We start from the raw sequence: 57,300 nt of genomic DNA on the forward strand, positions 1-57,300 counted from the left end.
CCAAGCCAACGCTGGCGGATAATTGCACCTTGCTCTCGCCGACGATCACCGGCCCGCCGACCACCTGCACCAGCTTGTTGCCGACGTCTTGCAACACCGACGGACTGGAGCCCGGCAGCGCCACCAAGAACTCCTCCCCCCCCCAGCGACCGATGATGTCCCCGCCGCGCAAGGTGCGCTGGATACGGTGCGCAGCCTCTTTCAACACCTCGTCGCCGACCAGATGACCGAACTCGTCGTTGATTGCCTTGAAGTGGTCCAGATCGACCAGCGCCAACGAAAACCCGCGGTTCTCATGGATGCAGCGGGCGTAGGCATGGTTGGCCATATCGATAATGCCGCGGCGGTTGAACACATTGGTCAGCGCATCGGTCATGGCTTCGCGCCCGGCAGTGCTTGCGAACACCAGCGCCTTCTCGTGCGAGAAGCTCAGATAGCGCAATGCAATCGTGGCCTCGAGCAAGTAAGTCAGATCCTCCAGCCACAGCGCCTCTTCATCGGACAAGATTCGAGGTTGGGTGTCGGCGATGCACAATGCGCCGATGACGTGGCCCTCCGCATTGTGAATCGGCTGCGCCGCATAAAAGCGAATGCCCGGCGCGCCAAGCACCGACGGCAACGCCGTGAAACGTTCGTCCTGGCTCGCATCCTCGCAGACAATGCGCTGCTTGCCTTTGACCACGTGCTGGCACAACGACTGTTCGCAAGGAATCGCCATCGGCGCCATGCCCAGCGGCGACATCAGATACTGGGTCTGGCCGTCCAGCACCGAGACATAGGTGATCGACACGTTGAACAGTTTTTGCGCCAGACGGGTCACGCGCAAGTACTCATGCTCCGCCGGCGCCCCCAACGTCAGCATACGGCGCAGCGACTCCAGCCGAGCCTGCGCCTCGGAGACTGCGCGCAATTTAGTGTGCAGCATGATTTACCTCGCTTATTTAGCCCCTGTATTCAGCTTATACCATTGGCAAGATCCGCCAAACCGTGGCTCGCCAAAAGCGGCGTGAGCAGCGTCATGGCGCGTGCCAGATCGACCTGTTTCCGCTCGGAGAGCGCCAACTGCCAAACATCCAGCGGCACGCCCGGCACCTCAGGCAGCCACCGAGCCAGCACCTCGTTGTCATGGGCCTCGCCCAGTGCCACCTGCAACGGCTTGAGCGCCCGGGCTCGCGCCGCATGTTCGGCCGACAGCACATCCTCCAGCGCGCCGACCCAAAAGCGGTAATGCTTGATGGCCAGGCGCAGATTGTGCCAATCCTTGATGCGATGGCGCGCGAGCGCGGTGCGCATGCGCGTGCCGAGCGCCACCGCCAACCGGTCGGCATGGTGTCCCGCCCGCTTGATCAATTTTTTGGGCGATGCCTGCCGCTCGATTTGCTCGATGGCCGCCTGCATGGCGGCAAGCGCCTGTGGCAGACCGAGCCGATCCATCTCGCCCCCCAATAACGGATAGCTTTGCCGCAGCGCGCGCGCCAGTGCCGTCGAGGGGCGACGCCGATTGCGCGGCCAGCCGCACTCCAATTGCCGAATCAAGCCGATGCCGACCTGGTGGTCGCGCACTGGCGAAGTGGCGCGATAACATTGATCGAACACGGGCGACCACTGGTCAAAATCGGGATCTTTACGCACGAAGTGCCGCAGAATGCGGCAGATGCGCAAGGACAGGCGCAGATCATAGACGGCATCGGCGGCGAGACTCGCGCGATCTAGCAACGACCGCGCCTGCAAGGCCTGACTTTGCACCTGCTGAAAATGCGGCAGCAGCACCGAGGCATTTCGCGCGTCTTTCATGACATGCCGATGAGAGTTGATTGAGTGTCAGCTTGCCCCTGCCCGCTCAGGATGGCAAGTCTCTCGATCGAGCACTGTCAGCGCCGGACAGGGCCGGCGCCCGGGGAATTACAGCTTGAGGCTAAGGCCCAGGTTGATGGAACGTCCGGGGGCAGGCAGCGCAATCGTGGGTAGCCCTTGCAACGCCAGATCGGCATACACCCCGGCCAGCGGCGCCTGGTAATATTTATTGAACAGGTTATCGACCGAGAAGTCGACGCTCAACCGGCGCCATTGATAGCTCGCCCGCCAATTGAGCAGCGAATAGCCGGCGGTTTGCGGTTCGAGGCGAGCCGCATCGACATCGCGCTTTTTGCTCACCACCCACCAGGCCAATTCGTGTTGCCAATGCTCGAAGCTTTGCGTCAACGACAGCCGGGCGTTCAACGGCATCATGTGGTACAGCGAAGTGCCGGTGGACAAATCGCAGCCATGCACATAATCGGCCACCGCCTTGAATTCCCCCATCCCCCATGCGGCGTCATCCCACAAGCGCAACTTGCCGGACAGATCGATGCCGTACAACTCGGCGTTGTGGTTGGCGAAGCGCAGCTTGTTTTCGCCTGGGGTCGCCCTCAATACCTCTACCCCGATGTAATCCTGCACATAGCTGTAATAAGGTGTCGCCGTCACTTGCCAGCGCCGCTGATCGGCATCGTGCCAATCGCCCTGCAGGTTGAATGTGCGTGCCACTTCCGGTTTGAGGTTGAGGTTGCCGACATAGGCATTGCCATCGCCGGCCCAATTGATCATCTCGCTTGCCATCCAATTGCTGGACCAGGCGTAGCGCTCATACAGGCTGGGGAAGCGGGTCTGCTGGCTCAGGCCGAGACGGTACTGGCTAAGCGGATCCGGCCGATAGCGCAACTGCGCCGACAGCCCCCAGCCCAGATCGGTCTTGTCGCGCGGCGCGGCATTGAAGGCCGCCGAATCGGTGGCATAACTGCCGCTATTGCGGTAGCCCTGCACATTGTCGGCATTGCTATGTACTTGATCCAGACGCAAGCCGACATTGCTGGACCATTGCGGCAGCCAGGCCGACGCCACCTCGCCGAACACACCGATGCGATCGCGCCGACCGTTGCGGATACTCCAGAAGGTATTGGGCGCCATGCCGGTGCCGCTGACCGGCGGCCACCAGTCGTCCAGGGTAAAGCGGTGAAATTCGTTGCCGATGCGCAGGGTATGACGGCCGCTCAATTCGGTAGTCAACGACAGCGCATAGCCGACGTCGCGCCCGTGGGTGTTCATCGGCATGAACATCGGGTCGTCGTATTGCGATTTATCGGCACCGACGTCCATCTGGTGCCGGGTATCCTGCCAATAGACCCGCGCCGCCAACTTACCCCAGGGCAGCAGACCTTCATACGACAGATTGACGGCATCGGAGCGATTGCCGATCAGATCCATGCGCTGGTTGGCGAACCCCTCGCCCGGCACCTCCTGATGGCGGACATGCGCGCGCCAAGTCTGGCTGCCGTCGCGATGGGCGAGATTCAGTTGCTCGCTGCGCACGGTGTAATAGGTCGACTTGATTTCATTTCCCTGACCGTCGGTGTAATTATCGGCGTGCTCCGTCATCGCCGACACATTCAGGCTGGTGTCGTCATTGGCCAAGGCGGCATCCAGCGTGCCACCGCTCGCTCGGCCGTTGCCGCGCCCGTTCGCGCCAACAATGGCCTCGTTGAGCCAGCTGCCGGCCGGCGCGAAACGCGGCGCGGGCGTTTGTACCTGGATGACGCCGCCCAGATGGTCCCCGCCGGCGCTGACGGGGCTCTCCGGCCCCAGCACATCGATTTTGCCGATCTGGGACGGTGCGATATAGGATAGTGGCGGGTTCATATTATTGCCGCAGGCCGCCGTGATGTTTTGGCCGTCCAAGGCTATTTTCACTCGACTGGCGTCCAAGCCATGCAAGGTGGGCGCCGAGGAAATTCCCCCGCCTGCGCTCAGGCCGATGCCCGGCTGCCATTGCAGCAAACGCGCGCTATCGGCGCTGTCGATGCGCGCTGCGTTATATTGTTCGGCGGGATTATCGACGCTGGCGACGACGTCGATATCGTCAAGTTGAACGACCTGCGCCTGCGTCAAAACCGGCAGCAGGGTCAGGGCAAAAAACAGCGGTTTCACAGTGCAATGCGGGTGCTTTTTCATATTATCTCTCTGCAGTCATTTATATGACCGTCGCATTGTATGAGCACCCCCTCGCCCGGCTCTGCGGCAAATCGCCGCAGAAGTTCCCTACTGCGACGATTTGCCGCATTCCTCCAATCCGCCGCACATCTTATGCTGAGCGCATCACTCATACTGGACACTACCCGTGCCCACCCCCCGCGCGCGCAACACCCTTGCGCCATACCCGCCAGCACATCGGCGCCAGATCGTCTGCCTGGCACTCGCACTGGGACTGCATGCACTGCTGTTCTCCACCCTGGAGAGCCCGACAAGTTTCGTGTCGGTACCAGCAACGGTCGGGCCATTACAGGTCAGCCTGCGCTTCGCGCCCATGCAACCGACAGCGGCGCTTAAACCGCACGCCCCGCCGCCTCCCCTGCGCGCGCACGCCCTAGCCGGCACGGCCAAACAGCGGCCGACCATCCGGGCCGTACGGTCAACCGCGCTGACGGTGCCCGCACCGCCGCCTTCCGCCAGCGCGGTTGCCCATACAGCCACCGGCAGTGCGGCCGATGCCCCCCCACCAGCCATTGTGCCGGCCGAATTGGCCTTTGCATGCCCATTTCGGCCGGCGCCGATTTATCCGGCGTTATCGCGCCGCGCAGGCGAGCGCGGCGCGGTGTTACTGCAAGTGAGTGTCGATGAAAGCGGCCACCCCTTCCGGGTGGAAATCGAACAATCCAGCGGCTTCGAGCGGCTGGATCAGGCGGCACAGGCGGCGGTGCGCTTATGGCGTTGCAACGCGAGCCGAGGCGCGGTCACGGCGCGGCAGACGATTCGATTCGCACTTGATGGGTAGCGGGCCGGGTCGAACCGCGCGCCAGCAATGTGCCGTGCAGAACCAGCAAGCGATTGGCCAGGGTGGGCGAACGCAAGCGCGACAGCAACATATCCATGGCCATCGCGCCGATGTCGTAGACCGGTTGCTCGATCACCGTCAGGCCTTCGCCGACCAGCCCGGTCCAGACATCGTTATCGAAGCCAGCCAGGCCGATGTCGTCTGGAATGGCCAGCCCGCTTGCGCGCACCGCCTGCAGCGCGCCCAACAATAGCAGACCGTTGCTGGCCAACAGCGCCTGCGGGCGCGCCGGCTCGCACAACCATTGTCTGACCAAATGATCGGCGGCTTCGCTTCCCGGCACGACGAAGCGGACGTCCGATTTCTGCCCGTGCGCCGTCATCGCGTCGCGGTAACCGGCCGCACGTTCGGCGCCGGTGGCCCCGCTGTTGCCGAACAGCCCGCCTATACGTCGGTAACCGTTCGCCAGCAGGTGCTCGGTCAACTGCGCGGCAGCCTGCCTGTTATCCAGCACCACCGCGTCGGTGGCGCCGGCCGGCCCGGCCCGGTCGATCATGACCACCGGAAAATCGAAGCGCTCGGGGCGGAAGCGCCGCGCCGAGACGGTCGTCGGCGAAAAGATCACGCCGCAGACTCTTTCCTCCTGCATCAAGCGCAGATACATCGCTTCTTTGTCCGGATTTTCATCGGCATTGCACAAAATCACGCGCATACCGGCCTGATAGGCGACATCCTCCACCGCGCGGCTGACAGCGGTAAAGAAAGGATTGCGGATATCGGACACGATCAAGCCGACCGTCTGGCTGTGTTGAGAGCGCAGCCGTCGAGCAGATAGATTGGGACTGTAGCCAAGTTGCTGCACGGCGGCTTCGACTTGTTGTCTCAATGCGGCGCTGACCGGCCCATTGCTCAACACACGCGACACCGTGGCGACCGAGACACCGGCCAGAGCGGCCACATCCTTAATTTTTGCGCCCATCAAGCTTTACCGTTCGCCGCCATCATGCAGCGCCGTCGGGACACGCGATATGAAGCATGGCGCAAATTGACAGTTACGTTGTAATCGTTTTCAATCATGACGGACTTTCATCGACGGTATGCATTCCATGTACGAAACCAGAGTGAATTTGAAAATATTCTTTTATATGGAAGTATTTCAAACAAAAAATATGCCAGTACACAGATTGCAACATTCATGAAAAGTTGCGGCGTCGTCTCGCATGAATGCCAAACTTCCTGTTTTATATTGAAAACGTTTCCAAAACCAATCTTAGCCGGAGTTACCGCATGAAAGTCCCGGTGATCACCGTTACGCTCAACCCGGCCATCGACCAGACTATCCGACTGCAGGCGCTCGCCCATGGCGCGGTAAACCTGGCGCTCGGCGTCGACAGCCACCCCGGCGGCAAGGGCGTCAACGTAGCCAGTTGCCTGGCCGACGGGGGAACGCCCGTGGTGGCGACCGGTATTTTGGGGCGCGACAATCTGGAGCCGTTCACCAAGCTGTTCCTGGACAAGGGCATCGACAACCGCTTCACCCTGCAGCCGGGTAGTACACGGGTCAATATCAAGTTGGTGACTGCGGACGACCACTCGACCACGGAGATCAACCTGCCCGGCGCCACGGTTCTGCCTACCACTTTTGCCGCCTGGCTCGAACGCATGGGCGAGTTGGGCGAGCCGGGTCGTTTCGTCGTCCTTTCTGGCAGCTTGCCGGGCGGCCTGCCCGACGATTGCTACGCCGCACTCTGCGCGCGGCTAGCCGCCGAACGGGCATATGTCGTACTGGATACCAGCGGCGAACCGTTATGTCGGGCCCTGGCCGGCACAACTCTGCCCTACTGCATCAAGCCCAATCGGCATGAGTTGGCACAGTGGGCCGGCCGCGAACTGCCAACCTTGAACGATGTCATCGAGGAGGCACACCGCCTTTATTGTCGAGGCGTCTGCCAAGTGGTGGTTTCCCTGGCGGAGCAAGGCGCATTGTTTGTCGGCGCGCCGGGCGTCTGGCATGCCCGCATGCCCGCCCTCGCACCGATGAGCACCGTCGGCGCCGGCGATGCGCTGTTGGCAGGTTGGCTTGCCGCGCAACATGCCGGACGCGACTGGGAAGCGGCCATCCGGCTCGCCATGGCTTTCGCCTCCGGCAAGCTAACCCGTATCGGCCCGCATCTGCCTGACAGAGCCACGATTGAACAATTAGCCCGCGAAGTCATGTTAGCGCCCGTCTGAAAACCCCTCTCCTTTCCAACTTAGCCCCTCTCCTGCGGGTCGAATGCAAAGCGGACGACTCAGATCGCGACAATTCCGAACTACCAATGGGAACGACGCCGTCAGGCCACCCCTTTTGGATCAAATCCGTTCGTGGCAAGGTCTGCCGGGGCAAACAACTTGTTCAGATCCCACCGACCCCCCGATAAACATGGCTGACAACAGCTGCACACGGAGAGGAGCACCACCATGCCCAAGTTGATCGCCGTCATTACGGCGCCGGAACAGCTATCCAAGGCCTTATTGGCTGCCGAAGCATTGAAACAGGCCGCACAAAAGCGCGGCCAGACACTGATGGTCGAGGTCAACGGAACACCGCGCATGACCGCAGCCGAAATCGCCGAGGCGGACGAGATCCTGCTGGTTGGGCAAGCTACCGACCTCGGCCGCTTTCGCTTTAGCGGCACGACGCTACGCCACCTCGAACTCGATTTCGTGTTGCAAGATGCCGAGTCCGCCTTGGCTATCCCGACAGCAGGGCTGTCAATCGTCGCCATTACCGCCTGTCCGGTTGGCGTGGCGCACACCTTCATGGCTGCGGAAGGGCTGGCAGAAGGAGCGAGGCGGTTAGGCCACCGCATCAAGGTCGAAACCCAAGGTTCGATCGGCGCGCAAAACACCTTGAGCCCGGAGGAGATTGCCAATGCGGACTTGGTGATCATTGCCGCCGATACGCAGGTCGATACATCCCGCTTCAACGGCAAGCGAATCCATTTCGCCAGCACCAAGCGGGCGATTGCCGATGGCTCCGAGCTGGTACGCCTGGCGATCGAGGAAGCCAGGCCGCGCCATGCCGCGCCATCGCGGATGACGCAGACCTTCGCCGCCAAGGCGGCGGATTCCGCACAACGCACAGGCCCCTACAAGCACCTGATGACCGGCGTTTCCCACATGCTGCCATTCGTCGTGGCCGGCGGCGTTCTGATCGCACTGGCCTTTGCGCTAGGCGGCATTTATGCCTATGACGACAGCAATAAGGACACCCTGGCCTGGGCCCTGTTCCAGATCGGCGCCAAGTCGTCGTTTGCCTTGATGGTGCCGATCCTGGCGGGTTATATCGCCTATTCGATCGCCGATCGTCCAGGACTCGCGCCGGGCATGGTGGGCGGCATGCTGGCCGTCAGCCTTGGGGCGGGCTTTCTCGGCGGCATCATCGCCGGTTTCCTCGCCGGCTACGCGACCGACTGGCTGAACCGCCATATCAACCTGCACCGCAACCTGGAAAGCCTGAAGCCGATATTGCTGCTGCCGATCCTGGGCTCGTTGCTGGTGGGACTCATGATGATCTATGTGGTGGGCGGTCCGATCGCCGAGGCACTGAGCGTGCTGATCGAATGGCTCAAACACATGCAGGGGTCGAGCGCGCTCCTGCTGGGCGCGCTGATCGGCGCCATGATGGCTTTCGACATGGGCGGCCCGGTCAACAAAGCGGCCTATACCTTCGCCACCGCGCTATTGGCGAGCCAGGTCTATGGACCGATGGCAGCGGCCATGGCGGCCGGCATGACACCGCCGCTGGGCCTTGCACTCGCTTGCAGGCTGTTCGCCAACCGCTTCAGCCAGGAGGAGCGCGAGGCGGGCAAGGCCGCCTCGGTACTAGGCATCGCCTTCATCACGGAGGGGGCGATTCCGTTCGCCGCGCGCGATCCGCTGCGCGTGATTCCGGCACTGATGGGCGGTGCGGCACTGACTGGCGCCCTATCCATGGCGTTAAGCGTCGAACTGCGCGTACCTCACGGCGGCGTTTTCATCCTGTTCATGCCCAATACGGTCGCGCATCTGGGCAGTTATATCGCCAGCCTGGCGCTCGGCACCCTTGCCACCGCGCTATTGCTACGGCTACTGAAAAAACCGCTGCCGTAGGCTGGGGTCGCGGGAGAGGTTGGTGCGGTGCTTCGCGACCGCACCCTACGCAAAAAAAGGGAGCCGAAGCTCCCTGAATACGCCTTGACGCAAAAATCGATTATTTCCAGCTAGCGGGGAATTTGTAGCCGGCGTACTTCACATTGGCCCAGGACTTGAATTCGGCCGAATTGTAAGCGGCGATCACATCCTTGACCCACGGTTTAGCGGTGTCCGCACTACGTACCACCCCCCAGTTAACGTAGGCGTAGCTCTTTTCCTGGAACAGCGCTTCGGTCAGCTTGATGCCGGAGCTAGTGGCATAGTTGCCGTTAATCACGGCAAAGTCGGCATCGCTACGCGCGCGCGGCAATTGCGCCGCTTCCAGCGACAGAATCTTGATATTTTTCGGGTTGGCGGCGATGTCGTGCTGCGACGCAGTCAGCGGATTGATGCCGGCCTTGAGCTTAATCCAGCCCAGATCGTTGAGCATCACCAATGCCCGGGCGAAGTTGCTCGGATCGTTCGGCGCGGCCACGCTGGCGCCATTCTTGATGTCCTTGAGCGACTTGGCCTTGCCGGCATACAAGCCGAGCGGCGCTGTCGGCACTTGGAACACGGCACTCAGTTGCAGCTTGTGCTCTTTGCTAAAGCCATCCAGGTAGGGCTTGTGCTGGAACACGTTGACGTCGAGCGAGCCCTCCGACAGCGCCAGATTCGGGCGCACGTAGTCGGTAAACTCGATCAGCTTGACGCTGTAGCCTTCCTTTTCCAGGATCGGCTTGACCTGCAGCTTCACCATGTCGCCGAAATCCCCGACCGTCGTACCGATGACGATATTCTTCTTAGCCGGATCGGCAGCCAGCGCCGTGGTAGCGAGCGACAAGCCGACGATCGAGGCGACCAACGATTTCACAATCCATTTCTGCATCTTTATTTTCTCCAATTGATGACTCGAGATAGGCCCGAATCCGGGTTAACGCTTGTCCAGTCGATGTGCCAGACGATTACCGATGTACTGGATGACTTGCACGATGATCACCAAGAGCAGCACCATCGCCACCATCACGTCGGTTTGAAAACGGTAGTAGCCATAACGAATGGCCAGATCGCCGATACCGCCGCCGCCGACCACCCCCGCCACCGCCGTGTAAGACAGGAAGCTGATGGTCAAAATAGTCAGGCTGGAAATCAAACCCGCGCGCGCTTCGCCCAGTAAAACTTTGCGGATGATCTGCCAAGGGCTCGCCCCCATGGCTTCGGCCGCTTCGATCACACCGCGCGGAATTTCGCGCAGGGTCTGCTCCACCAGGCGGGCAAAGTAGGGAATGGCGGCAAAAGCCAGCGGCACCGAGGCGGCCACCGGGCCGATGGTGCTACCGACGATCAGGCGGGTCAGTGGCACCAGCGACACCATCAGGATAATGAACGGGAAAGAACGCACCAGGTTCACCAGCCAGCCGAGCACGCCGTGCAGGCCTCGGTGGGCGAACAACTGCCCGGGACGGGTCAGGTAGAGCACGATGCCGAGCGGCCCGCCCAAGAGCAGAGCGGCAGCCAGGCCAAGGCCCAACATCAGTGCGGTTTCCAGCAGGGCCTGGGCAATTTCCGGCCCCATCATGCTCAGATCCTGCCAAATCGCATTCAAAGTCACGGTATCCATTACGCCACCTCCAGCAGCGAGCGTGCGAGATCGGTATTGGCGTCGACTTGGCCGGCGGCGACGTCCATCACTTCGATCACGCGCCCTTGGTCGAGCACAGCGGCACGATGGCAGATGGAGCGCACGACACCCATTTCGTGGGTCACGATGACCACGGTGACGCCAAAACGCTGATTGATTTCCTGCAGGCAGGACAGGATGGACTGGGTGGTCTTCGGGTCGAGCGCCGAAGTCGGTTCGTCCGCCAGGATGACGTGTGGGCGCGAGGCCAGTGCGCGGGCAATGCCGACGCGCTGCTTCTGGCCGCCGGACAATTGGGCCGGATAATGGTCGGCGCGATCCGTCAAGTGCACCACTTCCAGACACTCGCCGACCCGCACGGCGATGTCCGCCTTTTGCCAACCGGCGATCTCCAGCGGGAAGGCCACGTTCTGGGCCACGGTGCGGTTGGCCAGCAGGTTGAACTGCTGGAACACCATGCCGATATTTTGGCGAGCCTGGCGCAGCTGGCGCGCGGACAGCGTGGTCAGATCCTGGCCGTCGACGATCACCCTACCGGCATCGGGACGTTCGAGCAGATTGATCAGACGCAACAAGGTGGACTTACCGGCGCCGGAAAACCCGATCAAACCGAAAATCTCGCCTTGAGCGATGGACAAGGAAGTGTCGTCTACCGCGTGAAACCACCCGCCTTCCGGGCGCTGGAACCGCTTCGACAACGACTGTAGATGAATCATGGGCACACTCCAAAACATAAAGCCCGCCGATGCTTGCGACGGGCTTTACATGGAGAGCCACCCAAAATCAAGATGGCTGTAGCCGTATGGCTACCCACGCTTTAGCTGTTTTACGCCCGCAAGCTGTGTTCAAATCGGCGATAAATTGTGTTTTTTATTGAACAGAAATTTTCGATTTGTGTCAAGAAAATTTTCTCAAACCAAAATCGGCAGCAGCGATGCCGTCAACGGCAAGTGATCCGACAGGTGTGGCCAGGGCATGTCGCCCAACACCGAGGCACAGACCGGGCGCAAGCCACGCACGTAGATTCGGTCGAGCGTCAGCATCGGCATGCGGGCGGGAAAACTGCGCGCATGACTGCCGAACAACGCCAGGTGCACCTCGGTCAACCCGGCTTCGTCCTGCAGGCAATGCGAGGCCTGGCCGCGCCAGTCGTTGAAATCGCCGGCCAGGATCAGCGGCAACTCGGGGGGGATGTTGTGCCGGATGTAATTGGCGAGCGTGTGGTATTGCTTGCGCCGATCGTGGCCAAGCAAGTTCAGATGCGCGCATAACGCCACCACGGGCGTCGGCCAGCCGGCCGGCCGCAACTGGCAATGCAGCACGCCGCGGCTTTCGTACGCGTTGACCGAAATATCGAGGTTGCACCACGACTCGATGGGAAACCGGGTCAGCACCGCATTGCCGTGATGACCATGCTCGTAGGCGGCGTTCAGACCGTAGGCTGCACGCAGATTGAGGCGCCGCGCCAGGAAATGGTGCTGAGGCACGCTGGACCAATCCGCATGGTACAAGGCGCGACGCTGGTTCTTGCCCTGCACTTCCTGCAGGAACACCAGGTCGGGCGCCTGCGTGTCGAGCGCGCGCGCAATGCCTTCGAGCCGCACACGTCGGTTCAGAGGCGACATCCCCTTATGCATATTGAAGGTGATGACGCGCAGCGGGTCCATCAGGGAAGCCTTGACGGCAATAGCCGTAGCGCCTCGGCATTGGAGGGAGAAAAGACGCGCTCCGCCGCCTCCTCCCAGGGCTGCCAGCACCATGCCAGGTGTTCGCCCGGCGCCAGCCGCACCGGCACGGCATCCGACACCAAGAGGCCGAATACCTGCTCGCGGTTGTGGGTCACGCCAGGTGCGTAGCGGTGGCGCCAATGCGCGTAGATTTCGTAGGTATTGCTAATGCCCCAATCGCTCAGCGCCGGCGGTTCGGCCATGAGGCCGGTCTCTTCGAGCACCTCGCGGCGCGCGGTGTCGATCAGCGCCTCCTCGCCTTCTCGGCTACCGGTGACCGACTGCCAGTAACCGGGCCGGTCGGCGCGTTCGAGCAACAGAACCCGACCGTCCGGGGTATGGATCACCACCAGCACCGACACCGGCTGTTTGTAGGGTTTCACGCCTCGCCTCCGCCCGGGAGGCGCTTGACCGACACTTCCATCTGCGGAAACGGCATCTGGACGCCGTGCTCGCGGAACAAGCGCCAAATGGCCATATGAATGTCGGACTTCAGTCCGAGAAAACCGTTTTCCGGATCCGCCACCCAGAAACCGACTTCCAGCGTGATGCCGCTGGCGCCGAACAGGGTGACGAAGCCCTTGGGTCCGTCGACCACCCGCGGCTGCCGCGCCGCTTCCTCCAGCAGTCTCAGCGCCAATTCCAGGTCGGTGTCGTAGGCCACGTCGACCTTGACGCTGCTCCAGATCTTGCTATCCGAGTAGGACTGGTTGATCACGGTACTGGCGATCATGGTCTCATTGGGAATCAGCGCCTCGCTGCCGTCGCCGCTCTTGAGCACCACGAAGCGCGAAGTGATCTTGGTGACGTTGCCGACCCGGTCGCCGATCGTCAGCCGGTCGCCGATGCGGATCGAACGATCCAGCAGAATGATGAAGCCCGATATGTAGCTGCTGGCGATTTTCTGCAGGCCGAACCCCAGACCGACGCCAAGTGCGCCGCCAAATACCGACAGCACGGTCAGATCGATGCCGACGATCGGTAGCGCGATCAGCACCGCGGTCACCATCAGCACAGTGCGCGCCAGCTTGGAGAACACCAGGCGCAGACTGAGATCGAGTTCATTCAGGCGCATCAGGCGCCGCTCCACCAGGCGGCTGACCCACAACGCGACGAACATGATGACCGACACCCACAACAGCGCGCCCAGCACCATCGACAGATCGAGTTGCACCTTGCCGACCCGGAAGGAGATCGACTCCATCCACTCGACGGCGAAGTCGTCCAGCTGGATCGCCCAGGTCACGAAGGCCAGCCAGGAAAGCGAAGCGAGGATATGTTCCGTGCGGCGTTCGAAGCGGCCGCGCGGCAGAATTTCGCGCACCACGGCGGTCAAGAGGCGGATGAGGCCAAGCCAAAACAAGGTTGCGGAGAAAGCCAGCAAGACATGCGGACGGTGGTGCAGCATGACGCCCCAGACCAGGGCGAACAGCAGCAGCAGCGCCTCCGCGCTGAGCGGCATAATCAGGCGCAGCCCGGCATAGGGCAGGAAATGATCGTATCGTGCAGGATTGTCGGCGAAATAGCGTCGATAGACTTCGCGACTCAGGCGCCAGCCGAATAGCACGCACAACACGCCAATGCAGAGCTCGGTCAACCCCGCCCAGGTCTGCATGGCACCGAGCAGCGCGTCGACACTCATTTCATCGCGGCGGAAGAACATCGGCATCCCTCCCATCATTGACCCGTCCCCGGCGCGTCGGGGTGCAGTTGGCCGTCGGTCAGGCGCCATTGCTTGTCGGTGCGACGCGCCAATTCGCGATCGTGGGTAACGATCAGCAGACTGGTACCGAAACTTTGATTCAATTCCAGCATGAGGTCAAATACGATGCCGGCGGTGTGGTGATCGAGGTTACCGGTGGGCTCGTCGGCCAATAGACAGGCCGGACGCGTCACCAGGGCGCGGGCGATCGCCGCACGCTGCCGCTCGCCGCCGGAGAGCTCGCCCGGCTTGTGAGCGAGCCGGGCACCGAGACCGACCCGCGTAAGGATTGCCGAGGCAGCCTGCTCGGCCTCCCGACGCGACTGGCGCCGCACCAAAAGCGGCATCATGACGTTCTCCAAGGCGGAGAACTCCGGCAGCAGGTGGTGAAACTGATAGACAAAACCCAGATTGGCATTGCGCCAGGCGCCGAGCGCGCGTTCGCTCATACCGGCAAGCGGGCGCCCCTGCACCGACACCTCGCCGGCGGAGGGCTTGTCGAGCCCGCCCAACAAATGCAGCAGCGTACTCTTACCCGATCCGGACGCCCCGACGATGGCCATGGTTTCGCCGGTGCCGACAGTCAAATTCACGTCGGTCAGCACGCTGACGTCCAACCCGCCCTCTCGGAAAGCCTTGCTCAAACCCCGGCATTGGATCACGTTCGAATCACTCATAGCGCAAGGCCTCCGCCGGTTGGGTGCGCGCGGCGCGCCAGCTTGGGTACAGCGTGGCGCAAAGCGCCAATGCCAGTGAAACGATGGTGATCATGCTCACATCCGGCCACTGTACGTCGGTGGGCAGGTAATCGATCATGTACACCTGGGGCGACAGTAATTTGCTGCCGGTGATGTGCTCGATGGCACCGACAAGCAGATCGATGTTCCAAGCACCCAGCACGCCGAACACCACGCCGAACAACGTGCCCAGCACGCCGGCCACCGCTCCCTGGATCATGAAGATCGACATGATGCTGCCGGGAGAGGCGCCAAGTGTGCGCAGGATGGCGATATCGGCCTGTTTGTCGGTCACGACCATCACTAGCGTGGAAACCAGGTTGAAGGCCGCCACGGCCACGATCAGCGTCAGGATGATGGTCATCATGCGCTTTTCGATCTGTACCGCGCGGAAATAATTCGAATTCATATCGGTCCAGTCGGACACCATGGCGTTCTGATTGAGCTTGCGCTGCAGTTGCGCCTTGACCTCAGGCGCGGCCAGCACGTCGTCGAGCTTCAGACGCACGCCCGACACGTCGTTACCGAGGCGGAACAGAACCTGGGCGTCATGCAGGTCGATCATGGCGAAAGACGAATCCAGCTCGTACATGTTCATGCGGAAGATGCCGACCACAGTGAATTGCTTGAGGCGCGGGATCATACCGGCGGGGGTCACATTGCCCTCAGGCGTGATCAACGTCACCTTGTCCCCCATCCCGACGCCGAGCTGTTGCGCCAGCTGGTCGCCGAGCAGAATGCCGAAACCGCCCGGTTTGAGCGCGTCCATACGGCCGCCGATCATGTGCTGGCCGATTTCCACCACATGGCTTTCCAACCCGGCGTCGACACCGCGCACCATGGCGCCGCGCACCGATCCGCCAAAAGACAATAGTCCCTGCGCCGACACGAACGGCGCAGCCGCCACCACGCGCGGCTCTTTCAGCAGGTACGGGCGCAGCGTTTGCCAGTTGGCCACCCTGCCCTGGTAGTCGCCGACCTCGATATGGGCGGCGGCGCCGAGAATGCGCCCGCGGATTTCCTTTTGAAAACCGTTCATCACCGATAGCACGATGATCAGCGCGGCCACGCCCAGCCCGATACCCAGTACGGAAATCAGCGAAATGAAAGAGATGAAGCCGTTGCGACGCTTGGCACGCAAATAGCGCAAGCCGATCATCGCCTCGAAGGGCAATTGCATGTAGAAGTCCTTGCGACTTAGCGGTTATACGGGTTTTCCAGCGACTGCATCATGGCAACCAACACATCGCGCACCTGATGTTCGTCGCAGCCCATCAGCACCGCGTCCTCGAAGGCATCCTGTGCCATTTGGCGCAGCTCATCGAGATTTTCGCGCATGACCTTGAGTTTTTCGACGCAAGCCACCGGCTTGCCGTCCGGATCTAGCCAGACCGGGAATTCGAATTGCACGTCGTTTCCATCCATCGTTAACGAAGATGCCCGCTGGACGCGGGCATCTTCTATGATTCGCTAGTATAAACCCGCAAAGTTATTAATGCCTCCGGGTTTTTTTGCCGCTCTTTTTGGCACCGGCAGCCTTGGCGCCGACGGTCCTGCATTTTTTCCCCTTGACGCACACCGACTTCACCCGCTTACCCGGCGTCGTGTCGAGCGTCGAACTGCTATCGGCCGGCACATCGGCCGCCGCGGCGACATCGGTGCCACTGGCGGCACTGTCCCCACCACTGCCGCGTGCCACTCGACGCGCGCCGTTGTAGTGCGCCACCCAGTAGGACTGGTTCAACTGCGCAACCTCGATACTTTTACCGGTGCGCGGCGAATGGATGAATTTACCGTTGCCGAGATAAATTCCTACGTGTGAATAAGAAAATCCGCGAGTGTTGAAGAAGACCAGATCGCCCGGCATCAGTTCCGCGCGATTGATGGATCGACCGACTTTGGCCATGCCCGCGGCGGTGCGCGGCAGGTTGACCTTGAGCGATTTCTTGAACACGTACTGGATAAAGCCGCTGCAATCCAGGCCAGTGCTGGGGTTGGAACCGCCGAAGCGATAGGCGACCCCCATCAGGCTGATGGCTTGGAGCAGCATGTCGCCGACGGCATCGTCGGTCGCTGAAGAGGCATAATTGCCAATCGGATCCCCCGCAGGCTCGGCTGCGGTATTATCGTCCTTGGTGACTTTATCCGGTGCGGTCTTGTCCGGCGCGGCGGTGACGCAAGCCAACCAGCCTGCCAGCGCGAGGGCGAGTATGCGGCGGTGCAATTTCATAGGCCGGACTTTAACGGACAGGACAGGCAGTGTAAAGCCGCCTACTCAAGGCACGTACAATATGTTGAAAGAAACATTGATTGCCATGCGCGATCTGCCGCGCATGAAAGAAATCTCCGGAGTCCTGATTCGGCACGGGTTGGGGGAGTTTGCCGAACGCCTACGATTGCCGCGCGCGATGGAAGTCGCAGGCGAATGGCTGCACTTGCGAAAATCGGATACCGCCGAAACCACCCCTACCTCGGTACGGGTACGACAGGCGCTGGAGGAGTTGGGGCCGACCTTCATCAAATTAGGGCAAATCCTTTCCACCCGCGTCGATGTGTTCGCGCCACATTGGATCGCCGAATTCGAAAAACTGCAGAACAATGTGCCGCCCATCGACCCGGCCCTACTCCCCGAGTTGCTGCACTCGGCGCTTGGCGCACCGCCGGAGGCGCTATTCGCCAGGTTCGAGGCCACACCCATCGGCTCGGCCTCGATCGCCCAGGTCCATCGCGCCGTGCTGCACGACGGCCGTGCGGTAGCGGTTAAGCTGCGCCGCCCGGGCATCGTGGAAAAGGTACAGGCCGATCTGCGCATCCTGTCGCACCTGGCCACCGTGCTGGAGGCCGAGTTTCCGGATGCTCGCCGTTTTCAGCCACAAGAGATCGTGCGCCAATTCACCCGTTCGATGACCCGGGAAATGGATCTGGAAATCGAGGCGCGCAATATGGAGCGTTTCGCCCGCGACTTCGCCGGCGACGAACACGTCACGGTACCGGGCGTGCACTGGCAGTACACCAACCCGATGGTCAACGTACAGGACTTCATCGAGGGTGTGCCGGGATGCCGCATCGATCAACTGGCGAGCATGGGGCTCGACCCGGCCGACATGGCGCGCCACGGCGCCGACGCGGTGCTGAAGATGATCTTGATCAATGGCTTCTTCCATGCCGACCCGCACCCGGGCAATGTCATCTTTCAGCCGGGGCCTCGTATCGCCTTCGTCGATTTCGGCATGGTCGGCCGCTTGTCGCACGCGCGGCGCGACGAAATCGTCGACCTACTGGCGGCACTCGCTCAGCACGACGAGCGGGCAATGATGGACGCGCTCATCGAATGGACCGGCAGCAAACAGATCGACGAGGCGCAATTCGCCACCGATATCGGCGAACTGGTATTCGCCTACGAGCACGTGCCGCTGAAGAATCTCCGCATCAGCCAACTCATCGGCGAAATCATGGAGCTGATCCGCAACCACTCGATCCTGCTGCCTGCGGATCTGGCGATGCTGTTCAAGGCACTGATCACGCTCGAAGGACTCGGCCGCCAGCTCGACCCCGACTTCCTGTTGATCGAGCACCTGACGCCGTTCGTCCGCCGCCTGGTGCGTGCCCGCCTCCACCCGGCCAACCTGCTCAAGCGTAGCCGTCACACCCTTGGCGAAACGCTGAGCATGCTGTCGTCGCTACCGCGCGGCATGGCGCGGCTAAGCAAGGACATGCGCCAGGGCAAGTTCAGCGTCAATCTGGATCTCAAGCGTCTGGACAGCTTTGCCCGTCAGCTCGACCGTAGCGCCAACCGACTGACGATGGGCATCGTCACCGGCGCACTGATCATCGGCTCGTCGATCGTCATGACGGTCAATGCCGGCCCACGGCTATTCGGCCTACCTTTTCTTGGCCTGTTCGGCTTTTTGATCGCCATGCTCAACGGCTTGTGGTTGATCGCCTCGATCTGGCGCTCCGGCAAGCAATATTGACGTGCATAGCCATCGGCGGCGACCAGGCGTAGCGTGCGTTCGCGCAGCAACGCACGTCACCGCCGGCAACACCCCTAAAGGCATGGCGGATCGAGACGATATAAAGACCAGCAACACAGGGAGTCTCGATCATGCGTATCCAGTCCGTCAGTCAGTCGCCCGGCACAGGCCAATCGCAGGCACAGGCCGCGGCCACCGCCGGCAAGGCCTCCGCCCAGGACCGTGACGACGCGCATGACGACCTGGTCGATCTGCACCAGGCAAGCGAAGGCGAACTGGCTGCCGCACTGAGCCAGGAGACACTGCTGGCGTTGATGCAGGGTATCCTCGAAGCACTGACCGGTCAGCCGCTGCAGCTCCACGACCCGCAACACATCACAGGGTCGCTTTACGACGACGCCAAGGCCCCCGCCTGGCTCGCCGCCGCGCGCCATGCCCTCGTCCACCCGTCCAGCCGGGTACTGCACTTGACCGTCATCGGGCGTATGAGCATGGTCGACGGCGAATCGCAACCTTTCGTACTCGACATGCAACTGCCGAAAGCACCATCGGCGCTAGGCGGCGGCGCACTGTCAGGCAGCTTCACCCTGAGCCGCCATGCCGGCGCCTGCCAAGGCGCGCGCGTGGACTACTCCTCGTTGACCACCTTGTCCGAATTGCACGCAGCGGATCGCTGCAACCCACCATGGACGGCCCTACCCGCGCCGGCCGTGGCGGCTCTATCCGGCACGCCCGTTTTTGCCCAATTTTCTCTGGGCAGCGACCCGGATATCCTCAGCATGGCGGCCCGGATTCTGCCCTCCGGACGCGACCATGCGCTGCCGACGTACGCCCATGGTTTGCGTGACGGAGGCTATGTAGACACGGGAGAACCATGCGGCAGCCTGCACCAAGTCGATATCAGCGCCTGACCCAAATCCCTGTCATGACGAATTGACAATGAGAACCATTCTCATTAACGTATAAACTCGTCAGGACAGGAGAAAACACATGAATGCAATGCTGGTCGGCGCTGATACCCTTGGCAACATACCCGATGTGCTGAATCAATTCGGCATCACCATTCAGCGCCACGTCAGCGGACGCAACAGCGCCCACCAACGCAAGCTAGACAAGCTTCCCGTCGACACCGAGCTGCTCATTCTGTTTACCGACTTTCTCGGCCATAACGTCATGCGCCACTTCAGGGCCTTGGCGTCGCAAGAGAATGTGCGTTTCATCGCCTGCCGCCGCTCGGTCTGTGCGCTGCGGCAATCGCTAAGCGCCGTGGGCCTCCACACCATCGACACCTGCGCGAATTGTTCGCAACGATTACAAACAGGCAGATAAAAATTGCACTCTCACGGGTTCAGCGGGGCCAACACCCCCTCCTCCTGGGCCACATGACGAATCGGCACGACAATTGCTGACAGACCGTTGCTGAGGCAACTGGGCATATCCCGATCCCCTCCGTCTCCTATCCAGAGCCTTCAGCGAAACGCGCAGTGGACGGCTGCGGATCGGATGCCCCCGTATCGAGAGAGCAACGGATATGACTAGCAAACAAGCAAGCCACGCACAGGAACCGGATTCGCCCAAAGGCCTGCAGGGCTTTGCCTCGATGGACGAAGAACGGCAACGCGAAATCGCCAGTAAGGGCGGTCACGCCGCACACGAGAAAGGCACCGCCCACAAATTCACGCCGGAGGAAGCGCGCGAAGCGGGCCGCAAGGGCGGCGAGACCGTCAGCGAAGACCGTCAACACATGGCTGAAATTGGCCGCAAGGGTGGCGAACGCAGCCATCGCAACGATCGCGCCACCGAGCAGAACAAAAAGCAAGACCGCCATGAGACGCCGATGGTCAGTGGGAAACAAGAGGGGGGCGAATCGGAAACCGAAGAAGAGGACGAGGAGATTTCTAAAACCGGCGCACAATAAGCCACTCACAGACTGCACAGCCGGGCCGATGGCCCGGCTTTTCCCCTCGGCATCGCCTGCACGTCGTCTCAGCAAGATTCGTCATCTATCCACGCCAACGACTCCGAGAGCAAAACCGAGCGCGCCCTTAATCCAGAGTGAATAGGCATCGCACAATCTGAGCCGACGCCCCCTGAGCCGTTGCGGGCATGCCGGTTGCTACCCGATCGGTACAGGGGGCTCTGCCCTATCCCGCCTTTCATTCAGACAGAGGTAAACGACGCGATGCCACACACGAAAACTACTGTCCGCCTACCCGCCCCGCCCACGACAGACACGCTACAGCCAAAGGAGCCGGATGTGGCGCGTCTCGTCGAAGCCAACTTCGGCGATGAGGCGGATATAGCCCACCACAGCGACGACCTGGCCGATCGACCGCCGGTCTCGCCGTCCGCTCAGGATTCGGCACGCGAACGGTAGCGGTCGCATAGCGTGGCGATATCCACATAATTCTCCAGCAAACCTTCATACTGCCGCTGCACGATCAGCTGTACGCTATCGGGCAGTGGCAGCATCAGTGCCTGGGCGTACTTCTCTTTGGCTTTCGCCTCGCCTCGTTCTCGTTCTTGCAGAATAACCCGATCTTCACTCTGCCCCAGGAGGATGCTGCGCCCCCCCACCCAAGCGCGATACAACGCGCCGGATAGCGTACCGCCGGTATAGGCGCGCCCGCCGTGAATGCGCACCAAATCCTGTAATGCATGCGCCGCAACACGGTAATCCGCGGCACGACGGTGGAGTACTGCTTTCAATTCGTCGGCAAGTGCCTGATTGGCACTCTGGGTAAAGCTGTACTCGCCGTCTTTACAAACTTCTATCAAGTCGTTGAGAACCTCTACCAACGCCTGGTTTTGCATGGTTCACCTCCTCATTGAGTGGTAACGCCAGCTCGAACGCCATCATAGGGATGGCTACGCCATCGTCTCCTTTGCAAATGCCGTGCCCGACTCGGATGCGGCGAACTCTACACAGCGTGCTGATTTCCCCCCTTGGGATGGCTAAAACAAAGCGCCAAGGCCGCAAGCTTACCGCTGCCCTGGCGCACTCCGCTCGCGGCCCCATCAATCCTGCTCCAGCGCAGGAGGCGTCCTCCCCTTGAAAATCAGCACCTCTACGCGACGATTCAGCAGGCGTCCGGCACGACTGCGGTTATCGGCGATCGGCTTGCGCTCGCCGTAGCCGCGGGCTTCGATTCGCCCAGGGTCGATCTGCTGCCGTATCAAGGCATGCCTTACCGATTCGGCACGGCGTTCGGACAAGATCTGATTACGGGCGTCCAAACCACGGCTATCCGTATGCCCCTCCACCAGCACCAGGTACTCAGGATACTGCTGTAACACCCCGGCCAGTTTGGCAACCGTACTCAAGCCACCCGGCCGTAGATCGGCTCCGGCAAAGCGGAACAAAACACTGTCGAGCGTAACGATCAACCCTCGCCCGGTCAGCCGAGACGGCGCGGCTAGTGCGGCATCAAGCGCTCTTCGCAGACTGGCGGCCCGCTGTTCGGCCGAGCGGATCCGCGCTTCGGCAAGTAACCTGATTCGCTCTTGGCTCGCGGTGGCGACGCGTTCATCTGCCTCGCGGCTGCTTGCGACCTGTTCGGCAACGGCCGCCTGCTGAACGGCCAAGGACGCCAAATGCCGGATCTCCGTCGGATGTTGCCGTTGGGCCCGACTTTGCAAAGCCAGCTCAAGGGCTTCACGGGCGCGCACCAACTCCAGGGGAGCCCAACGAACCACCAGACTATTCTGGCTGGCGTTGTCGTAGGCCCGCTGCGCCGATGCAAGCTCCGGATCGGCCGCCGATGGGGAAGCGCAGCCGGACAGCAGCGCCGTCATCGCGAGAAGGGAACAAATGGCATTCATTTTTCCCATAGACCTCTCCTTCGTTCATTGCCTTGGCGGCTGGATAAGGATGTTGTTGCGCACGGCACGCACGCCAGGGACTGCCTTGGCGATTTCGCCTGCACGGTTTTTCTCCGACTCGCTGACGGCGAAGCCGGAGAGTTCGACGACCCCCTTAAGGGTTTCCACCGAAATGCGCATGGCGCTGACCTTGTCGTCGCCGGCAAAGCGTTTTTTGACGCGAGCGGTAATGGTGGCGTCGTCGACATATTGACCGACCGTGCTTTGACCGCTGGTCACGGTGCAACCGGTGACGGTGGCGGTCGAGAACATCGCAATGACAAAACTCGAAACTAGGACGGCAAGCAGTTTTTTCATGCTAAGAACCCCTGTTCACATGTTGGCCGAGCAACTGACTTAAAGCGATGTCACCCACCCTGTCCGCAAATGCTGTGCCACCCGCGCGCAACGTCGACGCCATCGATGTCGCCCATTGCGTTCATCGTCGAGACATCGCCCTTTAGCGGTCAGGCGTGCGATTGGTCAGCGCGTTTGGGAAGAGCGGGAAGACAAACCGGGGGGTGGCGATGTCAGAAATACAATCGGCGTTGAAACTTGTTCAATCGTTCGGCGTTTCCGACATGGGGAACTGGGGCAAGGGAGTGAGGGATATGCCCTAGCGTCTCGTCTACACGCCCCAGGCACGCAGGTTGCTCGAATCGCTGGCTACTCGCCAATCCCGACAAGCTACGGAGGAATCTTGGATATGAAATACCACGCGATCCGAAACGGCATCCTGCCCCTTCTTATCTGTACCGTCTGTATCGCCCCCCTGGCCGCCTGCGACCGGCAATCCACCCCCGAGCCCCCTTCGGAGGGCTCCGTTCACACACCGGCCGACGACACCGCGCTCACGGCGCGCGTCAAGACAGTCTTGGCGGGGGATGCCGGTCTAAGCACCATCAAGCTGAGTGTCGACAGCGAAAACGGGATCGTGACCATCTGTGGCCGAGTCCCCGACCAAGCCACGCTTGACACCGTCTCGCGCTTGGCCGCCGGCGTCGCAGGCGTCATACACGTCAACAATCATGTCTCGGTCGGCCCGTAACGCATTCATATCGCGGTCGCCCCTCTTTTAAAGTGAAAGGTTTCGTCATGACATCTAACCATCCCGCCGACATGGCCACCCGCCTAACGAACGATACAACGCAACGAGCGCATGCCCCATTGGCGCAAGAGGCCGCACCAACCGGCTATCGTGGCGATCGGCAAGTACTGCTCGATCTGCTTAGCCGAGTGCTGGCAACTGAACTGACCGGTATGCTGCGCTACAGGCAGCACTATTTCACTGCATCCGGACTCAATGCCGAGAGCGCGGCAACCCAACTCGGCGACCACGCTAGTCAGAAGTTGGAACATGTATTCGCTCTGGCCGAACGCACCGTGCAACTGGGCGGACAGCCCGATCTGAACCCCAAGCATATCGGCGCCCGAAGCCATGTCGAATACGTCATGTGCGACACGCTCAAGGAAATGATGCGCGTCAATCTGATCGCCGAGCGCATCGTCATCGAACACTATCGCAGAATGATCGACTTCATCGGCACCGACGACCCGACGACCCGACATCTACTCGAAGCGATTCTTGAGACAACAGCGCACCACGCCGAAAACATGGAGAGCCAGCTCAGCGGCATCAAATAGGGACAACATGCCAAAACCCCGCCGCACTCAAAGCGTGGCGGGGGTACGGTGCCAACGACTCACGTCGAGTCCAAAGCGTATGGGAATATGCCGACTGTGGAATAGATGTTTGGTCGATTGACATAAAAACTCACGAACTTAGGATAGCCCCATGCAGGATGAAATCGACCGTTGCATCCTCGGGGCTGACGGCCTCCTCTTCTTTACTCAGCCCCACAAACGAAGAAGGAATCCAATATGTTCGAATCCATTCGACAGGACTCAAGCTATTCCTCCGTCACGTCGTTGCCACAACCTTTGACGGTGTCGTCCGCGCAAGAAGCCGTCCGTGCCGCAGATTCGCCCTCCCCCCTCCTTCACGCAGATAGCCGATTCGGCCGGCTTTATGGTGCCTCCTCCGCCATGCAAAAAGTATTTCGGCTTATCGAACGCGTTGCGGACAGCGATGCGTCGGTGCTGATTGTGGGAGAAAGCGGCTGCGGCAAGGAACTGATCGCACAGACTATCCACGAAATGAGCGGCTGCGCGACGGCCCCCTTTATCGCCATCAACTGCGGCGCACTGCCGGTGACATTGATCGAGTCAGAATTGTTCGGCTATGAAAAAGGCGCCTTCACCGGCGCCAACAAAACCCACCTGGGCTTCTTCGAGCGCGCCAATGGCGGCACGCTGTTTCTGGACGAAATCACAGAAATGCCGCTCGACCTGCAGGTGCGTCTCTTGCGCGTTCTGGAAACGGGCCGCTTCACCCGGGTCGGCGGAGACAAGGAGATCGTCGGCAATGCCCGGATGCTAGCGGCAACCAACCGCGAACCACAAGAGGCGGTGCACGACGGCAAGCTGCGACTGGATCTGTTATATCGTCTGGCCGTCTTCCCTATCGTGCTGCCGCCGCTGCGCGAGCGCGATGACGACATCATTCTACTGGCACACAGGTTTTTGGATGCCAAGAATCAACAGTGCGGAACCCGTAAGCGCTTTGCACCTGGCGTGGAGGACAAGCTGCGCCAGCACAACTGGCCGGGCAATGTACGCGAGTTGAAAAATTGCATTCACCGCGCCTATATCCTGGCGGACAAGATCGTCGACATCGACACCCTGGCTCCGCTCTCCCCCCGATCCCGAGCACGCGAGGTGATCGAAGTGGAAGTAGGAACGCCGCTGGAAGAAGTGGAAAGGCAGCTGATCTTTGCCACGCTGGATCGTTATCAGGGCAACAAGCGCCGCACGGCCAAGGCGCTCGGTGTCAGCCTGAAAACGATTTACAACCGGTTGAACTTCTATGCGGATAATTTCGCCGACCCGACGGACATCAAACCATCCATGGCCTGACCGGGACGGCAGCCCTAGCGGCAGTAGTCGATCGCCTGTTCGAGGCGATCGACGGCAATGACTTCCAGTCCCTCGATCGGCTGGCGCGGTCGGTTGGCCAACGGCACGATGGCGCGCTCGAATCCGAGTTTGGCGGCTTCCCGCAAGCGTTCCTGACCGCGCATCACGGCCCGAACCTCCCCGGCGAGCCCCACCTCGCCGAATACCACCAGTTTTGGCGGGAGCGGGCGATTACGCAGCGAGGAAACAATCGCGAGGATCAGCGCAAGATCCGCTGCCGGCTCGCTGATCTTCACCCCACCTACCGCGTTGAGGAACACATCCTGGTCGAAGCAGGCCACCCCGGCATGGCGATGCAGCACGGCAAGCAGCATGGCCAACCGATTCTGTTCCAGGCCAACGCTAAGCCGCTTGGGCTGAAAACCGTGGGCATCGTCCACCAGCGCCTGCACTTCGACCAGCAGCGGTCGCGTTCCCTCTTGAGTGACCAACACGCAGGCGCCCGAGACATCGTCGCGCCAGGAGGAGAGAAAGATCGCCGACGGGTTGGATACCCCCTTCAAACCGCGCTCTGTCATGGCGAACAGGCCCAGTTCGTTGGCGGCGCCGAAACGATTCTTGACTGCGCGGATCATGCGGAAGCTGGAGTGCGAGTCCCCCTCGAAATACAAGACGGTATCCACCATGTGCTCCAGCACCCGTGGACCGGCTAGCGAACCTTCCTTGGTCACATGGCCGACCAAGAGCAGCGTGATGCCGCTTTGTTTGGCCATGCGCGTCAGTTGCGCTGCGCATTCGCGCACCTGGGAAACCGAGCCGGGCGCCGAAGTCACCTGGTCGGTATACAGCGTCTGGATGGAATCGATGACGACCACCTCCGGCCGGTCGCGCTTAAGCGCCGCCATGATGGCTTCGATGCGAATTTCCGACAGCAGCTTGACCTTGCCGGCATCGACTGCCAGCCGGGAGGCGCGCATGGCGATCTGCTGCGGCGACTCCTCCCCCGACACATACAGCACCGGCCGGGTCGCCCCCATGGCCGCCAGCGCCTGCAACAGCAACGTGGACTTGCCGATGCCGGGATCGCCGCCGATCAGAATCACGGCGCCGCGCACCATCCCGCCACCGAGCACACGATCGAGTTCCTCGATGCCTGAGGTTTCGCGCGGGACATCCTCGGCCTGCACCTCGGATAGCAGTTGCACGTCGGCAGTGCCGCTCCACGCCGCGTAGCGACTGCTCGGCTCAGGCTGCGCGACCGACTCCGTCAGGGTATTCCAAGTGCCGCAATGCGGGCACTGTCCTTGCCACTTCAAGCTTTCCCCGCCGCACTCGGTGCAAACGAAGACGGTTTTACTCTTGGCCATGCACACCGATCATTTCTTGGGTTTAGGGGGTGGGGAGCCGCTGCCCGCACCCTGCTTGAGCAACTGCTGCAACTGCTTCTGCTCCTCGCTGCTGGGCTGGGATCGGGCATTGCCGTTGTTGCGGTTATTGATGGTATCGAGCACCGCCTGCACCTCGGGGTCAGGCTTGTCGCTCTCGTCGCCGCTATCCGACAGGGTCGGTTGCTGGCCGCTGTCGCTGTGGCTACTGGCATGTGCGGCAGCCGGAGCCGAGGCCGGTGGCGGCGGTTCGGGCGGCGGCGACATGGTCGGCAGCGACTGTTTGGTCATATATTCGTGCATCTCGCGCCAGCCGGCGAACACCTGCGCCTTGTCGGCATCGGGATTGCGCCTATAGCACTCTTCCAGCGAGCGGCCGGTCTGACGGCAAGCCGCGCCGATCGCGCGGTCATCGTCCTTGGACAAACCGGTGACATGATTGATCCAGTTACAGCCAGACAGACACAGTATCAAAGGCAACACCCGCAATGCACGCATCCTAGCCCCCTTCCTGATCTCGCCGGCGCAGATCCAGCTCGATGATTTGACCGCTGCGGCCAGTGCTGTCGCTCCCCAGCCAGTATAGGAACCAGGGCATCGCGTCCGATAGTTCGGCGCGCTCGCTGCGATCTTCGCCCGGGTGGGTTTTCATGCGCAGCGGCGAATTGATCGACCCCGGCACCAGCAGATTGACCCGCAGATTCGGCCGATCGTCCCACTCGCTGGCCGCAACCTTGGTTAAGTAGACCAGTCCTGCCTTGGAAGCGCCGAAGCCCCCCCAGTACGCCCCGGGATGCAGCCCATGCGTCTCGCCGACGAACAGTACCGAGGCATCCGGCGAGCGCGAAAGCAGCGGTAGGCAGGCGCGGGTCAGCGCGTGCGGCGCCACGGTGTTGATCCGATATTGATGCATCCATTCGTCAATACCCTGGTCGGCAAGCGGCGATACAGCGTACAGATAGGACGCACAATGGACGATACCGTCAAGCCGGCCGAGCGCACTCTGGATTTGCTGTGCCGCGCTATTGAATTCGGGCTCGAGAGCGGTATACAGATCGAGAGGAATGGCAGCCGGCTCCGGGCCGCCGGCGGCAACGATTTCGTCGTACACCGCCTCGAGTCGCTTGACGTTGCGCGCCACCAGCACGACGGTGGCGCCATGGGCGGCACACGTCAGCGCCGTCTGGCGCCCCAACCCCTTGGTGGCGCCGGTAATCAGAATCACGCGGCCAGCCAGATAATCCCGGGCAAATTCTTTTTTCATCTTTTTTATCGCTTTGTTTGAGTCGTGTCCTGCAGTAGCGCGTGAGCCGCAGCCACTCCGCTTCTGACCGCGCCTTCCAGCGTGGCCGGATATTCCCCATCACCCCAATCGCCGGCCAAAAATAACGCTGGCGCCCCAAGCCTCACGCCGGGTCGATCCAGCCCCGGCGTCGCGGCAAAGGTGGCTCGGCGCTCGACCAACACCCTCGCCCAGACAGGCTCCGGCAAGGCCGGCACGATGCGGCGGGCATCGGCCAACACCGCGGCGACCAGCGCCGCGTCGTCCACCGGCAGCGTGTCGGGCTCGGGCGCGCTGATCACTGCGGCCAACATACCGGGCTCACCGCACAATGCATCGCGATCGAAAAACCAATCCACCACGCCCCGGGACAGCCCCATCATCGGCGCCGGCAGCGCCGGTGCGCGCGCGAAGCATAGGTATACGGTATATATCGGCAGAAAAGACAGGTTCTTGACGGCAGGCGGCAAGATTTCCGCCGGCAGCAAACGTGTTGCGTGATAAGGCGCACAGGCGACGATGGCGGCATCGAAGTATTGTCCGTCCACTTGGACGCCTGGGCCGGCAGGTGTCACCGCCGCCACCCGGCATCCCAGCCGCAGTGTCGCGCCCTGCTCGGCCAGCCAGGTCATGGCGGGGTCGGGGAACAAGGCCGATAGATCGCAGCGTGGCAACATCATATCGCTTGCCGCACGCGTCGCACCCAGGCTGTCGCGCAACACTGTCGCCAGGATGCGCATCGAGGCCCGTTCCGGTGGCGTATTCAGCGCAGACAGCACCAAAGGTCGCCAGAAGGCCCGCAGCACCGCCTCCCCTTGCCGCGTTGCAGCAAGCCATGCGGCCACGGTCGGATCGCCATCGACCCGCCAGCCGGCCAGCGACAGTCGACCCAACGCACGCAACAATTGCCCTTTGTCGCGCCAGGATAGCCCGCGCGCCGTCAAGAGTCCGGCCAACAGATGCCAGGGCGCCGGCCAACGCGGACAACGCATCGTCACCCCGTCTGCCTGTATCCAGGCAAGCGGCAGCCGCAGCAGCATCGACTCGGGGTCGGCACCGACGCGGCGCATCAGCCGCCAACAAGTTTCATACGCCCCCAGCAGGATATGCTGGCCGTTATCGATGACACGGCCGTCGTCGCGCACCCGGCGCGCGCGGCCGCCAGGCTGACGCCCGGCCTCGAACACCGTCAGTTCGACATGCGGGGCCAGTTCGACCGCCGCGGCGAGACCGGCCCAGCCGGCGCCGACGATCGCGACTTTCGGTTTCACGGCCGGTAGCCGAAGGTCCAGGTTTTCCATGCCAGCCACAGCTTGCGCAAAGGCGTCAGCGACAGCCGCTGATTGAGCACCTTATCCGCGCCATCCAGGCGAATCTCCTCCAGCGTGGCACGGTAAATGGCCGCCATCAGCAGGCCGGCGCGCTGCGCCTTGCGATCGGCCTCGGGCAACAACGTCCATGCCTGCCGGTAGTAATCCTGCGCCCGGTCGATCTGGAACAGCATCAACTGACGGAAGGCATCGCTCTCGCGTCCATGTTGCAGATCCGCGGCAGGCACATCGAATGCGTGCAGATCCTCGATCGGTAGATAGATACGGCCACGGCGCGCGTCTTCGCCGACGTCGCGGATGATGTTGGTCAACTGCAAGGCCACGCCCAGACGGTCGGCATACTGTAGGGTGCGCGGATCGGTAAAACCGAAGATACGCGCAGACAGCTCGCCCACCACGCCGGCCACGCGCCGGCAATACAGCAATAGATCCTGAAAACGCTCGTAACGCGCGAACTTCAGATCCATCTCCATGCCATCGACGATTTCCAACAAGGCTTCTTGCGGCAGCCCGAACGGCTGCACGTGTGGCGCCAACGCCTGCGTCACCGGGTGGCCGGGTTTGCCGGCAAACAGACGGGCGATCTCCTCTCGCCACCAGGCAAGCTTGGCATGCGCCACTTCGTGCTCATGCGTTTCGTCGACCACGTCGTCGACTTCGCGGCAGAAAGCGTATAGCGCCGTAATCGCTTGTCGGCGCGTCTCGGACAAAAAGCGGAAGCTGTAGTAGAAGCTGGAACCGCTTGCTGCGGCCTTGTCCTGGCAATATTGCTCGGGCGTCACACGCCTCTCCTTATCGAAAATTCCGGTCAACGCGCCCTTAATGCGCGCCACATCATCCATACCCAGTCGCGCCAGCCCAACACCGGCCGCGCCGAAAACACATCGCCGCCGCTTCGATGCAGCTTTTGCAAAATGCGGTCGCCACCCAACACGATCAACCTCAGCTCCAGGCCGATCCGGCCGCGCAACCTTTTGCCCAGCGGCGCGCCGGCATGCAGCAACTTGCGCGCGCGTTCGATCTCCTTGAGCATCAGCGGCGTCCACAAGCCGCCCGCGGCGCCGGCCGCGATCTGCGCCTCGCCGACGCGGAAGCGCGCCAGATCTTCCTGCGGCAGATACACCCTCCCCTTGCGCCAATCGATGGCGACGTCCTGCAGAAAGTTGATCAGTTGCAAGGCGCTACAGATACCGTCAGACATCGCTAGGCTACGCGCATCGGTTTCGCCATACAGCGCCAGCATCAGGCGCCCGACGGGATTGGCCGAGCGCCGACAATAATCCATCAGCTCGGCAAAGCTCTCGTAACGGGTCTTGACCACATCCTGGCAAAAGGCGGACAACAGGTCGTAAAACGGTGCCAGCGGTAAATCGTGCCGGGCGATCGCCCGTGCCAAATCGCGCATCAGCTCGGTATGCGGGATTTCGCCGGCCGCGATCCGATCGAGTTCATCGCGCAACGCATCCAGTGCCGCCAGCCGAACCGCCGCCGGCGCATCGCCTTCATCGGCCAGATCGTCGGCATGGCGCGCGAAACGATAGATCGCATGCACCGCCACGCGTAGACGACGCGGCAGCAACAGCGACCCGACCGGAAAATTTTCGTAGTGGCCGACAGACATATTGGGCACGGGGAAGTGACAGACTCTGGATTATAACCGAGGGCAGTGTCGGGGGGCGGCGAACGAAATTCGAAAATTTTTCGCCAACCCCCTTTACAGCAAAAAGTGTCATCCCTATAATGCGCCCCACTGTTCGCAGTACGGGGGTATAGCTCAGCTGGGAGAGCGCTTGCATGGCATGCAAGAGGTCAGCGGTTCGATCCCGCTTATCTCCACCACAGTCCCTATAGTTTAGCGGTTAGAACACTGCCCTTTCACGGCGGCGGCCGGGGTTCGATTCCCCGTGGGGACGCCAGATTGCAAAGCCCGATCAGACGATCGGGCTTTTTCTTTGCCACCGCTCGAACAATTTCGACGAAATCCAGTCAACAAACCAACTCACCCCTTATAAGGAGAGATGCTCTTGCTGACCCGATGTTCGCTCGGCACCCTGTTGCCGCTCATCCTGACAACGCTCTTGGCCGGCCAGCCCCCCGTGGCGAACGCCAAAGAGGCAGCCGGTTGCGCCATCCGTAGCGGCAATAGCCTGCTGCTGGTGCAAGGCGACCCGGCCCATCGTTGGGCACTGCCGGCCGGCCACATCGAAACCGGCGAAACCCCTCGGCAAGCCGCCGAACGCGAGACATGGGAGGAAACCGGCCTCAAGGTACGCTTAGGCCCGCCATTGCCTGGTTTCGACAACCGTTTCCATCTTTTTGCCTGCGAAAGTCTGACCCCGTTGCGAACGGCCAATGGGCGTATCGACATCCTGCTCGCGCCGCACCTCGGCATCGAGATATCCCAGGCCGGACTATTTACCGCCGCAGCCACCCGAACGGCGCCCTTACGCTTCCCTGACCAGGTCGAGCGGTTGATGTCGCAACTCGATCGCATCCCGGAGAGCCCGCACATCGACACTACCGGCTTCGTCGAGACTGCGCCCAGCATCCGGCAGACCGAACTTGGCCTGATTCGCGCCTTCCAGCAAGCCACTCCCGGATGGGGCGGGTTCTTTCGAAGCGGCCACTTCCTAGGAAAACTCTGGTTCTACGTTCTCTGTCTACCCTTCATCTGCCTCGTGCTCGGCTGGCGCTATCTGCATCGCATGGCGTTCTGGCTGGTGCTGCTTGCTATCCTGACCCAGGGCATCAAATCGCTGATCGCCCTACCGCGCCCGTTCCATTACATGCCGGCGCTAAGCCAAACCGGCGCAGCCGGTTTTGGCATGCCCAGCAGCCATGCCTGCGGCGCGATATTCTTCCTGGGCACCATGGCCCTCTGGCTGCGCCCCTGGTTACCGCTGACCTTCTCCGTGCCGATCGCCGTGATGCTGGCAGGCTGGTCCGCCGTGGCCAGGGTGTGGCTCGGCGTACACTTCATCACGGACATCCTGGTCGGCCTGGCTCTAGCCTTGCTGCTCATCGCAGCGGAACGTCGACAGTGGCGGCAGCAGGCGCAAGCGGCCGAGCCGAGCGAGACCCGGCGCACCACTTGGCTGCTGCTCGCGGCAGCCAGCCTGATCGTCGGCGCGCTTAGCCAACAGCAGACGCTACTGATGCCGCTGGCGCTATCGCTGGGCTACGCCCTGCCGCCGAGGCGCGACGCTTCGGGGCAGGCATCGTTGCCGCAGACGCTGTGGATGCTGCTCGGCATGGTGCTGACGATGATTTTGACGCTTGGCGGCGTGCAACTACTGCAAGTCTTCTGGCAACAAGCCTTGCTGTCGCTCGCGGGCTTCGCGCTACTGGGCGTATGGATGGCTGCCGGCGCCAGGGAAAGCTGGCATCGCGTCCAAGCTAGAATGAGTCCGCCATGAATCAGCGATCGGCGGCTTAGCCCGGCGCCACGGTATCGGCACGCGCCCACGCCGCTACGGCGGCGATTTCCGCGGGCCCCGTGCGGCAGCAACCGCCGATCAAACGCGCGCCGGCGCGGTGCCAATCGCGCGCGGCGGCGGCAAACTCCCCGGCATCGCGCGGGCCGTGCCAGCATTTGTTGGCCGGATCGTATTGTTCGCCCGAATTCGGGTACACCAGCAACGGTTTGCGCGTGATGCGCGCAGCGCTACGCAGCAATGCCGGCACAAAAGTCGGCGCAGTACAGTTGATGCCCACCGCCACGACCCGTTCGAAGCCTTCCAGCGCCGCCAGGCAATCGGCCAGCGCCTCGCCTTGGCAGTTGTGGGCATCGTCGCGGCAGGAAAAACTGATCCAGGCGTATGCCGACGGAAACTCCGACAACAGCCGGGCCAACGCACGCGCTTCCGCCAGACAAGGCAAGGTCTCGCACGCCAGCAGATCCGGCCCCGCCGCCAACAACGCCGCCAAGCGCGGGCGGTGAAAGTCCATCAGCGCCGCTTCATCCAGGCCATAGTGGCCGCGATACTCCGAGCCATCCGCCAACCAGGCGCCATACGGCCCGACAGAGGCCGCCACCAGCGGCCGCAATCGGCCCTCCCGATGAGCAGGCTCGGCCCAGAAGGCATCGCGTGCCGACCGCGCCAGCTCGACCGAGCGCTGCATCAGTTCGATCGCCTGCTCGTGCGTCAATCCGCGGCGGGCGAACCCCTCAAAAGTCGCCTGATAGCTGGCCGTGGTCGCCACGTCGGCACCGGCGGCAAAATAATCGGCATGCACCTGCTGAATCAGCTCCGGAGCCTCGATCAACACGCGCGCCGACCATAGCGGGTCGTTCAGATCGCAGCCGCGCGCTGCGAGCTCTGTGGCTAGCGCACCATCCAACACAACGACCGACTGCGTCGCTAGAAAGTCGCGTAACGGATTGTCACCTTCTCGCATATTCCCCTCCCTGTCGGCGCCGATTTAACGAGGATGCGGCTGACGGCGCCAGAATGCCAGCAAATCCGCCTGGGCGATCAGCCCAAGGTAATGCCCTCGTTCCACCACCAGCGCAACGTAGCCATCGTTGAATACCTGTAGCAAATCCTGTAAGCCGGCATCCGGCGCCAAGGTCGTCACGTCGGCGCTCATGGCCTCGGCCACTCGTAGCCGGAAATTTTCCGGCTCGCCATGCACCGACAGCAGCAGATCCCATTCGTCGATGATGCCGACCACATGATCGCCATCCAGTACCGGCAACTGAGAAACGTCAAACTGCCGCATGCGCTGGTATACCTGGATCAAGGTTTCATCCGGCCGGCAGATGATCGACTGCCCCAAATCGTGACGGCGCGCGATCAGATCCAGCAGCGTGCCGACCTGCGGCAGCGCGATCATGCCCTGATCCTGCATCCAACCGTCGGAATACATCTTGGACAGATACTTGTTGCCGCTGTCGCACACCAGGGTCACCACCCGTTTAGGGACAGCCTGCGCTCGGCAGTAGCGCAGCGCCGCCGCCACCAGGGTACCGGACGAAGAGCCGGCCAGCACCCCCTCTTTTTGCAACAACAGCCGCGCCGTTTCGAAACTCTCCCGGTCATCGATGCGGTATGCCCGGCTAACGCGCGACAAATCGGCCTGCGGCGGCACGAAATCCTCGCCCACCCCCTCGACCAACCAGCTCCCCGCCGTGCCGAAGGCGCCGGTTTCGACATAATCGGCCAGAATCGAGCCCTGCGGATCGGCCAGCACGAACTCGGTCTGCGGCGACACCTCGGCAAAGTAGCGCGATAAGCCGGTCAAGGTACCGCCTGAGCCAACCCCCACCACCACGGCATCGACCTCATGTGCCATCTGCCGCCAAATTTCCGGCGCGGTACCAGTCTGGTGCGCTTGAGGATTTGCCGGATTATTGAACTGGTCGATGTAATAGGCTCCCGGCGTCTCGTCGGCGATACGTTGCGCCAGATCCTGGTAATACGCCGGGTGCCCCTTGCCGACATCCGAGCGCGTCGACACCACTTCGGCGCCCAGCGCCTGTAAATGCAGCACCTTTTCGCGACTCATCTTATCCGGCACCACCAGAATCAGCCGATACCCCCGCTGCGCCGCCACCAGCGCCAGCCCAAGCCCGGTGTTGCCGGCAGTCGCCTCGACCAGCGTACCGCCGGGCCGAAGCCGACCGTCGCGCTCGGCGGCCTCGATCATCGCCAGACCGATCCGATCTTTGATGGAACCGCCCGGATTGTGGCTTTCCAATTTAAGGTACAACTGGCACGGGCCGGTATCCAGATGCTGAACCCGCACCAGCGGGGTATTGCCGATCAGATCAAGAACCGATGAATTCGACATGGCCTTCTCTCCTGTCCGTCAAGGGCGTCGACGACACCCAAAAAGATCCATAAAATATATCACCTTGCATTTATATTTCAACAAGGAATATAAAAATGGCATCAATGGACAGGGTAGAGCCAAGAACTTGGCCGTGACGGACTAGCCATGGCGCGCGATCAGCCGCCGGGTATGCAGCCATGCTTCGAATTCGTTTGCCGGTAGCGGCCGTGAATACAAATAGCCTTGAAACTCGTCGCACCGCCTGGCGCGCAGAAAATCCGCCTGCGCCTGGGTCTCCACCCCCTCGGCCAACGTCGACAAGCCCAGCGCGCGCGCCACAGCCAGAATGGCATCGACGATCGCCACATCATTGCTGTCGGTCGGCACCCCGCGCACAAAGGCCTGATCGATCTTGAGACGATCCACCGGAAACTGTTTCAGATAGCTGAGATTGGAGTAGCCGGTGCCGAAATCGTCGATCGACAAACGGACGCCGAGCTGCTTGAGTCTGTTGAGCTGATTGAGTGTGGAGATCGAATTGCGCATCAGCGCGTTCTCGGTAATCTCGAATTCGATCAGTGCCGGTACGATCTGGTTGACGTCGAGCGCCTGCATGATGATTTCGAACAACTGCGGATCCTGCAATTGCAATGGCGACAGGTTGATCGACAGCGTCCCCACATCCAACGCCTGCCACAAGCGCAATTGTCGACAGGCATCGCGGATCACCCAGGCACCGAGCGGCACGATCAGACCGGTCTCTTCGGCCACCGGAATGAAGTCCCCTGGGCTGATCAGGCCCTGGGTCGGATGCCGCAGGCGCAATAGGACCTCGACCCCGGTCAGTTCGCCATCGTCCGCCGCCACCTGCGGTTGGAAATACAGCTCGAAACGGTCATGCTCCAACGCCTGCACCAAATCGGTCGACAAACTCAGCCGGTCGCGTACACGTTCGTTCAAGGCATGCACGAAGAAACGGAAGTGATTGCCGCCGTGGGAGGCGGCCTCCATGCGCGCGCAATCGGCATGCTTGAGCAAAGTCTTGAAATCGTCGCCATCCACCGGGAACAAAGCGATGCCGATACAGACCGTCTGGCTGATCTTGATGCCCTCGAGCTCGTAGACTCGCGAGGCCACTTTGAGCAGTCGGTTCGCCACGGATTCGGCCTGCTGGGGATTGTGCAGCGCAGGCAACAAGGCGACGAAGGCGCCACCCGACAAACGCGACAGCACACACTGTTCGCCCAATACTTCGCTGAAGCGCTCGGCCATAATCTTCAGCACCTGGTCGCCAGCCATATGTCCAAGCGACTCGTTGACATAGTGGAACCGGTCGAGGTTGATACTGAGCATCGCCACCTGCTGTATATGCTCGCGCGCATAAGCGATGGCAGCGGCGGCATACTCCTCCAGCATCGAGCGATTGGGCAGACGCGTCAGCAAATCGTAGCGTTTCATCCACTGCAGCTCTTCGCGGGCGCGGTGCTCGGACAAGTCGCTGATCACTTCGAAGTAATGACTGACCTGCTCCTCCTCATCGCGGATGATGTAGATCTTGGCCCAGCAGGGAAACAGCTCGCCGTCTTTGCGTCGATCCCACACCTCCCCCTGCCAACAACCCTCCTTGGCCATGGCATCCCACATTTCGCGGTAGAACGCCGTGTCGTGCTGGCCCGAGCGCAGCATGCGCGGGGACTGGCCGATGAGTTCGTCCTGTTGATAGCCGAACAAAGTGGTAATGGCGCGATTGGCCATCAGAATCAGATTACTGCGGTCGCAGATCAAAATGCCGTCGCGACTCTCCTCGAACACTCGCGCAAACAGCTTCATCCGTTCCATTGTCGCGACCTGGCGCTCGGCCTCGCGCAGATTATTCAAGGCGAAGGAGACTTCCTTGGCCACCTCCAGCATCAGCGCTTCGACCTCGTCGTCGAAGAAGTCCTTCTCGCTGGCATAGGCCGTCAGCGTGCCCTGAAAACCGCCCCCGCCGATCACCATCGACATGCAGGACAGCAACCCATGCACATTCGCCACGCGCAGCCCGACCACCAGCGGATTGCCGAGCGTGGAAAAATCTTTCTCGATCACATGCGTCTTACCTTGCCAGGCACGGCCGGCCGGCGTACCGGCTTCGATCAGCTGGTTCCAGGTATAATTCGACAATTCCTCCAAAAACTCGGTGGCGTACCCGGCATAGGCCAACGGCACCACCGGCAGATCCAGTCCTTGCTGGGGGGCGCCGATCCAGACCAGGCGGAACAAGCCGATTTTCAGCATCGCCTGGCACACCAGGTCGAACAATTCCTGACGGGAACAGGCATGAATGATGGCTTGATTGGAGCCGCTGAGCACGGCATACATGGCCTGGCGGCGGCGCAAAGACTGCTCCAAATGCTTGCGCTCGCTGATGTCGTGCACCATGGCCAGCACCACATCCTCTTCGCCGATGTGCGCCAGACGCAGTGTCACCTCCACCCAAAATACCGTGCCCGACTGATGCCGCGCCAGCCAGTCGAAACGCTGCGGCCCCTCCGTCATCGCCTTGAGCAATTTCACCTTGGCCTCGGCCATGGTATAGGGCAACACATTGGTCGACAGCTGGCCGACATCCAGTGTGCGCAAGGTCTCACCGCTATAGCCGTACATGTCGATGGCGCGCTGATTGGCATCCAGGATCTCGCCCGTGACCGGATGATGAACGAATACCGCCTCGCTGACGGCATTGAAGACATGCAGGAAACGCTGCTCCCGCAAGCGCAGATCGCGCAGAGAGCGATTGAACGTCTCCGCCATGAAACGATGCAATAGGTACAGCGACAACAGGCCCGCCAACAGTAATAGTCCGACCAGCGCCCATGGCACGACGGACGATGCTCGGCCATCGCGCAAAGCGGCTCTGACAAACCAATCGGCCAGGCCGACCCACAGCGCGGCGGCAACGGCATACCAAATGGAAAAACGAGACAGGGAAAACCTGGCGAAGTGATTCATGGCATCCCGACGCGCGCGTCGCGGCCCGTTTTTTAATGTCAATATCTTACATATAAACCATGTTAAATTTATTTAAAGTAACGGCACCGCTTTTGCAGGGTTTGTTTGCTGCAGAGCAATATTTTTTCGAGCTAGCGCACTAATTTTCTCGACTAAGTTTGATTTATGTGCGGTTCTGCTCTATACCCGCCGTGTTTCAATATCGGATCGATGAAACCATCCAAAGGTTGGATCAGGATGTTGAACAAGCCGCAGATGATCACGGTAGACGGCAACGAGGCCTGTGCCTCGGTCGCTTATCGCAGCAACGAAATCGCTGTTATCTACCCTATTACACCATCGTCCACCATGGGCGAATTGGCCGACCAGTGGGCCGCAGAGGGCCGGCGCAACCTGTGGGGCATGGTGCCGGAAATTACCGAAATGCAGTCCGAGGGCGGCGCCGCCGGTGCCGTGCACGGCGCCATCCAGGCAGGGGCATTGGGGACCACCTTTACCGCCTCGCAAGGCCTGTTGTTGATGATTCCGAACATGTACAAGATCGCCGGCGAACTGACGCCGTTCGTCATGCATGTCTCGGCGCGTACGCTGGCCACCCACGCCCTATCTATTTTTGGCGACCACTCCGATGTGATGGCGACGCGCCAGACCGGCTTTGCCATGCTGGCCTCCGGCTCGGTGCAGGAAGCGCAGGACATGGCGGCGATCGCCCAATCGGCGACGCTAAAGAGCCGCGTCCCCTTCCTACACTTCTTCGATGGCTTCCGCACCTCGCATGAAGTGGCCAAGATCGCCTATCTGGACGATGAAACGCTGGCCACCATGATCGACGAGGCACAGGTGCACGCCATGCGTAGCCGCGCCCTCAGCCCGGATCATCCCGTGGTGCGCGGCACCGCGCAAAATCCGGACACTTTCTTCCAGGCGCAGGAAGCGCGCAATCCGTTCTACGATCTCTGCGCGGCCACGGTGCAAGAAGAGATGGATCGCTTCGCCGAGCTGACGGGCCGTCAATACAAGCTGTTCGACTATGTCGGCGCCGCCGATGCGGATCGGGTGATCGTCATCATGGGTTCCGGCGCCGAAGCCGCCGACCTGACCAGCGAGGCGCTCAACCAGACCGGAAACAAAACTGGCGTACTCAAAGTACGGTTGTACCGGCCGCTATCGGCACGCGATCTGGTGACGGCCCTGCCCCCCACGGTCAAATCGATCGCCGTGCTCGACCGTTGCAAGGAGCCCGGCAGCCTCGGCGAGCCGCTGTTCCTGGACGTCTTGGCCGCCCTGGAGGAAGGCCGCGCCGAAGGCTGGCTGCCGCAGGACTTCCGCCCGCGCGTCATCGGCGGCCGCTACGGTCTGGCATCCAAGGAATTCACGCCCGCCATGATCAAGGCGGTGTTCGACGAACTGGCCAAACCGGCGCCGAAACGCCACTTCACCGTCGGCATCAACGACGACGTCAGTGGGCTGTCGCTTGAAGTGGATCCGCATTACCGCCTGCGCGAAGCCGGCGAACAATGCGCGGTATTCTTCGGCTTGGGAGCCGACGGCACGGTGGGCGCCAACAAGAATTCGATCAAGATCATTGCCGACAACACACCGCTCTATGCACAGGGTTACTTCGTCTACGATTCGAAGAAATCCGGCGCGGTCACGATCTCGCACTTGCGCTTCGCGAGCCGTCCGATCCAGTCGAGCTATCTGGTGCAGGAAGCGCAGTTCGTCGCTTGTCACCACTTCGTGTTCTTCGACCGCTACGACGTGCTGCAATATGCCGCGCCCGGCGCCACCTTGCTGCTCAATACCCCCTACCCGGCCGATCAGTTGTGGGATCAACTGCCGCGTTCGGTGCAGCAGGAGATCCTGGACAAGCAACTCAAGGTCTACACCATCGACGCCCGCGCGGTCGCCCAAGCCACCGGCATGGGCGCGCGCATCAACACCATCATGCAGACCTGCTTCTTCGCTCTGTCGGCCGTACTGCCGCGCGAGGAGGCTATCGCCCAGATCAAGAAAGCGATCGAGAAGACCTACAGCCGTAAGGGCCGCGCGGTGGTGGAAAAGAACTTCGCCGCCGTCGATCAGACCTTGGCCGGATTGCACCCGGTGCCCGTCGGCGCACAGGCCGATGCCCGCCGCGTACCGCCGCCGATCGTACCGGTCGACGCACCTGACTTCGTGCAGCGCGTGACCGCCATGATGCTGGCGGGCAAAGGCGACTTGCTGCCGGTCAGCGCCTTCCCGGTGGATGGCACTTGGCCGGTCGGTACTTCAAAATACGAAAAACGCAATATCGCCGACGAAATCCCGGCCTGGGAACCTTCGTTGTGCATCCAGTGCAATAAGTGCGCGATGGTTTGTCCGCACTCGGCCATCCGCATCAAGGGCGTCGCCCCCGATGCCCTCGCCGATGCGCCGGCCACGCTCAAGTCCATGCCCTATAAGGGCGCCGAAGCCAAGGGTGGCGCCTATCTGCTACAGGTGGCACCGGAAGACTGCACCGGCTGCACGCTGTGCGTAAAAGTCTGCCCGGGCAAAGACAAGGCCAATCCAGAACGGCTGGCGCTGGCCATGGCGCCCAAGGCGCCGCTGTTGGCCGACGAGCGCGACAACTTCGCCTTCTTCCTCGAAAAGCCGGAATTCGAGCGCGCCGACATCAAGCTGAGCCTCAAGACCACCCAATTGATCCAGCCGCTGTTCGAATTCTCCGGTGCCTGCCTGGGCTGCGGCGAGACCCCCTATGTCAAACTGCTGACCCAACTGTTCGGCGACCGCACGCTGATTGCCAATGCCACCGGCTGCTCGTCGATCTTCGGCGGCAACCTGCCGACCACGCCTTACACCACCGACCGTGCCGGTCGTGGCCCGGCCTGGGCCAACTCGCTGTTCGAAGACAACGCCGAGTTCGGGCTGGGCTTCCGTCTGGCGCTCGACCAACACAAGGCACAGGGACGCGAACTGCTGCGCCAGTTGGCGCCGACGCTGCCGCCCGACCTGGCCGATGGCCTGATCAATGCCGATCAGAGCACCGACGCGGGCATCAAGGCGCAACGCGAGCGCGTGGCGCTGCTGCGTCAGACGCTCGCCGGCAACGCCGACCCGGCGGCCATGCGCTTGCTGGAGCTAGCCGATTATCTGGTGGAAAAAGTGGTGTGGATCGTCGGTGGCGACGGCTGGGCCTACGACATCGGTTACGGTGGCCTCGACCATGTGCTGGCTTCGGGCCGCAACGTCAACATCCTGGTGATGGATACCGAGGTGTACTCCAACACCGGCGGCCAACAATCCAAGGCGACTCCGCTTGGCGCCGCCGCCAAGTTCGCCACCTCGGGCAAGGTACGGCCGAAGAAGGATCTTGGGCAGATCGCCATGACCTACGGCAACGTCTATGTCGCCTCGGTGGCCTTCGGCGCCAAGGACGTGCAGACCGTGCGTGCACTGCAGGACGCTGTCAGCTACGACGGCGTATCGCTGATCATTGCCTACGCGCACTGCATTGCCCACGGCTACGATATGGGCGATGGGCTGGAACGGCAAAAGGCCGCGGTGCAGGCCGGCTACTGGCCGCTGTACCGCTACGACCCGAGGAAGTTCGGCACCGGCGAAAACCCGCTTAAGCTCGACAGTGCCGCGCCGACACTCCCCCTGGCGGACTTCATGGCACAGGAAGGCCGTTTCCGCATCACCGAACGCACGCATCCCGAGCACTATCAGGCACTGGTGCGCGAGGCCGATACGCAAATGCGCCATCGCTTCGAGCACCTGCAACGAATGGCGGGCGACGACGCCGACGGCGACTGAGAGATGTCATCGTGCGTGGCCTTCGCCGAACGCACGCTACGACCAACATCCCGGATGGCTTGTCTGTCCGGGATGTTTTTATTTCTGCCGGTGGCTACCGTCGTGCATCCAACGCGCATGCTGCGGCGCCTGCTTAGTCCGATCCCACTCCTCCAGCATCGCCCATTTGACTTCGTCGAGCTTGCGGTTCATTTCGGCGGTGGCGGTATTGCAGGCCAACTCCAGGCGGTGGCCGTTCGGATCGAAGAAGTAGATCGACTGAAATAGGGTGTGATCGGTCGGGCCGATCACCTCGATGCCATCCGCCTCCAACTTCGCCTTGGTCGTCAACAGATCCGCCATCGCGTCGACCTCCAGCGCCAAATGCTGAGTCCAGGTCGGCGTGTTCGGATCTCGCCCCATCGGCGGCCGGGTTGGCAATTCGAAGAAAGCCAACACGTTACCGTTGCCGGCATCGAGAAACACATGCATGTACGGATCGGGTTCGCCGGTCGACGGCACCTGGTCTTCGGCGATGGCCAGAATGAAGCGCATGTTCAGATACTTGCCGTACCACTCGACCGTTTCCTTGGCATTGCGGCAACGGTACGCCACATGATGAATTTTTCGGATCTGCATAGCGATGTTCTCCGGGAATCTTTCTATTGAAGACCAATGGCATTTATTGTACAAACCGTATTAATTGATAAATTTATTAGATTGCCAAATGAATATTTCTTTGCGCCAGTTGCGCGCCTTCGTCGCGGTGGCCCGCAGCGGCAGCTTCACCCAGGCGGCCGAAAGCCTCTTCGTCACGCAATCGGCGCTGAGCGGGCTGATCAAGGAGTTGGAAGGGGTGTTGGGGCTGAGGCTATTCGATCGCACCACGCGACGCATCCAGTTATCGGACGTCGGCCATAGCCTGTTTCCGCGGGTCGACAAGATCCTGCACGAGTTGGACGGCGTATTGGAGGAGGCCAGCAGCCTGCGCACGCTGAAGACCGGTTCGGTCAGCATCGCCGCGCCGCAATTGATGGCGGCGACCTTCCTGCCGGAGGTCATCGCGGCATTCGGCAGGCGCCATCCCGGTGTGCGCGTGCGCCTGCTGGACTGCGTGGTGGAGAACATCATGACGCCGGTGTTTTCCGGCGAGGTGGATTTTGCCATCGGCCCCGAGCGCAAGCTGAATTCGGACATTCACGCCGAAATGCTGTTCGAGTTGCCATTTATGGCGGTTTGCCCCACCGACCATCCGCTGGCGGCGGCAAACGAGGTACGCTGGGCCGAACTGCTGGCCCAGCCATTCATTTCGCTGTCCGGCGAATTCACGCAACGCCTTTCGGGCGAACTGCCCGCGGCATTCCGCGACCGCACCTTGGAACCCGGCATCGAGGTGACATTCATGCCCACCGCGTTGTCGATGGTCAGTGCCGGACTCGGCGTGACCGCCTGCATGCCTTACGCGGCGGCCATGGTGCGCCACTATAACCTCAGCATGCGTCCGCTGATCGAACCGCGCGTCACGCGGCGCTTTTTCATCTATACCCGCAAGGAGCGCGCGCTATCGCCGGCAGCCCAGCAACTGCGCGCCATGCTGCTCGACTTCCTTCACTCGCCGGTACCGCCGACGGTCAACCCCCCGTCGATGCGCAGCGTCGGCTGACCGACGCCGACCGGCACGCTCTGGCCCTCCTTGCCGCACACGCCGACCCCTTGGTCGAGCGCCAGATCGTTGCCGATCATCGATACGTAGTTCAATACGTCCGGTCCGTTGCCGATCAGCGTGGCGCCCTTGACCGGATAAGTCAGCTTGCCGTCCTCGATGCGCCAAGCTTCGGATGCCGAGAACACGAACTTGCCGCTGGTAATGTCGACTTGGCCACCACCGAAATTGACCGCATACAGCCCATCCTTGACCGAGGCGATGATCTCCTGCGGATCGTGCTGGCCCGCCAGCATGTAGGTATTCGTCATGCGCGGCATGGGGATGCTGGCGTAGGATTCGCGTCGGCCGTTGCCGGTCGGCGCGGTCTTCATCAGCCGGGCGTTCATCGCGTCTTGCATATAGCCGCGCAGGATGCCGTCTTCGATCAGCGTGGTGCACTGGGTCGGGTTGCCTTCATCGTCGATGGCCAGCGAGCCGCGCCGACCGGCGAGCGTGCCGTCGTCGACCACGGTCACGCCACGGGCGGCGACGCGCTCGCCCAACCGGCCGCTGAAAGCCGAAGTGCCCTTGCGGTTGAAATCCCCCTCCAGGCCATGGCCGATGGCTTCGTGCAGCAGCACCCCCGGCCAACCCGGGCCGAGCACCACGGTCATCTGGCCGGCGGGCGCCGGGCGCGCTTCGAGATTGGTCAGCGCTTGGCTCACCGCCTGGCGCACGAAGCGCTCGACCACCTCGTCGGTGAAGCTCGACAGGTCGTAGCGCCCGCCGCCACCGCTGGCGCCTTGCTCGCGCCGGCCGTTTTGCTCGGCGATCACATAGACCGACAGTCGCACCAGCGGACGCACATCGGCGGCGCGTACGCCATCGTGACGGGCCAGGTAAATGACGTCGTACTCGGCGGCAAGACCGGCCATCACTTGGATGATGCGCGGGTCCATGGCGCGCGCCAATTTTTCCACTTTCTCCAGCAGCGCCACCTTGGCCGCGGCCTCGAGGCTGGCACAAGGATCGATGGCCGGATAAAGATCGCGAGCGGTACGTTGCGTCGGCACGGTCACCGGCAAGTGCCCCTCGTTGCTGCCGATGGCGCGCACCGCGTCGGTCGCACGCGCCAGCGCCGCGCCGCTGATCTCGTCGGAATAGGCGAAGGCGGTCTTGTCTCCGCTGACGGCGCGAATGCCGACCCCCTGCTCGATGTTGAAGCTGCCGGACTTGACGATGCCCTCTTCCAGACTCCAGCCTTCATTGCGGATGTATTCGAAATACAGGTCGGCGTAGTCGATGTCGCGCCGGGCGAGACGGGCGAAAGCGGCTTCTAGGATCTCTTCGTCCAAACCACTGGGTTTCAACAACAGTTGCTCGGCGGCGGCAAAGGCTTCTTGCATGGCAGGTTCTTTCATTTCAGTACCCGGTGCGCCAAGGCTGGCAGGCGCGACCGGACGGATTGGATCAGGTTGGTGTCGATCTCGGCCAGTACCACGCCCTCGCCTTGCGGCAATTCGGCCAGGATGCGCCCCCAGGGATCGATGATCATCGAGTGGCCGTGAGTGGCGCGACCGTTCTGGTGCTGGCCGCCCTGTGCCGCGGCGATAACGTAGCACTGGTTCTCGATGGCGCGGGCACGCAACAGCACCTCCCAGTGCGCCTGGCCGGTCGTGGCGGTAAAGGCGGCCGGCAGGGCCAGCAGATCGAACGGCGCCATTTGACGGAAGAGCTCGGGAAAGCGCAGATCGTAACAGATGCCCAACGCCAATTCGCCCAACTCGGTGCGCGCCTTGACCGGCTGCGTGCCGGGCGCGATGGTGTTGGACTCGCAGTAGGTTTCGCCTAGGCCGGAGAAACCGAACAGATGGATTTTGTCGTAGCGTGCGGCGGGTTCGCCCGACGGATCGAACAACCAAGTGGTGTTATAGACCTTGCCGGGCACAGGCGTCACCAGCGGCACCGTACCGCCGACCAGCCAGATCTTGTGGCAACGCGCCATATCGGCCAGTGCCTGCTGTAGCTGGCCTTGGCCCGGAACCTCGGCCAGCGCCACCTTATCCTCTTCGTGCCGTCCCATTAAACAGAAGTATTCGGGCAGCACCACCAGGCTCGCGCCACGCGAGGCCGCCTCGTCAACCAGGGTCTGGGCGCTGCGCAAGTTATGCTGCCAGTCGGTACCCGACACCATCTGCACGGCGGCGGCTAAACATTTGCTTTTCATGGTTTGAGTTTCCGCAAGGTGTTGGTCAATGTCGTCGACTTGATCCGCGCGACCACCGGCTCGGCGAACGTACCGCTTACGCTGTAATCCACCGAGAATATCTTGCTCACCGGGTCGCGCAGCACTTTCTGCGCCGCCAGTGCCGCCACGCCGACCACCGGGTTGATCAAGGCCGCGCCGGTCGCCAGCGCCACGCCCTCGGACAGGTGCGGCTCGACGTGCACCTGCAATTGCTGGGTTTCCGTCGCAAGGTTGACCACGCCCTTGATGTTGACGTCGGCGCCGGGCCCCTTCATGACCAGATTGTCCGATTTAAATATACCTCGGCTGATCGTGGCGTCACCCCGCAAGGAATCGAAAGCGAACCCCTCGCTGAACACGTCGGTGAAATCGAGATGGATGCGGCGCGGCAGCGATTGCAGGCTCAACACGCCCAAGAGGCGCGCCACACCGGGGTCGACCTTGGCGAAGCGGCCGTCGCTCAAGTCCGTCGACATTTGCCCGCTGGCATTGGCCGCATCGAAGTCCCCCAGCCCACCGGGCCAGGACAAGCTCCCGCTCAATGAGCCCTGGCCCCGGTTGAAGGTTTCCTTGAGGCCGAAATGCGCCAGCAACTTGCCGACATCGCTGGCCTGCACCTTGAATCGGGTATCGACCGAGCCGGCGTCCAGCACCCGTACCGAACCGCTCAGCGAGCCCTCGGGCAGGGTCAGCGTCACGTTGTCGAGCAGCCAGTCGCGCGCCACGTAGCGTGCGTTGACCGTCAGACTACCGAGCGCGTTGCCTTTATACACCAGCTTACCGATGCGAATGTCCATCGCCGGCAGCGAGGTCGGCGCGCCGCTTGAGCTATCGCGCGCGAACGGCTGATTTAACACGACCAGCGGCAGCCGGGCGTGAATGCTGCCATTGTTGCGCGGATCGTAATCGATCGCGCCCTGTATTTCGGCGGCATCGACCATGGCATGCCACTCTTCGTCTCCCGGTTCGTGGCCAAGCCACAAGCTCGCGCGGTGCAAGCTATACGGCCCCCAGGTCAACAGCGGTGTAGCCACTTCGATATGCAACGGCGGCAGCCCCGCGCTATCGACCGATGCCCCTGCCGTCGCAAGGCTCCAGTCGCTCCAGGCACGAGCATCGATTTGAGGCAGCGCCGCCTTGATGCGCACACCCGAGCTAGGCTGATCGCTCAGCGCACGGCCGATCGCCACCTCGGTGCCGAGTGCCGTGCCATCGGCGTCGAAGCGCGTCCGGCCGGCAATTTGGCTACCCGCCGAAAAATCGAGCCGCATACCGCCATTGCGCACCGGCATCAACGTCAGGTTGAACGGCAACGCGGCCGCGGCGGCCTTGGACAGCGGCGCCGATGGCGCATCGACTCGGGTGCCCACCAGATCGGAACCGACCTGTAGCGACTCCAGCCCGCCATGCAGCGTGAAACGCGCCTGGTAGTGCGAGTTGCCGCTGATGTGCGGCGCCAGGAAATCGACATAGCGCGCCACCACCTGACGGCTGTCCGCCTGGCCGTCGACAACGAAACGCATGCGCGCATTGGCGTCGCTCTCGGCCTTGAGTACGAATGGCCCGCCAAAGGCCTTGAGGGCGATGCCGCTGCTGGAGACGCCATGTTCGCTGAAACCCAGCACGCCGTTGACCGACTGCAACGGCGGCAAAGGCAGCGACGTCAGCGCCAATTGGTTGTCCATCAAGTGCAATTGCCCGTCGACCTTGGGTTGCCCGCGGCTGGACAACGGGATCGACAAGTTGAGACGCAAGGCGGCCTGACCGGTGGCGCGGGTTTTGCCGAGGAAGCCGGACAACCAGCCGTCCACCGGACTATGCGCGGTATAGCGCAGCATATTGGCCAACTCGCCGCTGGCTTGCCCCTGGATCGTCAGATGCGGATCGGCGCCGCCCAGATCGGGAATGGCCACCTGAACCTGTGTCAGGCGGTTGCCCAGGGTCTGAACCTGGGACGACTTGATGTCCATGCGTTCGTTATGGAACACCAGGCTGGCATCGAAACCGGAAAGCAACGGCCAATTCTTGTCGAACAGCAAAGAGGCGCCGCGCACTGTGCCGGACACCAGGAATTCACCGCCTTGCCCCCCCTTGAACGGGAAACGATCCAGGTCGCCCCGCAGGCGCAGTTGCGCGTTCTCCAGCGTACCGGCCTTGAGTGCGCCGGACAGCCAGCGAATGGTGTCCGCGCCAGCCTGATAGGGCAGATAGTCGACCACTCGCGTCGCCAGCACATGGTCGATGCCGCCAGTCAGGTCGATGGTGCCGGCGCCCGAACCGGCGCGACGATAGTGCCCGGCGAACCGCCCGCGAAGATCGGCATTGGCGAACTGCCATTGATCGATATCGACCTGTAGGCTCTGCCCGCTCGAACGCCAGCCGACGTCGGCTGCCAACGAAGAGAAATGCAGCGGTTTGGCAAACACATGCGGCAGCTGTACGGTTTCGGCCGCGGAGAGCCGCAGTTGCCCGCCGTCCTGATCGAACTTGACCGAGCCGCTCAGGCCATCGACGCCAGGCACTTGGCCGGAGGGCTGCCAGGCCAAATTCGAGAAGCTGGACTCGAACCGGTAGCGTGTCGGTGCATCGGGGTGCCCCTGCCAGCCGAGCGACAGGTTCTTCAATTGTCCGGATGGCGAGAAATGCGAGAACAAGGGGTTGCGATCCACGCCGAGGGCGTGCAGAAACGGACTCAGATGCGCCAGGTTGACGTTGTCGACGCGCATTTCGCCGCCGCCGGGCGTTCCGGTATCCCAGAACCCGTTGATGTTCGAATCGGTGAACACCGGGCCGCTGGCGCTCAAAAGCGACAGGTGGCTCGCGTTCACTTGGTAAACGTCGCCGCTGCGCTCCAACTGTAGGCGCCCGGCAAGCGCGGGAAGAGACAACTCGGCGGCGCCGGGCAGTGCATACGCGGCATTTCTGACCTTGACGTCGGCCACCAGACGATTGATGCGGCCATCGGCGAAGGATAGTTCGACCGATCCGTCGCCCTCGCCCCGTTTGATCAGGCCGAAGGGCTGCAGATAGCGGCTCCATGGCGAAACGCGGGCACCGTGCAGGCTGGCGCTCACGCTACCGCGCCACTGTTGCCAATGGTCGAGTTCGTCGCCGTGCCAACTCCCGCTTAACTCGACGTTATCGCCGACCGTGGCCGGCGGTTTGCCCGAAAGCTGAAGATCGTGGCCCAACAACCCGCTGGCGAGTTCCAACTTCCCATCGGACAACGTCAGCTTAGGCAGGCCGAGGAACTCGTCCTGCCAAGCGATGCGAGCGCCGGTGACCACAATACGGCTTTGCCGTAGCAACCAATCGCCGGGGTGGCTCTCGCCGGCGGCACGCGCCCCGTTGCCGGACAAGGGGAAACCATTCAGATAGAAGCGGCCGTCACGGCCGCGGCGGATATCGAGCGCGGGCGACGATAGCTCGATCAACGCCATGCGCGGCTCGAAGGCGATCAGACTTTGCCACGACGGCACCACGGCGATACGGTCGAGTGTCAACGGCGCACCGTGCGGATCGGCGATCGACAGCGCGGAGAGTTCGAAGCGCGGCGCCAAACCGTCCCAGGCGCCGGAAATCCGACCGATGGTCACTTGCCGCCCCAAAGCCTGCCCAGCCTGGCGTGCCAACGCCAAACGGTAGTGGTCCAGATTGGGCAACACCTGGAAAGTGAACAGCAGGAAGCCCACCGTCACGGCCGACGCCGCCAGGCCGAACACCCAAGCCGACAGTTTCAGCAGCCTCTTGAGGGTGTGAATGACCGGAAGATGGCTAAACAAGCCGATGAGCTTTTTCAATGGAGACAAACCAGTACAATGAGGGAGACATGTCAGCACATTCTCTCTGGAACCTGAACGCGGAGACATTATGCCATCAAACGCCAGCAGTGCCAGCGCCATCGCGAGGGCGGTCCGCTTTTCCCGCTACCTGTCGCGCGTGCTGGAGGCCCATCCGGCGGAAGCGGCGCGGCTTGCCCGGGAAGTCGACCAGCCATTCGGCGCGGCACACATGCTAGCCTTCGCCGACTGGCCGGCGCTGGAAACCCCGGAAACCCTGGCGCCGATGCTACGCACGCTACGCCGCGCCGTGATGGCGCGACTGATCGCACGCGATATCGGCGGACTCGCCACGCTCGACGAGGTGGTCGACACCATCAGTGCGTTGGCCGAATTCGCAGTGCGCACCGCACTGCCGGTCGCCTGCCGGGCTTTGGCGCATCACGGCGAGCCGATCGGCGAGGAAAGCGGCGAAAAACAGACGCTGATCGTGATCGGCATGGGCAAGCTGGGCGGCGGCGAGCTCAATGCATCGAGCGATATCGACCTAATCTTCATCTACCCGGAGAACGGCCAGACCGATGGCCCGCGCCCCATCAGCAATCACGAGTATTTCTGCCAGGTCGGCAAGAAACTGATCGCACTCTTGAACGACGTCACGGCCGACGGACAGGTATTCCGCGTCGACATGCGTCTGCGCCCCTATGGCGACTCGGGGCCGCTGGCCATGAGTTTCAGCGCGCTGGAAAATTATCTGCTGACCCAAGGGCGCGAGTGGGAGCGCTATGCCTGGATCAAGGCGCGTGCATTGACCGGCGACGTCGCCGGCCTGTCCGAACTGGTGCGCCCCTTCGTTTATCGCAAATATCTCGATTACAACGCCTATGGCGCCATGCGCGAGCTATCCAGCCAAATCCGGCGCGAAGTGGCGCGGCGCGACTTGGCCGATAACATCAAACTCGGACCGGGCGGTATCCGCGAGATCGAGTTCATCGCCCAGGTGTTCCAACTCATTCGAGGCGGACGCGAGAAGAGCCTGCAGTTGTTCGGCACCCGTCAAACGCTTGCCCGGCTCGCCGAATTGCGCCTACAGGAACCCTCGGCCGTGCAAGAACTGCTCGAGGCCTACACCTTTCTGCGCAATCTGGAGCACCGGCTGCAATACGTGGACGACCAACAAACCCAGACTTTGCCGGAACGCGCCGAGGCGTTGGAGCAGATCGCCGCCAGCATGAACTTCGCCAATACCGACGCCTTCCTGTCGGCGCTGGCACGCCACCGACGCCATGTCACACGCCACTTCGAACAGGTTTTCTTCCTGCCGACCGAAACCGCGCCGGACCACCCGCTGACCGCGCTATGGCGCGACATCGGCGAAGGCGATATCAGCCCGCAACTGACCGAGCTCGGTTTTCAGCATCCGCAGGACGTGGCGCGCTTGCTGCATGGGCTGTCGACCAGCCAGCGCTACCAGCAAATGGCGCTGGCCAACCGCAAGAAGTTCGATGCGCTGATTCCGCCGCTGATCGAAGTCTCGGGCCACTTCCCCAATCCGGATGCCACGCTATCGCGCGTCCTGACGCTGTTGGAGGCCATCAGCCGGCGCGCGCCCTATCTCGCCCTGCTGACCGAATACCCGCAGACGCTACAGCGATTGGCCTCGTTATCGTCGGCCAGCGCCTGGGTATCGACCTACCTGACACGCCATCCGATCCTGCTGGACGAATTGCTGGACGCGCGGGTGCTGTACAGCCCGCCGGACTGGTCGGCGATCGCCGCGCAACTCGAGCAGCAACTTGCCGATTGCAACGGCGACGTCGAGGCCAAAATGGATACGCTGCGCCATATGCAGCATGCCCAGGCCTTCCGCCTGGTGGCGCAGGATCTGGCCGGCATGTGGACGGTCGAGGCGCTGTCGGACGAGCTATCGCGCCTGGCAGACCTGATTCTGGACGCCACGCTGCGTCACGCCTGGCTCGACATTCCCACCCGCCACGTCGACACCCCGGCCTTCGCGGTGATCGGCTACGGCAAATTGGGGGGCAAGGAATTGGGTTATGCCTCGGACCTGGACGTGATCTTCCTGTTCGACGACCCACATCCGGACGCCCCCGAACTCTACGCGCGGCTGGCGCGCAAGATGGTGACTTGGCTGACCAGCACCACCGCGGCCGGCGGCCTGTACGACATCGATCTACGCCTGCGCCCCAACGGCTCGAGCGGCTTGCTGGTCAGTACCATGCAGGCATTCGAAAGCTATCAGGAAAAACAAGCCTGGGTGTGGGAACACCAGGCACTGACCCGGGCGCGTTTCGTCGCCGGCGACCGGCACATCGGCCGACGCTTCGACCGCGCACGCCGAGCCATCCTATCCATGCCGCGCGAGGCGGCGCGACTGGCCGAGGAAGTACGCGCCATGCGCCGCCGCATGCTGGAAACCCATCCGGCCGAACCCGCCGACGTCAAACATGCCCGAGGCGGCCTGGTGGACATCGAGTTCATCATCCAGCACCTGATCCTGGCGCACGCCGACAAACTACCGGCACTGACCGCCAACACGGGCACCATCGCGCTGTTGGCGGTGGCGGCGCAGGCAGGGTTGATACCGACCGATTTGGCGGAAGCGGCGCGCCAGACCTACCGCTACTGCCGACGACTGCAACATGCGGCCCGACTCAACGAAGCGCGGCGCTGCGAAGTGACCGCCGAATTGGAACAGCACTACCGCCAGGCATGGGCCCTATGGCAATATCTATTCGGTACGGACTGATTTATGTTCTACCCTTAGCGCAGCTATATAATTGCAGCACATTAAAATATACAAATGGAGAAACTGATTATGTCGATGGCTGATCGAGACGGCTATATCTGGTACAACGGCGAACTGGTCGAGTGGCGCTCCGCCACCACCCACGTACTGACGCATACCCTGCATTACGGCATGGGCGTATTCGAAGGCGTGCGCGCCTATGAAACCGCTCGCGGCCCGGCCATCTTCCGCCTGCAGGATCATACCGACCGCCTGTTCCGCTCGGCGCATATTCTCGGCATCAAACTGCCCTTCTCCAAAGAAGAGATCAACCATGCCCACCGCGAGGTGGTGAAGGCCAACAAGCTGTCGTCCTGTTACTTCCGCCCGATGGCCTTCTACGGCTCCGGCAAGCTCGGCGTGGCGCCGCCGGTCGACGACGTGCAAGTCATTGTGGCCGCCTGGCCATGGGGCGCCTATCTCGGCGCCGAGGGCATGGAAAAAGGTATCCGGGTCAAGACCTCGTCCTTCACCCGCCACCACGTCAACATTACCATGTGTAAAGCCAAGGCCAACGGCAACTACATGAACTCCATCCTGGCCAATACCGAAGCCACGCGCGACGGTTACGACGAAGCGCTGCTGCTCGACGTCGAGGGCTACGTGGCGGAGGGTTCGGGCGAAAACGTGTTCATCGTACGACGCGGCAAGCTGTATACTCCCGACCTGACCTCCGCGCTCGAGGGCATCACCCGCGATACCGTCATGCAGATCGCCGGCGAAATGGGGCTGGAAATCATCGAAAAACGCCTGACGCGAGACGAAGTCTATAGTGCCGAGGAAGCTTTCTTTACAGGCACGGCGGCCGAGGTCACCCCGATCCGCGAGCTGGACAACCGCCAGATCGGCAACGGCACGCGCGGCCCGATCACCACCGAGATCCAGCGCCGCTACTTCGACTGCGTCAAGGGGCTCGATGCCAATCACGCGGCTTGGTTGACCTACGTGCAAAGCTAAGGAATAGGTAACATGTCAGAACTGAAACCCAATACCGAGCGCCAGATCGACATCGCCGCGACGGATCTGCCGCTGGCGTGCCCGATGCCGGACATGCTGAAGTGGAATGCCCACCCCAGGGTCTATCTACAGCTTGACGAACACGGCGCGGCACGCTGCCCGTATTGCTCCACCCGCTACCAGCTCAAAGGCGATAAACCGGGCGGGCACCACTGAACCACCAACGCCTAATCCGAAGGGTGCCGCCTGGCAGCACCCTTTTTGTGTGAATCAGAACTACATGAAAAAAATCCTGGTCATCGCCCCCTCATGGGTTGGCGATAGCGTAATGGCCCAGCCCTTGTACCGCCGATTGCATGAGCTCCACGGCGAACTCGAGCTGCATGTCTTCGCACCGCAATGGACCCTGCCGCTCCTGGCCCGCATGCCCGAAGTGACCCAGGCGCATCTCAACCCGTTCGGTCACGGCCAACTGAGCCTGATGGCGCGTTGGAAGACCGCACGACAACTGGCGAAATACCGCTTCGACCAGGCCATCATCCTGCCCAACTCGCTCAAGTCGGCGCTGATTCCGCTCTTCGCCGGCATTCCGCGCCGTACCGGCTTCGTCGGCGAATCGCGCTACGGTGCCATCAACGACTGGCGCGAACTGGACGAGAACAGCCTGCCGATGATGGTCGAGCGCTTTTGCGCCCTGGCGGCAGCCAAAGGGCAGCCGCTCTCGCGCCCCATCCCGCATCCGCATCTGACCGTCGAGCCGCAGCGTCAGCAAGCGACGCTCGCCGCACTCGGGCTCGCGGCCGACAAGCCGATCGCCGCCTTCTGCCCCGGCGCCGAGTATGGTCCGGCCAAGCGCTGGCCAGCGCGTCATTTCGCCGCACTGGCCGAACGTTTCGCTGCCGCCGGTTTCCAGATCTGGCTATTCGGCTCGAACAAGGATGCCGAAATCGGCGGCGAAATCGCCCGACTGTCCGGCGGCACCGCCGTCAACCTGTGCGGCAACACCGGCCTGGATCAGGCCATCGACCTGATCGGTCTGGCGGACATCGCCGTGTGCAACGATTCCGGGCTGATGCACGTCGCCGCCGCGCTCGACAAACCGCTGGTGGCGCTTTACGGCTCGTCCAGCCCCGATTTCACGCCGCCCTTGTCCGATCGAGCGGAAATCATCACGCTAGGCCTGGAATGCAGCCCCTGCTTCGAGCGCACCTGTCCGTTCGGTCACACCGACTGTCTGGAAAAACTCGAGCCCGAGCTCGCATGGCGGGCCGCAGTAAAACTACTGCCCCGTCTACAGTCCGTCATCGACATTGCACATGAATAACCTCGCCCACGACCACAACAACCGCCGCATGGAACTGGTGCTGGCCGCCGCCAGTCTGTTTCGCGACCTGGGTTACGAGCGCACGACGGTACGCGACCTGGGCAATGCCGTCGGCCTGCAGTCAGGCAGCCTGTTCTATCACTTCCGCAGTAAAGAAGAGATATTGGTGGCGGTCATGGCACTCGGCATCACCCGCACCACCGAACAACTCGAGGCGGCCCTGTCGTGCGCAGACAACCCGCGCGACAAACTTGCCGCGCTGTTCCGCGTTCATCTGAATTCGCTGCTGGGAGAAAACCAGGCGGCCCTCGAAGTCATGCTGTACGAGTGGCGTAGCGTCAGTGCCGCGGCCCGCCCCGGCCTGGTGGTATTGCGAGACCGCTACGAGGCTCTGTGGCAGACCGTGTTGGATGAAGCCGCCGCGGCCGGCCTAGTCGGAAGCGACACGCGGCTGTTGCGTCGCACCCTGCTCGGCAGCCTGCACTGGACCGTGCAATGGTTCCACCCGGAAGGCGAAATGGACGTCGACCGGCTCGCCGATCGCATGCTGGCGCTACTGCTGCGCGAAGAGCCCTCCTCAACATGCTGATTTTTATATGGTTCTGAGCTAGACTGAACAGAGCGCATATAGAGGAATCAGGCCATGAGTCCATCCATCGCCCGCCTGCCCTCCAGCGTCGCCACCAATATCCCGGTGCTGCAGGCGCAACAGGCACAGCAGGCGCAGGCCGTCGAAAAGACCCGCAGCCAGGACAGCGACCGGACCGCGGCGCCTCAAGTGGCACAGCCCACGGCGGAGCCGGCCGTTCAGGCACGTCAGAACCAGCAGTCGGCACAGGTCGAGGCCGAGTTGCGGCAGCAGTTGACCAATGCGCAGGCCAGCGTCACGGCGCAAAGCCGAGGGCAACCGACCCCCACCCCGCCGCAAACGCTATCTGCACGGCAAAATCAGGCCCAACAGGCCCAGACGGCGCATGCCGATCAGGCGCACCAAGCCGCCGCCCAACAGGCGCAGCGGCAAGAACGGACACGTCAGACCGAACAGACGCAACAAGTCGAAGCGCAGACCCGGCAAGCCGCCGAGCATGCGGAAAAATCCCGTGCCCCCAACCCGTCCACCGCGATTCAGCAATACCAAGCCGCCCAGACCCTGCTGCTGCCTTCCGACACGAATACCCATCAGGTCAACACTCGGGCTTGATGCGCTTGAGACGGCAGTTGCTATGGTCTAGTATGCGGGCAGATCCCTGCCACGCGAGTCAGCGCCATGCCGTTGCATCCGTTCAGTTGGTTGCAGAAGACCATCCGCCGTCCGATCGAACTCAACCACGAGCAGGATATTCTGTTGCGCCGCGCGGCCGAGATCTCCGGCCTGTCCTGCAGCCAGTTCATCTTCGAAAGCACCTGCAAAGCCGCTGAACTGGCCGTGCTCGAGCAACGGCAATTCTTCGTCTCGGGGAGCGAACGCCAGTGGTTGATCGCGCTGCAACAACGCAAAACCGCGCCCGCGCCGGCCTTGATCCAACTGATGACGAACCCGACGCCCTGGGAAGGCGGCTCGGCCTTGCGTGCCCCCGAGCCGCTCGCCCCGGCGCATTCGATCGTGCAATTCGACTGCGGCCGCCCGGCCATGAACGATTGGCTGGCGCACCGCGCCCGCCAGGCACAATTGAAGAACACCGCCAAGACCTTCGTGGTCTGCGTGCAGGATCGCGTGGCCGCCTATTTCAGCCTCTGCGTCGGCCAGATCGACTCGCGTGAGTTTCCCGGCCATGGCGCCCAGGCCATCGACCGCAGCCTCTTCCCCATTCCGGTTGCGATTCTGACCCGGCTCGCGGTCGATACGTCCTATCAGCACAAGGGGCTCGGCCACGGCCTGCTGCGCGAGGCCATCCAGCATGTGCTGTCGATCAACGAGCAGGCCGGCGTAGCGGCGCTGTTGATTCAGCCGCTCAACGAACCGGTGGCCCGGTTCTACCTCGCGTGCGGCTTCATGCCCTCGCCCGCCGCCTACAAACAGCTGTTGCTGCCGATCGAGGATATGCAGGCAGCTCGAACCACGCCGCCTTGACTCCACTTGCCTGAGCCCCTTCAGGATTCCAATCTTCTCTTGTGCACCTCTCCATCTCTCGATATCGCGACGGGTTCCAATATCCGGCATGGAGGCCGACAGCCATCTGCATGCCAAATCCGCAATTTGACGGCGGCGTCGGATACGCCGTGTTCATGCCGACGGTGTCACCCAGATAGGCAGCGAGGGGGACGACACGATCATTGGCGGGGCCAATGATGATCGCTTGTACGGAAAGGGAGGCACGACAATTTATTCGGCGGTGTCGGGCGAGATTATCTGCGCGGCGGGGCCGGCGGCGATTGGTTGGATGGCGGCGAAGGCGACGACCGCTTGTTTGGC

General features: G+C 62.1%; 51 protein-coding genes, 2 tRNA genes and 1 pseudogene (3 of these 54 only partly in view). 24 read left to right on the forward strand and 30 right to left on the reverse strand.

The window, feature by feature from the left end:
- The 3 genes from DFP86_RS02250 to DFP86_RS02260 form a co-directional block, all read right to left on the reverse strand.
- A protein-coding gene (locus DFP86_RS02250; protein ID WP_133678387.1) for a sensor domain-containing diguanylate cyclase crosses the window boundary here: on the reverse strand, positions 1-925 show its 5' portion. Its footprint begins 128 nt before the window's first position; 925 of the gene's 1,053 nt are visible here — the first part of the coding sequence; its start codon is at positions 923-925; its stop codon lies off the left edge, out of view.
- A 29-nt stretch (positions 926-954) separates the two neighbouring features.
- Entirely contained in the window at positions 955-1,794 is an 840-nt protein-coding gene (locus DFP86_RS02255) for a CHAD domain-containing protein (protein ID WP_133678388.1), read from the reverse strand.
- A 108-nt stretch (positions 1,795-1,902) separates the two neighbouring features.
- On the reverse strand, positions 1,903-3,987 hold the full coding sequence (locus DFP86_RS02260; RefSeq protein ID WP_133678389.1) for a TonB-dependent receptor: 2,085 nt from the start codon (positions 3,985-3,987) through the stop codon (positions 1,903-1,905).
- A gap of 166 nt (positions 3,988-4,153) precedes the next feature.
- Between DFP86_RS02260 and DFP86_RS02265 the strand changes: the two genes are divergently transcribed.
- Positions 4,154-4,807 carry an energy transducer TonB gene (locus tag DFP86_RS02265; RefSeq protein ID WP_133678390.1) on the forward strand — a complete coding sequence of 218 codons (654 nt, stop codon included), beginning with the start codon at positions 4,154-4,156 and terminating at the stop codon, positions 4,805-4,807.
- Here the strand turns inward: DFP86_RS02265 and DFP86_RS02270 are convergent.
- Positions 4,767-5,786 carry a LacI family DNA-binding transcriptional regulator gene (locus DFP86_RS02270; protein ID WP_133678391.1) on the reverse strand — a complete coding sequence of 340 codons (1,020 nt, stop codon included), beginning with the start codon at positions 5,784-5,786 and terminating at the stop codon, positions 4,767-4,769. The two genes, DFP86_RS02265 and DFP86_RS02270, sit on opposite strands and share 41 nt — an antisense overlap.
- A 308-nt stretch (positions 5,787-6,094) precedes the next feature.
- Between DFP86_RS02270 and pfkB the strand changes: the two genes are divergently transcribed.
- Both pfkB and DFP86_RS02280 read left to right on the forward strand, forming a co-directional pair.
- A complete protein-coding gene (pfkB, locus tag DFP86_RS02275) occupies positions 6,095-7,039 on the forward strand; it encodes a 1-phosphofructokinase (RefSeq protein WP_133678392.1) in 945 nt (314 codons plus the stop codon).
- Positions 7,040-7,267: 228 nt separating this feature from the next.
- Positions 7,268-8,941, forward strand: coding sequence for a PTS fructose transporter subunit IIC (locus DFP86_RS02280; protein ID WP_133678393.1), 1,674 nt, complete (start codon positions 7,268-7,270; stop codon positions 8,939-8,941).
- Positions 8,942-9,041: 100 nt separating this feature from the next.
- Here DFP86_RS02280 and DFP86_RS02285 read toward each other — a convergent pair whose 3' ends face one another.
- From DFP86_RS02285 to DFP86_RS02330, 10 genes are all read right to left on the reverse strand, one after another.
- The gene (locus tag DFP86_RS02285; RefSeq protein ID WP_133678394.1) at positions 9,042-9,851 is read right to left on the reverse strand and encodes a MetQ/NlpA family ABC transporter substrate-binding protein; all 810 of its coding nucleotides are present in this window, start codon (positions 9,849-9,851) and stop codon (positions 9,042-9,044) included.
- 45 nt (positions 9,852-9,896) lie between these two features.
- Positions 9,897-10,583 (reverse strand): methionine ABC transporter permease, encoded by a 687-nt coding sequence (locus DFP86_RS02290; RefSeq protein WP_133678395.1) that lies wholly within the window; start codon positions 10,581-10,583, stop codon positions 9,897-9,899.
- Positions 10,583-11,320, reverse strand: coding sequence for a methionine ABC transporter ATP-binding protein (locus DFP86_RS02295; RefSeq protein ID WP_133678396.1), 738 nt, complete (start codon positions 11,318-11,320; stop codon positions 10,583-10,585). Before DFP86_RS02295 ends, DFP86_RS02290 begins: the two co-directional genes overlap by 1 nt.
- A gap of 195 nt (positions 11,321-11,515) precedes the next feature.
- A complete protein-coding gene (locus tag DFP86_RS02300; RefSeq protein ID WP_133678397.1) occupies positions 11,516-12,271 on the reverse strand; it encodes an endonuclease/exonuclease/phosphatase family protein in 756 nt (251 codons plus the stop codon).
- On the reverse strand, positions 12,271-12,714 hold the full coding sequence (gene nudB, locus DFP86_RS02305) for a dihydroneopterin triphosphate diphosphatase (protein ID WP_133678398.1): 444 nt from the start codon (positions 12,712-12,714) through the stop codon (positions 12,271-12,273). Before nudB ends, DFP86_RS02300 begins: the two co-directional genes overlap by 1 nt.
- The gene (locus DFP86_RS02310; protein ID WP_133678399.1) at positions 12,711-13,994 is read right to left on the reverse strand and encodes a mechanosensitive ion channel family protein; all 1,284 of its coding nucleotides are present in this window, start codon (positions 13,992-13,994) and stop codon (positions 12,711-12,713) included. The genes nudB and DFP86_RS02310 overlap by 4 nt, the downstream gene beginning before the upstream one ends.
- Positions 13,995-14,008: 14 nt before the next feature.
- Positions 14,009-14,710, reverse strand: coding sequence for a lipoprotein-releasing ABC transporter ATP-binding protein LolD (lolD, locus tag DFP86_RS02315; RefSeq protein ID WP_133678400.1), 702 nt, complete (start codon positions 14,708-14,710; stop codon positions 14,009-14,011).
- Positions 14,703-15,950 (reverse strand): lipoprotein-releasing ABC transporter permease subunit, encoded by a 1,248-nt coding sequence (locus DFP86_RS02320; protein ID WP_133678401.1) that lies wholly within the window; start codon positions 15,948-15,950, stop codon positions 14,703-14,705. The genes lolD and DFP86_RS02320 overlap by 8 nt, the downstream gene beginning before the upstream one ends.
- A 17-nt stretch (positions 15,951-15,967) precedes the next feature.
- A complete protein-coding gene (locus DFP86_RS02325) occupies positions 15,968-16,195 on the reverse strand; it encodes a hypothetical protein (protein WP_208108191.1) in 228 nt (75 codons plus the stop codon).
- A 67-nt stretch (positions 16,196-16,262) separates the two neighbouring features.
- A complete protein-coding gene (locus DFP86_RS02330; RefSeq protein ID WP_133678403.1) occupies positions 16,263-17,000 on the reverse strand; it encodes a C40 family peptidase in 738 nt (245 codons plus the stop codon).
- Between the two features lie 61 nt (positions 17,001-17,061).
- Here DFP86_RS02330 and DFP86_RS02335 point away from each other — a divergent pair, with 61 nt between their 5' ends.
- The 4 genes from DFP86_RS02335 (at position 17,062) to DFP86_RS02350 (ending at position 20,662) form a co-directional block, all read left to right on the forward strand.
- Positions 17,062-18,744 carry an ABC1 kinase family protein gene (locus DFP86_RS02335; RefSeq protein ID WP_133678404.1) on the forward strand — a complete coding sequence of 561 codons (1,683 nt, stop codon included), beginning with the start codon at positions 17,062-17,064 and terminating at the stop codon, positions 18,742-18,744.
- A 131-nt stretch (positions 18,745-18,875) separates the two neighbouring features.
- The gene (locus tag DFP86_RS02340; protein ID WP_133678405.1) at positions 18,876-19,655 is read left to right on the forward strand and encodes a hypothetical protein; all 780 of its coding nucleotides are present in this window, start codon (positions 18,876-18,878) and stop codon (positions 19,653-19,655) included.
- Positions 19,656-19,734: 79 nt separating this feature from the next.
- Positions 19,735-20,073, forward strand: coding sequence for a DUF2325 domain-containing protein (locus DFP86_RS02345; protein WP_133678406.1), 339 nt, complete (start codon positions 19,735-19,737; stop codon positions 20,071-20,073).
- 202 nt (positions 20,074-20,275) lie between these two features.
- Positions 20,276-20,662 carry a con-10 family general stress protein gene (locus DFP86_RS02350; RefSeq protein WP_133678407.1) on the forward strand — a complete coding sequence of 129 codons (387 nt, stop codon included), beginning with the start codon at positions 20,276-20,278 and terminating at the stop codon, positions 20,660-20,662.
- Positions 20,663-21,096: 434 nt separating this feature from the next.
- Here DFP86_RS02350 and DFP86_RS02355 read toward each other — a convergent pair whose 3' ends face one another.
- From DFP86_RS02355 to DFP86_RS02365, 3 genes are all read right to left on the reverse strand, one after another.
- Positions 21,097-21,558: a ferritin-like domain-containing protein gene (locus DFP86_RS02355; RefSeq protein ID WP_133678408.1), complete on the reverse strand. Its 462-nt coding sequence runs from the start codon at positions 21,556-21,558 to the stop codon at positions 21,097-21,099.
- Positions 21,559-21,762: 204 nt separating this feature from the next.
- A complete protein-coding gene (locus DFP86_RS02360) occupies positions 21,763-22,566 on the reverse strand; it encodes an OmpA family protein (RefSeq protein ID WP_208108192.1) in 804 nt (267 codons plus the stop codon).
- A gap of 24 nt (positions 22,567-22,590) precedes the next feature.
- Complete coding sequence (locus tag DFP86_RS02365) at positions 22,591-22,923, reverse strand: BON domain-containing protein (RefSeq protein ID WP_208108193.1); 333 nt, start codon at positions 22,921-22,923, stop codon at positions 22,591-22,593.
- Positions 22,924-23,311: 388 nt separating this feature from the next.
- Between DFP86_RS02365 and DFP86_RS02370 the strand changes: the two genes are divergently transcribed.
- The 3 genes from DFP86_RS02370 to DFP86_RS02380 all read left to right on the forward strand — a co-directional run bounded on the left by DFP86_RS02370 (position 23,312) and on the right by DFP86_RS02380 (position 25,581).
- Entirely contained in the window at positions 23,312-23,653 is a 342-nt protein-coding gene (locus tag DFP86_RS02370; RefSeq protein ID WP_133678410.1) for a BON domain-containing protein, read from the forward strand.
- 47 nt (positions 23,654-23,700) lie between these two features.
- Complete coding sequence (locus DFP86_RS02375) at positions 23,701-24,249, forward strand: ferritin-like domain-containing protein (RefSeq protein WP_208108194.1); 549 nt, start codon at positions 23,701-23,703, stop codon at positions 24,247-24,249.
- A 237-nt stretch (positions 24,250-24,486) separates the two neighbouring features.
- Positions 24,487-25,581 (forward strand): sigma-54 interaction domain-containing protein, encoded by a 1,095-nt coding sequence (locus DFP86_RS02380; RefSeq protein ID WP_133678411.1) that lies wholly within the window; start codon positions 24,487-24,489, stop codon positions 25,579-25,581.
- A 14-nt stretch (positions 25,582-25,595) separates the two neighbouring features.
- On the opposite strand, the gene radA is transcribed toward DFP86_RS02380, so the two are convergent.
- The 6 genes from radA to hpnC are packed head-to-tail and all read right to left on the reverse strand — an operon-like array spanning position 25,596 to position 31,200.
- Entirely contained in the window at positions 25,596-26,948 is a 1,353-nt protein-coding gene (gene radA, locus DFP86_RS02385) for a DNA repair protein RadA (RefSeq protein WP_133678412.1), read from the reverse strand.
- A 9-nt stretch (positions 26,949-26,957) separates the two neighbouring features.
- Positions 26,958-27,464, reverse strand: coding sequence for a hypothetical protein (locus tag DFP86_RS02390; protein WP_133678413.1), 507 nt, complete (start codon positions 27,462-27,464; stop codon positions 26,958-26,960).
- Position 27,465: 1 nt separating this feature from the next.
- Positions 27,466-28,230: an SDR family oxidoreductase gene (locus tag DFP86_RS02395; RefSeq protein WP_133678414.1), complete on the reverse strand. Its 765-nt coding sequence runs from the start codon at positions 28,228-28,230 to the stop codon at positions 27,466-27,468.
- 5 nt (positions 28,231-28,235) lie between these two features.
- On the reverse strand, positions 28,236-29,519 hold the full coding sequence (hpnE, locus tag DFP86_RS02400; RefSeq protein ID WP_243729285.1) for a hydroxysqualene dehydroxylase HpnE: 1,284 nt from the start codon (positions 29,517-29,519) through the stop codon (positions 28,236-28,238).
- Positions 29,516-30,361, reverse strand: coding sequence for a presqualene diphosphate synthase HpnD (gene hpnD, locus DFP86_RS02405; RefSeq protein ID WP_133678416.1), 846 nt, complete (start codon positions 30,359-30,361; stop codon positions 29,516-29,518). Before hpnD ends, hpnE begins: the two co-directional genes overlap by 4 nt.
- 26 nt (positions 30,362-30,387) lie before the next feature.
- Positions 30,388-31,200, reverse strand: coding sequence for a squalene synthase HpnC (gene hpnC / locus DFP86_RS02410; RefSeq protein WP_133678417.1), 813 nt, complete (start codon positions 31,198-31,200; stop codon positions 30,388-30,390).
- A gap of 142 nt (positions 31,201-31,342) precedes the next feature.
- On the opposite strand from hpnC, the gene DFP86_RS02415 reads away from it, so the two are divergent.
- The 3 genes from DFP86_RS02415 (at position 31,343) to DFP86_RS19675 (ending at position 32,995) form a co-directional block, all read left to right on the forward strand.
- Positions 31,343-31,418 (forward strand) — tRNA-Ala (locus tag DFP86_RS02415).
- 2 nt (positions 31,419-31,420) lie between these two features.
- Positions 31,421-31,495 (forward strand) — tRNA-Glu (locus DFP86_RS02420).
- A 108-nt stretch (positions 31,496-31,603) separates the two neighbouring features.
- Positions 31,604-32,995, forward strand: coding sequence for an NUDIX domain-containing protein (locus DFP86_RS19675; protein ID WP_166642121.1), 1,392 nt, complete (start codon positions 31,604-31,606; stop codon positions 32,993-32,995).
- A 16-nt stretch (positions 32,996-33,011) separates the two neighbouring features.
- On the opposite strand, the gene mmuM is transcribed toward DFP86_RS19675, so the two are convergent.
- From mmuM to DFP86_RS02440, 3 genes are all read right to left on the reverse strand, one after another.
- Complete coding sequence (mmuM, locus tag DFP86_RS02430) at positions 33,012-33,977, reverse strand: homocysteine S-methyltransferase (RefSeq protein ID WP_133678419.1); 966 nt, start codon at positions 33,975-33,977, stop codon at positions 33,012-33,014.
- Positions 33,978-34,001: 24 nt separating this feature from the next.
- On the reverse strand, positions 34,002-35,372 hold the full coding sequence (locus tag DFP86_RS02435) for a pyridoxal-phosphate dependent enzyme (protein ID WP_133678420.1): 1,371 nt from the start codon (positions 35,370-35,372) through the stop codon (positions 34,002-34,004).
- Between the two features lie 141 nt (positions 35,373-35,513).
- Positions 35,514-38,345 (reverse strand): bifunctional diguanylate cyclase/phosphodiesterase, encoded by a 2,832-nt coding sequence (locus DFP86_RS02440; protein WP_133678421.1) that lies wholly within the window; start codon positions 38,343-38,345, stop codon positions 35,514-35,516.
- Positions 38,346-38,582: 237 nt separating this feature from the next.
- Here DFP86_RS02440 and nifJ point away from each other — a divergent pair, with 237 nt between their 5' ends.
- Entirely contained in the window at positions 38,583-42,146 is a 3,564-nt protein-coding gene (gene nifJ, locus DFP86_RS02445; RefSeq protein WP_208108195.1) for a pyruvate:ferredoxin (flavodoxin) oxidoreductase, read from the forward strand.
- A gap of 78 nt (positions 42,147-42,224) precedes the next feature.
- On the opposite strand, the gene DFP86_RS02450 is transcribed toward nifJ, so the two are convergent.
- A complete protein-coding gene (locus DFP86_RS02450) occupies positions 42,225-42,764 on the reverse strand; it encodes a VOC family protein (RefSeq protein WP_208108196.1) in 540 nt (179 codons plus the stop codon).
- Between the two features lie 88 nt (positions 42,765-42,852).
- Here DFP86_RS02450 and DFP86_RS02455 point away from each other — a divergent pair, with 88 nt between their 5' ends.
- Complete coding sequence (locus DFP86_RS02455; RefSeq protein ID WP_133678422.1) at positions 42,853-43,788, forward strand: LysR family transcriptional regulator; 936 nt, start codon at positions 42,853-42,855, stop codon at positions 43,786-43,788.
- On the opposite strand, the gene tldD is transcribed toward DFP86_RS02455, so the two are convergent.
- The 3 genes from tldD to DFP86_RS02470 are packed head-to-tail and all read right to left on the reverse strand — an operon-like array spanning position 43,734 to position 49,818.
- Positions 43,734-45,176: a metalloprotease TldD gene (gene tldD / locus DFP86_RS02460; protein ID WP_133678716.1), complete on the reverse strand. Its 1,443-nt coding sequence runs from the start codon at positions 45,174-45,176 to the stop codon at positions 43,734-43,736. The two genes, DFP86_RS02455 and tldD, sit on opposite strands and share 55 nt — an antisense overlap.
- An 11-nt stretch (positions 45,177-45,187) precedes the next feature.
- A complete protein-coding gene (locus DFP86_RS02465) occupies positions 45,188-45,997 on the reverse strand; it encodes a carbon-nitrogen hydrolase family protein (protein ID WP_133678423.1) in 810 nt (269 codons plus the stop codon).
- The gene (locus DFP86_RS02470) at positions 45,994-49,818 is read right to left on the reverse strand and encodes a YhdP family protein (RefSeq protein ID WP_166642122.1); all 3,825 of its coding nucleotides are present in this window, start codon (positions 49,816-49,818) and stop codon (positions 45,994-45,996) included. The genes DFP86_RS02465 and DFP86_RS02470 overlap by 4 nt, the downstream gene beginning before the upstream one ends.
- A 70-nt stretch (positions 49,819-49,888) precedes the next feature.
- On the opposite strand from DFP86_RS02470, the gene glnE reads away from it, so the two are divergent.
- Positions 49,889-52,567, forward strand: coding sequence for a bifunctional [glutamate--ammonia ligase]-adenylyl-L-tyrosine phosphorylase/[glutamate--ammonia-ligase] adenylyltransferase (gene glnE, locus DFP86_RS02475; RefSeq protein ID WP_133678425.1), 2,679 nt, complete (start codon positions 49,889-49,891; stop codon positions 52,565-52,567).
- A 69-nt stretch (positions 52,568-52,636) separates the two neighbouring features.
- Complete coding sequence (locus tag DFP86_RS02480) at positions 52,637-53,563, forward strand: branched-chain amino acid transaminase (protein ID WP_133678426.1); 927 nt, start codon at positions 52,637-52,639, stop codon at positions 53,561-53,563.
- Positions 53,564-53,575: 12 nt separating this feature from the next.
- Positions 53,576-53,779 (forward strand): zinc-finger domain-containing protein, encoded by a 204-nt coding sequence (locus DFP86_RS02485; protein ID WP_133678427.1) that lies wholly within the window; start codon positions 53,576-53,578, stop codon positions 53,777-53,779.
- Positions 53,780-53,843: 64 nt separating this feature from the next.
- On the forward strand, positions 53,844-54,887 hold the full coding sequence (gene waaF / locus DFP86_RS02490) for a lipopolysaccharide heptosyltransferase II (RefSeq protein WP_133678428.1): 1,044 nt from the start codon (positions 53,844-53,846) through the stop codon (positions 54,885-54,887).
- On the forward strand, positions 54,880-55,476 hold the full coding sequence (locus tag DFP86_RS02495) for a TetR/AcrR family transcriptional regulator (protein WP_133678429.1): 597 nt from the start codon (positions 54,880-54,882) through the stop codon (positions 55,474-55,476). Before waaF ends, DFP86_RS02495 begins: the two co-directional genes overlap by 8 nt.
- Positions 55,477-55,530: 54 nt before the next feature.
- A complete protein-coding gene (locus DFP86_RS02500; RefSeq protein ID WP_133678430.1) occupies positions 55,531-56,088 on the forward strand; it encodes a hypothetical protein in 558 nt (185 codons plus the stop codon).
- A 66-nt stretch (positions 56,089-56,154) separates the two neighbouring features.
- Positions 56,155-56,958 (forward strand): GNAT family N-acetyltransferase, encoded by an 804-nt coding sequence (locus DFP86_RS02505; RefSeq protein WP_133678431.1) that lies wholly within the window; start codon positions 56,155-56,157, stop codon positions 56,956-56,958.
- A gap of 142 nt (positions 56,959-57,100) precedes the next feature.
- Positions 57,101-57,300, forward strand: the 5' portion of a protein-coding gene (locus tag DFP86_RS19805) for a hypothetical protein (protein WP_208108212.1). The gene runs 22 nt beyond the window's last position; only the first 200 of its 222 coding nucleotides appear in the window; the start codon lies at positions 57,101-57,103; its stop codon lies beyond the right edge, outside the window.
- Positions 57,226-57,300 (forward strand): annotated as a pseudogene (locus tag DFP86_RS02510) (calcium-binding protein) (its annotated part continues 534 nt past the right edge of the window); the annotation flags it as partial. The gene DFP86_RS19805 and the pseudogene DFP86_RS02510, both read left to right, overlap by 97 nt.

Origin of the sequence: Paludibacterium purpuratum, assembly GCF_004363805.1 — a bacterium.
Taxonomy (GTDB): Bacteria; Pseudomonadota; Gammaproteobacteria; order Burkholderiales; family Chromobacteriaceae; genus Paludibacterium; species Paludibacterium purpuratum.

Bases quoted from the DNA above. Each gene is read 5' to 3' on its own strand.
- DFP86_RS02255 (WP_133678388.1), bottom strand. From the start codon at position 1,794: ATGAAAGACGCGCGAAATGCCTCGGTGCTGCTGCCGCATTTTCAGCAG.
- DFP86_RS02260 (WP_133678389.1), bottom strand. From the start codon at position 3,987: ATGAAAAAGCACCCGCATTGCACTGTGAAACCGCTGTTTTTTGCCCTG.
- DFP86_RS02270 (WP_133678391.1), bottom strand. From the start codon at position 5,786: ATGGGCGCAAAAATTAAGGATGTGGCCGCTCTGGCCGGTGTCTCGGTC.
- pfkB (WP_133678392.1), top strand. From the start codon at position 6,095: ATGAAAGTCCCGGTGATCACCGTTACGCTCAACCCGGCCATCGACCAG.
- DFP86_RS02280 (WP_133678393.1), top strand. From the start codon at position 7,268: ATGCCCAAGTTGATCGCCGTCATTACGGCGCCGGAACAGCTATCCAAG.
- DFP86_RS02285 (WP_133678394.1), bottom strand. From the start codon at position 9,851: ATGCAGAAATGGATTGTGAAATCGTTGGTCGCCTCGATCGTCGGCTTG.
- DFP86_RS02290 (WP_133678395.1), bottom strand. From the start codon at position 10,583: ATGGATACCGTGACTTTGAATGCGATTTGGCAGGATCTGAGCATGATG.
- DFP86_RS02295 (WP_133678396.1), bottom strand. From the start codon at position 11,320: ATGATTCATCTACAGTCGTTGTCGAAGCGGTTCCAGCGCCCGGAAGGC.
- DFP86_RS02300 (WP_133678397.1), bottom strand. From the start codon at position 12,271: ATGGACCCGCTGCGCGTCATCACCTTCAATATGCATAAGGGGATGTCG.
- DFP86_RS02310 (WP_133678399.1), bottom strand. From the start codon at position 13,994: ATGTTCTTCCGCCGCGATGAAATGAGTGTCGACGCGCTGCTCGGTGCC.
- lolD (WP_133678400.1), bottom strand. From the start codon at position 14,710: ATGAGTGATTCGAACGTGATCCAATGCCGGGGTTTGAGCAAGGCTTTC.
- DFP86_RS02320 (WP_133678401.1), bottom strand. From the start codon at position 15,950: ATGCAATTGCCCTTCGAGGCGATGATCGGCTTGCGCTATTTGCGTGCC.
- DFP86_RS02325 (WP_208108191.1), bottom strand. From the start codon at position 16,195: ATGGATGGAAACGACGTGCAATTCGAATTCCCGGTCTGGCTAGATCCG.
- DFP86_RS02330 (WP_133678403.1), bottom strand. From the start codon at position 17,000: ATGAAATTGCACCGCCGCATACTCGCCCTCGCGCTGGCAGGCTGGTTG.
- DFP86_RS02335 (WP_133678404.1), top strand. From the start codon at position 17,062: ATGTTGAAAGAAACATTGATTGCCATGCGCGATCTGCCGCGCATGAAA.
- DFP86_RS02340 (WP_133678405.1), top strand. From the start codon at position 18,876: ATGCGTATCCAGTCCGTCAGTCAGTCGCCCGGCACAGGCCAATCGCAG.
- DFP86_RS02345 (WP_133678406.1), top strand. From the start codon at position 19,735: ATGAATGCAATGCTGGTCGGCGCTGATACCCTTGGCAACATACCCGAT.
- DFP86_RS02350 (WP_133678407.1), top strand. From the start codon at position 20,276: ATGACTAGCAAACAAGCAAGCCACGCACAGGAACCGGATTCGCCCAAA.
- DFP86_RS02355 (WP_133678408.1), bottom strand. From the start codon at position 21,558: ATGCAAAACCAGGCGTTGGTAGAGGTTCTCAACGACTTGATAGAAGTT.
- DFP86_RS02360 (WP_208108192.1), bottom strand. From the start codon at position 22,566: ATGAATGCCATTTGTTCCCTTCTCGCGATGACGGCGCTGCTGTCCGGC.
- DFP86_RS02365 (WP_208108193.1), bottom strand. From the start codon at position 22,923: ATGAAAAAACTGCTTGCCGTCCTAGTTTCGAGTTTTGTCATTGCGATG.
- DFP86_RS02370 (WP_133678410.1), top strand. From the start codon at position 23,312: ATGAAATACCACGCGATCCGAAACGGCATCCTGCCCCTTCTTATCTGT.
- DFP86_RS02375 (WP_208108194.1), top strand. From the start codon at position 23,701: ATGACATCTAACCATCCCGCCGACATGGCCACCCGCCTAACGAACGAT.
- DFP86_RS02380 (WP_133678411.1), top strand. From the start codon at position 24,487: ATGTTCGAATCCATTCGACAGGACTCAAGCTATTCCTCCGTCACGTCG.
- radA (WP_133678412.1), bottom strand. From the start codon at position 26,948: ATGGCCAAGAGTAAAACCGTCTTCGTTTGCACCGAGTGCGGCGGGGAA.
- DFP86_RS02390 (WP_133678413.1), bottom strand. From the start codon at position 27,464: ATGCGTGCATTGCGGGTGTTGCCTTTGATACTGTGTCTGTCTGGCTGT.
- DFP86_RS02395 (WP_133678414.1), bottom strand. From the start codon at position 28,230: ATGAAAAAAGAATTTGCCCGGGATTATCTGGCTGGCCGCGTGATTCTG.
- hpnC (WP_133678417.1), bottom strand. From the start codon at position 31,200: ATGTCTGTCGGCCACTACGAAAATTTTCCGGTCGGGTCGCTGTTGCTG.
- mmuM (WP_133678419.1), bottom strand. From the start codon at position 33,977: ATGCGAGAAGGTGACAATCCGTTACGCGACTTTCTAGCGACGCAGTCG.
- DFP86_RS02435 (WP_133678420.1), bottom strand. From the start codon at position 35,372: ATGTCGAATTCATCGGTTCTTGATCTGATCGGCAATACCCCGCTGGTG.
- DFP86_RS02440 (WP_133678421.1), bottom strand. From the start codon at position 38,345: ATGAATCACTTCGCCAGGTTTTCCCTGTCTCGTTTTTCCATTTGGTAT.
- nifJ (WP_208108195.1), top strand. From the start codon at position 38,583: ATGTTGAACAAGCCGCAGATGATCACGGTAGACGGCAACGAGGCCTGT.
- DFP86_RS02450 (WP_208108196.1), bottom strand. From the start codon at position 42,764: ATGCAGATCCGAAAAATTCATCATGTGGCGTACCGTTGCCGCAATGCC.
- DFP86_RS02455 (WP_133678422.1), top strand. From the start codon at position 42,853: ATGAATATTTCTTTGCGCCAGTTGCGCGCCTTCGTCGCGGTGGCCCGC.
- tldD (WP_133678716.1), bottom strand. From the start codon at position 45,176: ATGCAAGAAGCCTTTGCCGCCGCCGAGCAACTGTTGTTGAAACCCAGT.
- DFP86_RS02465 (WP_133678423.1), bottom strand. From the start codon at position 45,997: ATGAAAAGCAAATGTTTAGCCGCCGCCGTGCAGATGGTGTCGGGTACC.
- glnE (WP_133678425.1), top strand. From the start codon at position 49,889: ATGCCATCAAACGCCAGCAGTGCCAGCGCCATCGCGAGGGCGGTCCGC.
- DFP86_RS02480 (WP_133678426.1), top strand. From the start codon at position 52,637: ATGTCGATGGCTGATCGAGACGGCTATATCTGGTACAACGGCGAACTG.
- DFP86_RS02485 (WP_133678427.1), top strand. From the start codon at position 53,576: ATGTCAGAACTGAAACCCAATACCGAGCGCCAGATCGACATCGCCGCG.
- waaF (WP_133678428.1), top strand. From the start codon at position 53,844: ATGAAAAAAATCCTGGTCATCGCCCCCTCATGGGTTGGCGATAGCGTA.
- DFP86_RS02495 (WP_133678429.1), top strand. From the start codon at position 54,880: ATGAATAACCTCGCCCACGACCACAACAACCGCCGCATGGAACTGGTG.
- DFP86_RS02500 (WP_133678430.1), top strand. From the start codon at position 55,531: ATGAGTCCATCCATCGCCCGCCTGCCCTCCAGCGTCGCCACCAATATC.
- DFP86_RS02505 (WP_133678431.1), top strand. From the start codon at position 56,155: ATGCCGTTGCATCCGTTCAGTTGGTTGCAGAAGACCATCCGCCGTCCG.